The 57,671-nt window shown below is 65.9% G+C and carries 46 protein-coding genes and 2 pseudogenes (2 of these 48 cut by a window edge); 18 read left to right on the top strand and 30 right to left on the bottom strand.

Going from position 1 to position 57,671, the window contains the following annotated elements:
* The 3 genes from HT578_RS00830 to HT578_RS00820 all read right to left on the bottom strand — a co-directional run.
* A protein-coding gene (locus HT578_RS00830; protein WP_213501565.1) for a diguanylate cyclase crosses the window boundary here: on the bottom strand, positions 1-361 show its 5' portion. Its footprint begins 896 nt before the window's first position; the window shows 361 of its 1,257 coding nt (coding positions 1-361); it begins with the start codon at positions 359-361; the stop codon falls past the left edge of the window.
* A gap of 205 nt (positions 362-566) precedes the next feature.
* A complete protein-coding gene (locus tag HT578_RS00825; RefSeq protein WP_213501563.1) occupies positions 567-3,104 on the bottom strand; it encodes a penicillin-binding protein 1A in 2,538 nt (845 codons plus the stop codon).
* A 127-nt stretch (positions 3,105-3,231) separates the two neighbouring features.
* Entirely contained in the window at positions 3,232-4,119 is an 888-nt protein-coding gene (locus tag HT578_RS00820) for an N-acetylmuramoyl-L-alanine amidase family protein (RefSeq protein ID WP_213501561.1), read from the bottom strand.
* 638 nt (positions 4,120-4,757) lie between these two features.
* On the opposite strand from HT578_RS00820, the gene HT578_RS00815 reads away from it, so the two are divergent.
* The 3 genes from HT578_RS00815 (at position 4,758) to zapE (ending at position 10,013) form a co-directional block, all read left to right on the top strand.
* Positions 4,758-7,610: an Rne/Rng family ribonuclease gene (locus HT578_RS00815; RefSeq protein WP_213501559.1), complete on the top strand. Its 2,853-nt coding sequence runs from the start codon at positions 4,758-4,760 to the stop codon at positions 7,608-7,610.
* Between the two features lie 406 nt (positions 7,611-8,016).
* Entirely contained in the window at positions 8,017-8,799 is a 783-nt protein-coding gene (locus HT578_RS00810) for a succinate dehydrogenase iron-sulfur subunit (RefSeq protein ID WP_039393979.1), read from the top strand.
* Between the two features lie 98 nt (positions 8,800-8,897).
* Complete coding sequence (gene zapE, locus HT578_RS00805; RefSeq protein ID WP_213501557.1) at positions 8,898-10,013, top strand: cell division protein ZapE; 1,116 nt, start codon at positions 8,898-8,900, stop codon at positions 10,011-10,013.
* 405 nt (positions 10,014-10,418) lie between these two features.
* On the opposite strand, the pseudogene HT578_RS22095 reads toward zapE, so the two are convergent.
* The 14 genes and pseudogenes from HT578_RS22095 to HT578_RS00740 form a co-directional block, all read right to left on the bottom strand.
* Positions 10,419-10,619: pseudogene (locus HT578_RS22095) on the bottom strand (IS5 family transposase); the annotation flags it as partial.
* Positions 10,620-11,145: 526 nt separating this feature from the next.
* Entirely contained in the window at positions 11,146-13,440 is a 2,295-nt protein-coding gene (locus tag HT578_RS00800) for an EAL domain-containing protein (protein ID WP_213501555.1), read from the bottom strand.
* A gap of 237 nt (positions 13,441-13,677) precedes the next feature.
* Complete coding sequence (locus HT578_RS00795; protein WP_213501553.1) at positions 13,678-15,573, bottom strand: XrtA/PEP-CTERM system amidotransferase; 1,896 nt, start codon at positions 15,571-15,573, stop codon at positions 13,678-13,680.
* 12 nt (positions 15,574-15,585) lie between these two features.
* Positions 15,586-17,145 (bottom strand): exosortase A, encoded by a 1,560-nt coding sequence (xrtA, locus tag HT578_RS00790; protein WP_213501551.1) that lies wholly within the window; start codon positions 17,143-17,145, stop codon positions 15,586-15,588.
* Positions 17,138-18,352: a TIGR03087 family PEP-CTERM/XrtA system glycosyltransferase gene (locus tag HT578_RS00785; RefSeq protein ID WP_213501549.1), complete on the bottom strand. Its 1,215-nt coding sequence runs from the start codon at positions 18,350-18,352 to the stop codon at positions 17,138-17,140. The genes xrtA and HT578_RS00785 overlap by 8 nt, the downstream gene beginning before the upstream one ends.
* A gap of 5 nt (positions 18,353-18,357) precedes the next feature.
* Positions 18,358-19,434: a FemAB family XrtA/PEP-CTERM system-associated protein gene (locus HT578_RS00780; protein ID WP_213501548.1), complete on the bottom strand. Its 1,077-nt coding sequence runs from the start codon at positions 19,432-19,434 to the stop codon at positions 18,358-18,360.
* Positions 19,431-20,285, bottom strand: coding sequence for an XrtA system polysaccharide deacetylase (locus HT578_RS00775; protein ID WP_213501546.1), 855 nt, complete (start codon positions 20,283-20,285; stop codon positions 19,431-19,433). Before HT578_RS00775 ends, HT578_RS00780 begins: the two co-directional genes overlap by 4 nt.
* Positions 20,286-20,305: 20 nt before the next feature.
* The gene (locus HT578_RS00770; protein ID WP_213501544.1) at positions 20,306-21,589 is read right to left on the bottom strand and encodes an XrtA/PEP-CTERM system-associated ATPase; all 1,284 of its coding nucleotides are present in this window, start codon (positions 21,587-21,589) and stop codon (positions 20,306-20,308) included.
* 20 nt (positions 21,590-21,609) lie between these two features.
* A complete protein-coding gene (locus HT578_RS00765; protein WP_213501542.1) occupies positions 21,610-23,340 on the bottom strand; it encodes a preprotein translocase subunit YajC in 1,731 nt (576 codons plus the stop codon).
* A complete protein-coding gene (locus HT578_RS00760; protein WP_239026417.1) occupies positions 23,340-24,476 on the bottom strand; it encodes a P-loop NTPase family protein in 1,137 nt (378 codons plus the stop codon). The genes HT578_RS00765 and HT578_RS00760 overlap by 1 nt, the downstream gene beginning before the upstream one ends.
* A 14-nt stretch (positions 24,477-24,490) precedes the next feature.
* Positions 24,491-26,011 (bottom strand): XrtA system polysaccharide chain length determinant, encoded by a 1,521-nt coding sequence (locus HT578_RS00755; protein ID WP_039394001.1) that lies wholly within the window; start codon positions 26,009-26,011, stop codon positions 24,491-24,493.
* Positions 26,012-26,027: 16 nt separating this feature from the next.
* Positions 26,028-26,669, bottom strand: a complete 642-nt coding sequence (locus HT578_RS00750) for an XrtA/PEP-CTERM system exopolysaccharide export protein (protein ID WP_148626490.1) — start codon at positions 26,667-26,669, stop codon at positions 26,028-26,030.
* A gap of 181 nt (positions 26,670-26,850) precedes the next feature.
* Complete coding sequence (locus tag HT578_RS00745; RefSeq protein WP_213501540.1) at positions 26,851-28,077, bottom strand: pyridoxal-dependent decarboxylase, exosortase A system-associated; 1,227 nt, start codon at positions 28,075-28,077, stop codon at positions 26,851-26,853.
* On the bottom strand, positions 28,074-29,636 hold the full coding sequence (locus HT578_RS00740) for an acyl-CoA ligase (AMP-forming), exosortase A system-associated (RefSeq protein ID WP_213501538.1): 1,563 nt from the start codon (positions 29,634-29,636) through the stop codon (positions 28,074-28,076). Before HT578_RS00740 ends, HT578_RS00745 begins: the two co-directional genes overlap by 4 nt.
* Before the next feature lie 24 nt (positions 29,637-29,660).
* Between HT578_RS00740 and HT578_RS00735 the strand changes: the two genes are divergently transcribed.
* Genes HT578_RS00735 through HT578_RS00720 form a run of 4 tightly spaced genes read left to right on the top strand, consistent with a single transcriptional unit; the run spans position 29,661 to position 32,490 of the window.
* The gene (locus HT578_RS00735; protein WP_213501536.1) at positions 29,661-30,692 is read left to right on the top strand and encodes a GNAT family N-acetyltransferase; all 1,032 of its coding nucleotides are present in this window, start codon (positions 29,661-29,663) and stop codon (positions 30,690-30,692) included.
* 40 nt (positions 30,693-30,732) lie between these two features.
* Positions 30,733-30,996 carry an acyl carrier protein gene (locus HT578_RS00730; protein ID WP_213501535.1) on the top strand — a complete coding sequence of 88 codons (264 nt, stop codon included), beginning with the start codon at positions 30,733-30,735 and terminating at the stop codon, positions 30,994-30,996.
* Positions 30,997-31,015: 19 nt separating this feature from the next.
* Complete coding sequence (locus tag HT578_RS00725; RefSeq protein WP_213501533.1) at positions 31,016-31,699, top strand: hypothetical protein; 684 nt, start codon at positions 31,016-31,018, stop codon at positions 31,697-31,699.
* The gene (locus HT578_RS00720; protein ID WP_213501531.1) at positions 31,696-32,490 is read left to right on the top strand and encodes a hydrolase 1, exosortase A system-associated; all 795 of its coding nucleotides are present in this window, start codon (positions 31,696-31,698) and stop codon (positions 32,488-32,490) included. The genes HT578_RS00725 and HT578_RS00720 overlap by 4 nt, the downstream gene beginning before the upstream one ends.
* A 62-nt stretch (positions 32,491-32,552) precedes the next feature.
* Here HT578_RS00720 and trxB read toward each other — a convergent pair whose 3' ends face one another.
* Positions 32,553-33,524, bottom strand: coding sequence for a thioredoxin-disulfide reductase (trxB, locus tag HT578_RS00715; RefSeq protein WP_039394024.1), 972 nt, complete (start codon positions 33,522-33,524; stop codon positions 32,553-32,555).
* A gap of 195 nt (positions 33,525-33,719) precedes the next feature.
* Here trxB and HT578_RS00710 point away from each other — a divergent pair, with 195 nt between their 5' ends.
* A complete protein-coding gene (locus tag HT578_RS00710) occupies positions 33,720-34,598 on the top strand; it encodes an alpha/beta fold hydrolase (protein ID WP_213501529.1) in 879 nt (292 codons plus the stop codon).
* Between the two features lie 409 nt (positions 34,599-35,007).
* Here HT578_RS00710 and HT578_RS00705 read toward each other — a convergent pair whose 3' ends face one another.
* From HT578_RS00705 to HT578_RS00690, 4 genes are all read right to left on the bottom strand, one after another.
* Positions 35,008-35,151, bottom strand: a complete 144-nt coding sequence (locus tag HT578_RS00705; protein ID WP_159108108.1) for a hypothetical protein — start codon at positions 35,149-35,151, stop codon at positions 35,008-35,010.
* Between the two features lie 552 nt (positions 35,152-35,703).
* Positions 35,704-36,543 (bottom strand): S-formylglutathione hydrolase, encoded by an 840-nt coding sequence (gene fghA, locus HT578_RS00700; protein ID WP_213501527.1) that lies wholly within the window; start codon positions 36,541-36,543, stop codon positions 35,704-35,706.
* Between the two features lie 13 nt (positions 36,544-36,556).
* The gene (locus tag HT578_RS00695; protein WP_039394031.1) at positions 36,557-36,934 is read right to left on the bottom strand and encodes a VOC family protein; all 378 of its coding nucleotides are present in this window, start codon (positions 36,932-36,934) and stop codon (positions 36,557-36,559) included.
* 14 nt (positions 36,935-36,948) lie between these two features.
* Complete coding sequence (locus HT578_RS00690; RefSeq protein ID WP_039394033.1) at positions 36,949-38,061, bottom strand: S-(hydroxymethyl)glutathione dehydrogenase/class III alcohol dehydrogenase; 1,113 nt, start codon at positions 38,059-38,061, stop codon at positions 36,949-36,951.
* Positions 38,062-38,230: 169 nt separating this feature from the next.
* On the opposite strand from HT578_RS00690, the gene HT578_RS00685 reads away from it, so the two are divergent.
* A complete protein-coding gene (locus HT578_RS00685; protein ID WP_039394037.1) occupies positions 38,231-39,136 on the top strand; it encodes a LysR family transcriptional regulator in 906 nt (301 codons plus the stop codon).
* Here the strand turns inward: HT578_RS00685 and HT578_RS00680 are convergent.
* Together HT578_RS00680 and HT578_RS00675 are read right to left on the bottom strand one after the other, a co-directional pair.
* Positions 39,126-40,640 (bottom strand): EAL domain-containing protein, encoded by a 1,515-nt coding sequence (locus tag HT578_RS00680; protein WP_213501525.1) that lies wholly within the window; start codon positions 40,638-40,640, stop codon positions 39,126-39,128. The genes HT578_RS00685 and HT578_RS00680 overlap by 11 nt on opposite strands.
* Positions 40,641-40,885: 245 nt before the next feature.
* Positions 40,886-42,050 (bottom strand): annotated as a pseudogene (locus tag HT578_RS00675) (isovaleryl-CoA dehydrogenase).
* Positions 42,051-42,220: 170 nt separating this feature from the next.
* On the opposite strand from HT578_RS00675, the gene HT578_RS00670 reads away from it, so the two are divergent.
* Entirely contained in the window at positions 42,221-42,955 is a 735-nt protein-coding gene (locus HT578_RS00670; RefSeq protein ID WP_239026416.1) for a DUF2238 domain-containing protein, read from the top strand.
* 10 nt (positions 42,956-42,965) lie between these two features.
* Here the strand turns inward: HT578_RS00670 and HT578_RS00665 are convergent, their stop codons facing one another.
* A complete protein-coding gene (locus HT578_RS00665) occupies positions 42,966-43,739 on the bottom strand; it encodes an enoyl-CoA hydratase/isomerase family protein (RefSeq protein WP_213501523.1) in 774 nt (257 codons plus the stop codon).
* 295 nt (positions 43,740-44,034) lie between these two features.
* On the opposite strand from HT578_RS00665, the gene HT578_RS00660 reads away from it, so the two are divergent.
* Positions 44,035-44,865 carry a sulfite exporter TauE/SafE family protein gene (locus HT578_RS00660; protein WP_039395616.1) on the top strand — a complete coding sequence of 277 codons (831 nt, stop codon included), beginning with the start codon at positions 44,035-44,037 and terminating at the stop codon, positions 44,863-44,865.
* A gap of 60 nt (positions 44,866-44,925) precedes the next feature.
* Positions 44,926-46,071 carry a pyridoxal phosphate-dependent aminotransferase gene (locus tag HT578_RS00655; protein ID WP_213501522.1) on the top strand — a complete coding sequence of 382 codons (1,146 nt, stop codon included), beginning with the start codon at positions 44,926-44,928 and terminating at the stop codon, positions 46,069-46,071.
* Here HT578_RS00655 and HT578_RS00650 read toward each other — a convergent pair.
* Positions 46,059-46,967 carry a LysR family transcriptional regulator gene (locus tag HT578_RS00650; RefSeq protein ID WP_213501520.1) on the bottom strand — a complete coding sequence of 303 codons (909 nt, stop codon included), beginning with the start codon at positions 46,965-46,967 and terminating at the stop codon, positions 46,059-46,061. The two genes, HT578_RS00655 and HT578_RS00650, sit on opposite strands and share 13 nt — an antisense overlap.
* A gap of 226 nt (positions 46,968-47,193) precedes the next feature.
* Here HT578_RS00650 and HT578_RS00645 point away from each other — a divergent pair, with 226 nt between their 5' ends.
* From HT578_RS00645 to HT578_RS00630, 4 genes are read left to right on the top strand one after another with little or no spacing between them, the layout of a single operon-like run.
* Complete coding sequence (locus HT578_RS00645; protein ID WP_213501518.1) at positions 47,194-49,101, top strand: FUSC family protein; 1,908 nt, start codon at positions 47,194-47,196, stop codon at positions 49,099-49,101.
* Entirely contained in the window at positions 49,098-49,319 is a 222-nt protein-coding gene (locus HT578_RS00640; protein WP_039394056.1) for a DUF1656 domain-containing protein, read from the top strand. Before HT578_RS00645 ends, HT578_RS00640 begins: the two co-directional genes overlap by 4 nt.
* Positions 49,316-50,287 carry an HlyD family secretion protein gene (locus HT578_RS00635; RefSeq protein ID WP_213501516.1) on the top strand — a complete coding sequence of 324 codons (972 nt, stop codon included), beginning with the start codon at positions 49,316-49,318 and terminating at the stop codon, positions 50,285-50,287. The genes HT578_RS00640 and HT578_RS00635 overlap by 4 nt, the downstream gene beginning before the upstream one ends.
* A complete protein-coding gene (locus HT578_RS00630; RefSeq protein WP_213501515.1) occupies positions 50,284-51,759 on the top strand; it encodes an efflux transporter outer membrane subunit in 1,476 nt (491 codons plus the stop codon). Before HT578_RS00635 ends, HT578_RS00630 begins: the two co-directional genes overlap by 4 nt.
* A gap of 21 nt (positions 51,760-51,780) precedes the next feature.
* On the opposite strand, the gene HT578_RS00625 is transcribed toward HT578_RS00630, so the two are convergent.
* The 4 genes from HT578_RS00625 to HT578_RS00610 form a co-directional block, all read right to left on the bottom strand.
* Positions 51,781-52,329, bottom strand: coding sequence for a superoxide dismutase family protein (locus tag HT578_RS00625; RefSeq protein ID WP_213501513.1), 549 nt, complete (start codon positions 52,327-52,329; stop codon positions 51,781-51,783).
* An 88-nt stretch (positions 52,330-52,417) separates the two neighbouring features.
* A complete protein-coding gene (locus HT578_RS00620; RefSeq protein WP_213501511.1) occupies positions 52,418-53,698 on the bottom strand; it encodes an FG-GAP repeat domain-containing protein in 1,281 nt (426 codons plus the stop codon).
* Between the two features lie 32 nt (positions 53,699-53,730).
* Positions 53,731-54,912, bottom strand: coding sequence for a TolB-like translocation protein (locus tag HT578_RS00615; protein ID WP_213501509.1), 1,182 nt, complete (start codon positions 54,910-54,912; stop codon positions 53,731-53,733).
* A gap of 15 nt (positions 54,913-54,927) precedes the next feature.
* Entirely contained in the window at positions 54,928-55,905 is a 978-nt protein-coding gene (locus HT578_RS00610; protein ID WP_213501507.1) for a sugar phosphate isomerase/epimerase family protein, read from the bottom strand.
* A 166-nt stretch (positions 55,906-56,071) separates the two neighbouring features.
* Here HT578_RS00610 and HT578_RS00605 point away from each other — a divergent pair, with 166 nt between their 5' ends.
* Together HT578_RS00605 and HT578_RS00600 are read left to right on the top strand one after the other, a co-directional pair.
* Positions 56,072-56,692, top strand: coding sequence for a TetR/AcrR family transcriptional regulator (locus HT578_RS00605; protein WP_213501505.1), 621 nt, complete (start codon positions 56,072-56,074; stop codon positions 56,690-56,692).
* 129 nt (positions 56,693-56,821) lie between these two features.
* Positions 56,822-57,671: the 5' portion of a Wadjet anti-phage system protein JetA family protein gene (locus HT578_RS00600; protein ID WP_213501504.1), read on the top strand. 608 nt of this gene lie beyond the right edge of the window; only the first 850 of its 1,458 coding nucleotides appear in the window; its start codon is at positions 56,822-56,824; its stop codon lies off the right edge, out of view.

Genomic DNA, 57,671 nt, shown 5'->3' with positions numbered 1-57,671 from the left:
CCAGGCGGTCTATTTCGGCAGGTCCGTAATAAACGTCGTGCAAACGGCGCTCGGCAACGGAAGCGCCTTCCTTTCTGGAAGCGAGGCGGACGAGTTCGCGGTGGGCATCGGCAAACTGGCGCACGGCCGTCTCGAGCGGTTCGCGTACCTCCTCGTCGCCCCGGTGCAGATCGTCCGCAAGGGCACTGATGCGCTGCGAGAGCATACGCTGACGCCCGCTCATGTTGATGATCGCCGCGGCGCCCTCGTTCGCCCGCAACGTCTCCGTGAGGACGAAGTGCGAAACGATGCTGAGGAGTGCGATCAGCCCCAGCGCCACGACATAGCGTAACGTGAGACTGCGCGGTGTAACCTGCGACATCTGCAACCAACCCCCGTTCAAAATCGAGGGGACAGTGCCCATGAAGGCTTAACAACAAGTAATAATACTTATGATTCAAGTGTATGTGAAATTTGCACATACATATCTTCACGGGAATATCCCTGAACGGGACCCTAGGCTCAGGAGGCCCGAAGGCCTTTGACCTGGCCCAAAGTCCGCCAGAATTTAGTCCCGTAGGCTCTGATCAGTAGATGCCGCCCTGCTCCTCGGCGAAGTTGTCGGCAACGCCCTGGGCAGCTTCCGCCGCCGTAGCCCGCGCCTTGCGCGCGCCATCGATCTCGGCAATCAGCGCATCGCGCCGCTTGGTGAACTCGTCCTCGGCGGTGTACTGGCGCGGTTCGGTGTCGGGCTTGAAGGCTTCCCAGATGACCGAGGCCTTGGGTTCGTCCGACGGCTCCACGCCCATCACCTGCTTGCCGGTCACACGGTCGATGCGCACCATGCGCACGCCCGGCGGCGCGACGAAGGGCTGGTCGCTCCAGCGCTCGCGCGTGGCCTCGATCACGTCCTTGAAGATCGGCGCGGCGATCCGCCCGCCCTGGGCATAGCCTCCCAGCGAGCGCGGATTGTCGTAGCCGAGGTAGACGCCGCCCACGTAGTCCTGCGAGCCGCCCATGAACCACACGTCGGTCGGGCCGTTGGTGGTGCCGGTCTTGCCGAAGAGCGGCAGGTTCAGGCTGCGCAGACGCACCGCGGTACCGCGCGTGACAACACCTTCGAGCATGTGGATGGTCTGGTAGGCGGTGTCCGCGTTCATCACCTGCTTGCCGCGGCGCGCGATGCGCGGCATCGGCTTGCCGTCCCATTCGGCCATGTTGCAGCCATCGCAGTTGCGCTTGTCGGCCTTCCAGATGACCTTGCCACTGCGATCCTGCACGTAGTCGATGACCGAGGCGTCATACTGCACGCCGTTGTTGGCGAGCGCGGAATAGGCGTTGGCCATGCGCGCCACGGTCGTCTCGCCTGCGCCAAGCGCGAAGGAGAGGTACGGCTTGTACTCGCCGATCCCCATGGTCTTGAAGGTCTTGACTACCTTGCTCATGCCGATGTCGTTGGCGATGCGCACAGTCATCAGGTTGCGCGACTGTTCGAGGCCCCAGCGCATGGTACGCGAACCCGCGCCGCCTTCGTTGCCGAAGTTGCGGAAGCACTTCTGCCCAAGATTGCCGCCCTGGTAGACGCAGAAGGTGCCGTCGAGCACCTGTGTCGCGGGCGTCATGCCGTTGTCGAGCCCGGTCGCATAGACGAAGGGCTTGATCGTCGAGCCGGGCTGGCGCTCGGCCTGGACCGCACGGTTGAACGAGCCCAGACCGGAATCGAAGCCGCCCTGCAGGGCCAGCAGACGTCCCGAATAGGGCTGCTCCATGACCATGCCACCCGAAACCTCGGGGACGGTGCGCACCGCGTAAGTCCCGGCCGAAACCGGTGCAGCGGCGAGGAAATCTCCGACCTTGGCGCGGTCCGGGACATTGGTGAGCGCGGCGATGTCGCCATCGGAAAAGCCGATGCGCCCTTCCCCGTTCGCGGCATCGAGCACGACGCCCACGCGCCAGTTCTGGTAATCGATGGTCTTGTTCGAGACGATGAGCTGGGTCTGCCAGTTCTCCATGTCGTTGATGTGCGCGATCGGACCGGCCCAACCACGCTGCCCATGGTAGTTCAGGAGGCCCTTGCGCAATGCGGCGCGGACCGCGCCCTGCAGTTCGGGATCGAGCGAGGTGCGCACCCACAGGCCGCCCGCATAGACGCTGTTGGGGCCGTCCTCGGCCTTTTCGCCGTAGCGGTCGATCAGGCGGCGGCGCACTTCCTCGATGAAATAGCCGTTGGCGGGATCGTAGTCGGGACCGCGCTGCGTGACGAGGCCCAGCGGCTGCGCCTTGGCCTCGGCCGCCTCGGTGGCACTCACCCACTCGTTGCGCACCATCTGGTCAAGCACCCAGTTGCGACGTTCAAGCGCGCGGGCTTCGTGCTTCTTGCGCCCGTAGACTTCGGGCGCGCGCGGCAGAATCGCGAGAAAAGCGGCTTCGTTCAGCGTCAGCTCGTCCACGTCCTTGTCGAAATAGGCGCGTGCGGCAGCCTGGACACCGAACGAGCGACGGCCAAGCGGGATCTCGTTGAGATAGAGCTCGAGGATCTGCTCCTTCGAAAGCACGCCCTCGATGCGGTAGGCGAGCACCATCTCCTTGAGCTTGCGGGTCACCGAATATTCGTCCCCGATCAGGATGTTCTTGGCGACCTGCTGGGTGATCGTCGAGCCGCCCTTGGCGCGCTCGCCCGAGCCGTACTTGGAGACATAGTCGACCACGGCGCCTGCAAAGCCGCCGATATCGACGCCGCCGTGCGACCAGAACGTGCGGTCCTCGGCCGAGAGAAACGCGTTGACCAGTGGGCGCGGCAGGTCGACATAGCGCAGCTGCACGCGGCGTTCGCGCGCATAGCTATAGGCAATGTCGCCATTGATATCGCGCACCATGGTGGGCAGTGGCGGCTGGTAGGCAAGCAGCGACTTGGCATCGGGCATGTCGCGCATGAGCACGACCCACAGTCCGATCAGACCGATGATCCCGGCCACACACAGGTACACAAATCCGCGCAGGATCCGGCTTGATCGCCAGATCCGTGCGATTCGACCCTGACCGCGTTCGCGGCGGGGGCTGGTGCTTGCGTCTTCCGGCGTATCCTGGGCCGCGCCGGGGCCGGTGTCAGAGCTCGTGTCGGTCATCGTGCAAGCCCTCTAGCACGCCCTTTTTGCGCAAGGCCAGCAGGAGATCGGGCAAGTCGCGGATAACACGGCGAAGCGAGACACCCATCGAGGCCGCCGCAAGCGACAGGACCGACCTCCCCGGTGCTTACTGGAAATCCGCGCGCCGCGCGAAATAGCGCCGGATCGCGCGCGCCGCTGCGCCTGCAACCACGCCCTGCCCCGCGCGCGACTGGAGGAAAGCGGCATCCTTTGCATTGTTGATATATCCGGTCTCGAACAGGACCGAGGGCATGTCCGGCGCCTTCAGGACCGCCAGCGCGGCGGTTTCGACGTGACGACGGTGAAGACGCACGTCCGCATCGGAGAGTTCCTCGATCAGGAAGGAGGCAACTTGCGCGGAGGCCTCCTGGGCGCCGCGCTGCGACAGGTCAAGCAGGATCGCGCCCACGGCATCATTGGCGGCATCGAGGACGACACCGTTCACCCGGCGCGCGCTCGTGGCATCGCTCTCGGCATCGCTCGCCGCGAACCGGCGTGCGGCCTCGCTGCTCCCCTTTTCCGAAAGCACATAGGCGCTGGCACCGCGCGCAAGGTCGCTTTCCGCGCTGTCGGCATGGATCGAGAGGAAGAGGTCAGCCCCCAGGCGCCGGGCAATATCGGGGCGATCGGCAAGCGAAATGAAACGGTCGCCATCGCGCGTCAGCGCAACGCGGATATCACCGTGGGCAAGCAGGTCGGCGCGGATCGCGCGCGCGATCTGCAAGGCGATCTGCTTTTCCTTGACCCGGCCATGGCCCGCGCCCGGATCGAACCCGCCATGCCCGGCATCGATCACCACCAGTGGCTGGCGGGCATCGCGCGGCCCTTCGACCGCTGGCAGATCGGCTGGCTCACCGATCTCCGGCAGTTTCATGCGCACCACGTAATCGCGCCCACCACTCGCCTGTGCGAACGTGCGGTTGATCACGAAAACACAGGCAAGCAGCGCAAGCGGAGCCAGCAGCAGCAGGAATATCTGGACCAGACGCACCATAATCGGTGTCTCGTTAGGGCCTCGCCGCAAGCCCCGCAATCCTCTTGCGCGTGCCGGCACGGATCCCCCCGGAAGACGGCGCATTTCAGCAGGTGCGCGCCCCGCTGCGGCGATGTTCGATCCACTTCGGAAGACATGCCCCACCAAGCAACTTGCCGTGGCTTACGTGTAGTGCTAGGCAGTTCAAATCCGCGACTGTTCACCCCGGACAGGTTGGCAAGTTATCTTCCTGAAAGGGACTTGCAATCTGCCATCAGGGCCGACAGCCTGCGCGGAGAGAATTGAACCGGCCGCTTTCCGGCCCGGCTCCAACAGGTTGATGCGAGAGATGAGAAGCCAATTGCCGCCTTGCCAGCCCAAGCCCTTCGGGGCGGTGGCGGCGTGGCCGCAACTTTCGGCGTGTTGGGTTTCGCCACGCGAACTTCCGCTCGCAGACGCAATCGCTGCCGCACCGGCAGTGGAATTTGATACGACACTCGGAGCGATGGATTGCTCCGACCCCATCTACAATCCGGTCCGCTACGGAGCAGAGGCCTCCCGTCCTTACGGCGCCCTCCCGTTCTCCTGCGGCCTTCACGACAATCGACGCGCGCCACTGGCTGATCCGGCCGGAAGGCAGCGCGTCCGGAGACTTACCAATGGCAACGCGCATGCTCATCGATGCGCGCCACCCGGAAGAAACGCGGGTGGCGGTACTCAAGGGAAATCGCATTGAAGAGTTCGATTTCGAATCGACCGAACGCAAGCAGATAAAGGGTAACATCTACCTCGCGAAGGTGACGCGCGTGGAGCCTTCGCTCCAGGCCGCCTTCGTCGATTTCGGTGGCAACCGTCACGGCTTTCTTGCCTTCAGCGAAATCCACCCGGACTACTACCAGATCCCCAAGGAAGACCGCGACGCGCTCCTCGCCGAGGAAGCCGCCCACGCGGAGGAAGAAGCGGCCCTGCGCGCAAGCGAAGCGGACGATGAGGACGAGGACGAAGAGAACGACACCGACGGCGAAGACTTCGACGACGGCGGCCTGACCGAGGTCGACACCTCCGAAAAGGACGATGTTGCCACGATCGAGGACGGCAACGTCGAGCGGGGCTTCGAGGACGGCGAAGACGGCGAAGACGACAACCATGGCCGCTCGCGCCGTGGCCGTGGTCGCGGCCGCCGCCAGGGCAAGGCCCGCTCGAAGGAAGCCGAAGAGCTGCGTTCGAAGCGCCTTGCGCTGCGTCGCCGTTACAAGATCCAGGACGTCATCCACCGCCGTCAGGTCCTGCTCGTGCAGGTCGTCAAGGAAGAGCGTGGCAACAAGGGCGCAGCCCTTACCACCTATCTCAGCCTTGCCGGCCGCTACTGCGTGCTCATGCCCAATTCGAGCCACGGCGGCGGCATCAGCCGCAAGATCAATTCGGCCTCGGACCGCAAGCGCCTGAAGTCGATCATCGCCGAGATGAACCTGCCCCGCTCGATGGGCTGCATCGTGCGTACGGCCGGCCTCCAGCGCACCAAGACCGAGATCAAGCGCGACTTCGACTACCTCGCCCGTCTCTGGGACGAGCTGCGCGAAAAGACGCTGCACTCGGCCGCGCCCGCGCTGATCCACTCGGACAGCGACCTGGTGAAGCGCGCCATCCGCGACATCTACAACCGCGAGATCGAGGAAGTCGTCGTCGAGGGCGAGGAAGGCTACCGCGCGGCCAAGGACTTCATGAAGCTCCTGATGCCCAGCCACGCGCGCCGGGTTAAGCCCTATTCCGATCCCGTGCCGCTGTTCCAGCGCTACGGCGCGGAGGACCAGCTGACCGCAATGTACGACCCCGTCGTGCAGCTGAAGTCGGGTGGCTACATCGTCATCAACCCGACCGAGGCGCTGGTCTCGATCGACATCAACTCGGGCCGCGCCACCAAGGAGCACGGCATCGAGCAGACGGCTGTTGCCACCAACCTCGAAGCCGCCCGCGAGATCGCCCGCCAGCTGCGCCTGCGCGACATGGCCGGCCTCGTCGTGATCGACTTCATCGACATGGAATACGGCTCGAACGTCCGCAAGGTCGAGAAGGCCATGAAGGACGCGCTCAAGAACGACCGCGCCCGCATCCAGGTCGGCCGCATCTCGAGCTTCGGCCTCATGGAGATGAGCCGCCAGCGTCTGCGCACCGGCGTACTCGAGGCGACCACGCGTTCGTGCCCGCACTGCGACGGCACCGGCCTCGTGCGCACCGCCAGCTCGGCAGGCCTTTCGGCCCTGCGCCTGATCGAGGACGAAGCAGCCAAGGGCAAGGGCGTGATCGTCTCGCTCTTCGCCAGCACCGAAGCGGCTGTCTACATGCTCAACGCCAAGCGCGCCGACCTCGCCGACATCGAGGAACGCTACGGCGTGACCGTGGAAGTCATCCCCGAGGGTGAGAACGAGGGCGCCAAGATGCGCGTGGCCTCGTCCGGCCCGCGCAACGACTTCGTGCCGCGTTTCGACCCGATCGCAACCGAAGTCGAGGACGACGGCCTCTACGAGGACGAGGAAGACGAGGCCTTCGAGGCCGAGGAAGCCCGTTCGAACGACGAGGACGAAGGCGGTTCGCGTCGCAAGCGTCGCAAGCGTCGCCGCGGTCGCGGTGGTCGTGACCGCCGCGAGGACGGCCAGGACGCGGGCGAAGCCCAGGCTGACAGCGACGAGGACGACGAAGGCACCGAAACCAGCGGCGCCGAAGCCAGCGACACCGAAGCCAGCGACGGGCATGACGACGAAGCCGAGGCCCCGCGCAAGCGCCGTCGCCGTGGCGGTCGCCGCCGCCGCGGTCGCCGCAATGCCGAGGGCGAAGGCTTTGGCAGCGAAGGCGAGGAAAGCACCTCGGACGAGAGCCCCGAAGCTGAAGCCGAAGCGCCTTCCGAGCCTGCCGTGAGCGCGCCCGAACCGGCTCCGGAGCCCGAAGCCACGGTCGCCGCCGAAATGGCGCCCGAACCGGTCGAGGTTGCGGAAGCTCCGGCCGAGGAAGAACCCGCTCCCAAGCCGAAGCGCACGCGCACACGCCGCAAGAAGGTTGAGCCTGCCGCCGAAGAAGCCGCCGCCGAACCGGCTGCGGAAGCCCCAGCCGAGGCCCCGACTGCCGAACCGGAAGCTGAGGAAAAGCCCAAGCCCAAGCGCGCCCCGCGCCGCAAGAAGGCCGAGGCGGCAACCGAAGACGCGGCAGCCACGACCGAAGCGGCTGAGGAAAAGCCCAAGCCCAAGCGCGCTCCGCGCCGCAAGAAGGCCGAGGCGGCAACCGAAGACGCGGCAACCGCGGCCGAGGCGACCGACGAAAAGCCCAAGCCCAAGCGGGCCCCGCGCCGCAAGAAGGTTGAGCCCGTCGCAGAAGAGGTCGCCGCCGAGGCGGCCCCCGAAGCCGCGGCAACCAAGCCTGCCAGCGAGGAAACCGCGACCAAGGTTGAAGCCGAGGCCGAGGAAGCCCCCAAGGCCGAGGCTCCGCGCCGCGGTTGGTGGCAGCGCACGTTCGGCGAATAATCGCCGCGACCCCGCAAAAATCGAAAAAGGCTCCCCGCTCTTCGGAAACGGGGAGCCTTTTTTGCATGGGCCGTCGCAAACTGCGCCGGCCCCCTTGGCCAGGCAGACAGCCTCGAAGGGCGCTGCCGCTCGCCCGGGAAATACGGCCAGCACATCCCCCTAATCGGCATAATCATCGATTTTCTGCGACTTGCAGAGCACGACTGGCGCGACCGATCGCGGATCATGAAGGCGTCATTTCGCCGCCAGATTCAGCCGAACATGCGCAATTTGCATGTAAAAAAGCGGTGTTAGAGCGCCGGAATGCCCATCTGTTCACACTCCCCCCTTGCCCCGCGCGGCTGAATCGCTAGAGGGGAACCACCGAGGCGGTTATGCCGCAATGCAAGAAAACGGGGATTCGTTCATGGCGCAGTTCACCCTTCCGGCCAACAGCAAGATCAAGAAGCAGGGCAACGTCCACAAGGCTGAAGGTGCGACCCGCGTCAAGAAGTTCACCGTCTACCGCTACGACCCGGATTCCGGCGAGAACCCGCGCTACGACACCTTCGAGATCGACCTCGACAATTGCGGCCCGATGGTTCTCGACGCGCTCATCAAGATGAAGAGCGAGCAGGACCCCACCCTCACCTTCCGCCGTTCGTGCCGCGAAGGCATCTGTGGTTCGTGCGCCATGAACATGAATGGCGCCAACGGCCTTGCCTGCACGACCGCGATCGAGGATCTCAAGGGCAACATCCGCATCACTCCGCTGCCGCACATGGACGTGGTCAAGGACCTGGTCCCCGACTTCACGCACTTCTACGCGCAGTACGCGTCGATCCGCCCCTGGCTGCAGACTGTCTCGACCACGCCGTCGGGCAAGGAGCGCCTGCAGACCCCCGACCAGCGCGAGAAGCTCGATGGCCTCTACGAGTGCATCCTGTGCGCTTGCTGCTCGACCTCGTGCCCGAGCTACTGGTGGAACTCGGACAAGTTCCTGGGCCCGGCCATCCTGCTCCAGGCCTATCGCTGGCTGGCGGACAGCCGCGACGAAATGACCGGCGAGCGCCTCGACGAGCTGGAAGATCCCTTCCGCCTCTACCGCTGCCACACGATCATGAACTGCTCGAACGTGTGCCCCAAGGGCCTCTCGCCCGCACGCGCGATCGCCGAAATCAAGAAGATGCAGGCCGAACGCCAGATCTGATCGGCGTATCCCGGCGTTTCTTCGATGTCAGTCGTGATGCATTGCGCGCTCCCCGTCGGCGTTTTTCGCCTGCGTGATATACACCGGGAGCGCGCGGCATGACCGCCATGCTCGGTCGTTACGAGACCCTGGTCGCCACCGGGGAACTGCGCTCGGATCCCGAGCAGGCCGCCGTTGCCGAGCGCCTCGACCAGTTGCAGCGCGCCTTCTACAAGGCGCGCAATTCCACCGGCCTTTTCGGCAAGCTACTGGGCAAGAAGGCCCCCTCCCCGCGCGGCGTCTACATGTGGGGCGGCGTTGGGCGCGGCAAGTCGATGCTGATGGACCTGTTCCACCAGACGCTCGACATCACGGCCAAGCGCCGGGTTCACTTCCACGCCTTCATGCTCGAGGTGCACGCGCTCCTCAACGAAGAGCGCAAGAAGGAAAGTGGCGACCCGATCCCGCCTGTTGCCGCGACGATCGCGCGCAACGTGCAGTGCCTCGCCTTCGACGAGATGGTGGTCAACAACTCCGCCGACGCGATGATCATGAGCCGCCTGTTCACGCAGCTCATCGAACACGAGGGCGTCACGATCGTGACGACGTCGAATCGGGCACCGTCCGAACTCTACAAGGACGGCCTCAACCGCGAACACTTCCTGCCCTTCATCGACCTCATCGAGCAGGAGCTCGACGTCTACACGCTGAACGGGCCGACCGACTATCGCCTTCAGCGTCTTGGCGGCATGGCGACATGGCACACCCCCTTGGGCGAAGAGGCGACCGAACAGACCCGCGAGGCCTTCTACCGCCTGACCGACTATCCACCCGAGGATGCCGAGCATGTTCCCCCGGCGGATATCGATGTCGGCGGCGGACGGTTGCTCCATGTACCCAAGAGCCTCAAGGGCGTAGGGGTCTTCAGTTTCAAGCGCCTGTGCGCCGAAGCGCGGGGCGCTTCCGATTACCTGGCGATTGCGCGCGCCTACCACACGGTCATCGTCGTCGGCATCCCTCGCATGGGGCCGGATCGCCGCAACGAAGCGGCCCGTTTCGTAACCCTGATCGACGCTCTCTACGAAAACAAGGTCAAGCTCATCGCAGCCGCCGATGCCTCACCGGAAGAGCTCTACGAAGCCGGCACCGGTCGCTTCGAATTCGAACGGACGGTCAGCCGACTTAACGAAATGCAGAGCGCCGACTACCTTGCCAAAGGCCACGGCGAGGACTGAAAGCCCACCGATGGACCGGCACGGGGTCAGACCTCCCATCTTCGGCCGGGGCATCACCCTCCCACGTTTCGGGTCACTTGGGGCGTAAGCCAGACGTGATAGGCATGAGACGGGCGCTTGATGGCGCCGATGAGCTTGCCTTCCTGAATATACACCCTGGATCGGCCGCTACAACGGCCCCCTGGAGCAGTCAGGCACCCAGGCCCAAGAGTGTCCTTGCTAAGGAGCCGCTCCAAAGCGCCTATCCCCCACTTGCTCGCGCAGCACTGAACAGGAATGGTGAGGCCGCGATTTTGGGAATGGGCGGCAATCCGCGCGGCACCCAGACTCAGGAACCGTTGATCAGGACAGCCCTCGGCTCGAAACTTTGAACGGACAAGACTTCCTTCCACCGGATGAATACACCCATAGCTCCCAGCGATTGTACAAGGTCTTGTGAGGCCCGCATTTCCTGGGCGCACCACGCCAGCGTGGGCCGTTCCGATTGGCGGAGATGCCCCCACTCGGATTGCGCCGATCATCGACACGCGACTTACCGAGACCCTTGGGAAAATACGGCGATAGCCGAGTCATCTGCTCTTCCGTCAGCCAATGCAGGTCGCTCACACTCAGCCTCCTCGCGGAGCCTGAAGCAACCATGGCAAGCCAATCAACGAGTCCTGAGCCTCTCCATCAGCGCCTTATAGCCTTGGAGTTACAAGAGGCGTTTCCTGCCCATCTTCCGGCCTCGGACCGGGGATGCTTACATCCCAGGCCGCGAATACAAGTTGGCTAACAGCGACTCATGAGCCTTACCGTTAGCCACATAGGCTAACAAAAAGGAACTACTCCCACAGGCAGATGATGACCGACGGCCGCCTATTAGAAGCTATCCAAACCGCCCGCAGAAAACAAAATTTTCAGAAATCAGCAAATCGACAAATAAAAAGCCCCCTGGAAATCGCTTTTGACTTCCAGGGGGCTTCTTTTTTATGGGCCATGAAGAGCAATTAGCCAATCATGTCAGTCATCAATCAGTGACCGAACGAGCCCCACCAGTAACCAGTAAGCATTGTATTTCCCCATGTGAACCGTCGCTATTGCTGCGACAGACACAGGGTTAACCGTTAGCTAACTCAAACTCAAGACTTTTTTAACCATGGAGCTTCAGCTGCCCCGCCGCGATCATCAGTGCCAGGTCAGCGAAGGGCACAGGCCGGCCGATGTGGTAGCCTTGGACAATGTCACAGCCCTGCTGCTTGAGGATGTCGAGGCCGACTGCGGTCTCCACACCTTCTGCGACCACGGTGCGATCCAGCGAATGCGCCATTTCGATGATCGACTGCACGAGTACGAGATCATCCTTGTTGGTTTCCATGGAAGAAACAAACGAACGATCAATCTTGACCTCGCTCGCCGGGAGGTAGCGCAGATAGTCCAGGGTCGCATTGCCCGTTCCGAAGTCATCAATCGAGAGACGCAGCCCCGACTGCACGAGCCGCTGCAGCATCTGATAGGTTCGTGAACTGCGGTCCAGCTTGTCCGTCTCGGTGATCTCGAGGATCAGGCGGTCGGCGGGCAGGCCATGCAGCGCCAGGATATCCGAAATCATCGTCGGCAGAATGGGATTGCGCAGCAGTTGTGCCGAAATGTTGACCGACATCGAGATGTCGAGGCCTTCCCGCATCATCTCGACCCCGCAGCGTACGGCGTCGTCGACCACGAACCGTGTAATGCGCTCGATCCGATGAAATTCCTCGGCGATGCGAATGAACTTCTCGGGCGAGATCGGACCACGCTCGGGATGGGTCCAGCGCACGAGCGCTTCGGCACCGCAGATCCGGTTCGAGCGAAGGTCGAACTTGGGCTGGTAGGCGACCCAGACCTCACCGTTGTCGATCGCGCGATCAAGCGAGGTCAGCAGCGAGATTTCCCACTGCGCTTCATGCTTGCGACTGTCGTGCTGGTAGACCAGTTCGTCATTGCGAATGGCCTCTTCCGCCGACTGCATGGCTCCGGCCACTCGGGTCGACATGGTGCGATCAAACTCGGAATCGACGCCGCAGTTGAAAGAGAGGTCGATATCGAGACCACCGACCTGGATGCCGTTCTGGACGATACGATGAAGCCCCTCCAGATTTTCGAAGAGATCGAAGGCGTTGCGGATCGACGAGAGCCACATGAACATGCCCCCCTCGTGATAGACGGTCGCGGTATCGTCACTGATGCGAATGCGTCGGACGATCTCGCGGGCGACGTTGGCTTCCACATGCTCGGCAAAACTGCCGATGATCGCGCCATAGTTGCGGATCTTGAGTGCAACGAGGATCCGGTTGGACTTTTCGGACGAATTGCGGAGGGCCTGGACGCTCGGAAGGCCCGAACCCGCGTTGGTTTCGCTCGCGACTTCGACCCGATCAAGGCTGCGCATGCGCAGAACGGCAATGAGAGCGACCACGAAAGCCGGGGCCACTTCCATACTGACACGGACGTATTCGAGCATGAAGGGGATCGCGACGATAACCGCCAGCAAGGCCCCCGAGCGCTTCCAGTCAAGTACCCGGCCCCGGCCAGTCCCGGTCACAATGATCGCCACAACCACGATCAAGGGGATCAACCAACCTGCCCGGCGTGGCAATCCGCGCTGGAGAGTTTCGCCTGCCAGCGCTTGAATGTGCCCCCCGGAGGTAGTGCCTGGCTGTCCCGGCACCTTGTGGATGTCGTTGTAGCTGGGCGCAGAAGGAGCGACGATCACATCCTTGCCTCGAACTGCGTCCGCGAGAAAATCCCCACGGATGATATCGATGTAGCTGAATGAAGGGATCGTGTGGACATCAATCGACATATCTGGTGTGAAAAGCTCGTCCCCCCCCCCATTCACACCTGCAATCGCAGCTGCCATCGACGGAATTCGGCCTTCTGGACTGCCCGAGGCGTAGGGTATTTCGAAGCCGAGATTGAAAGGATGGTGCAAAGTCAGCAAAGACACCACTGTCGAGTACCGCGCATAGTCCCCCTTCGGGACATGGCCGGCATAGTTGCCAAACTGCTGCTCGCTGCTGGGCACCGCCCCACTGAACACCTTTCCAGGATGCGCCTTCAACTGCGTCACGAACGCAGCGCGGTCCGCGGGACTAGCCTGATCTGGCAGCAGTCGCCCAAAGAAGACGCGCTTCGCTCCCGCACCAAAGAGCGTTTCGAGCAAGCGCGCATCGTCCCCACGCGACACATCAAGACTACCCACAGCCCCCAGGGTTCGATCATCCATCAGGACTAGCACGGTCTGACCGTTGGAGGGATGCAACCGCAGCGGCACGCGCAGATTGCGCAAGACGTCCTCGATCGGCACGCTGAGGCCGCTCACACCGAGCGCAAGCCCGGTGAACGTGGCCCAGAACACGATCCGGAACCGGGCACTCTTCCAGTACTGGCGAAGCCGCGCGATCATGTCAGGCGAAGTCCCCATTCAGGCGCCCTGAGGCAACAGGTGCCCAAGCATAGCCCGCAGCCACGCCGCGTTCGCGCAAAGTCACCTCGGATTTGCAACCAAAATTCGTCATCTACGTACCATCTGTGACGTTTTGTCCGACCCTCTTAGGGGCAACATCCTAAGAATATGTGTAGTTAATCTTAACTTTGCCGCACACCTTTGCAGAAAGCCGGAAACAGCCGAATTCAAGCCATTTCAGACCAATCCCAACGTGGTAAACGAGCGCTCAAGCATAAGCAGTTGCCAGAGCAACCGCGCGTGGTCGCTCCGGCCGGACACATGCTGCTCCACGAGATGCCCGAGATGGTGCTGGTCAAACCAGCCTGTGGCGGCGAGCCCCTTGCCATGTGCGATTTCCCGTGCCGCTTCCTGAAGCGGCCCCCGAAACCATTGCGCGATAGGCGTTACGAAACCCTGCTTGGGGCGATAGAGGATGTCCTCGGGAAGATGGCGCTGCATCGCCTGCTTCATCAGCCACTTGCCCTGACGTCCCCGCACCCGCAGGTTCTCCGGCAGGCAGGCGGCAAATTCGACGAGGCGATGATCGAGCAGCGGTTCGCGCGCCTCCAGACCGACCGCCATGCTCGTCCGGTCGATCTTGGTCAGGATATCGCCCGGTAGCCAGAACTTGAGATCGGCGTACTGGGCGCGGTCCAGCCCCGAGCGCGCCGGCGCCTTGCGCATCAGCGCCTCGAGCGGCTGCTCCGCGCGGTATTCGCCGCGCAGCCGCTGGAACTCCGGGGAATACAGCCCCTCGCGGAGCTCCGGCGTGGTGTAGGCCAAGGCGCGTGCGTAGCCTTGCGCACTGTCGCCCGCCAGCGCCAACAGGGTGGACTTGGCCCGCAAGGGTCGCGGCGCCCAGTCGGCCTTGGGATAGAGCGCGCCAAGCCTGCCGAACACCGCGGCGCGCATCGACGCGGGAAGCGCGCCGCGCACCCGATCTTCCGCACGCTGAAAGACATGGCGGCGATATCCTGCCAGCGCTTCGTCCGCGCCATCACCTGACAGGGCCACCGTGACATGCTCTCGAGCGAGCTGGCAGACGCGCCAGGTCGGAAGCGCCGAGGCATCGGCGAAGGGTTCGTCGAACATGCCCGCCAAGGCCTCTACGGCCTCGAAATCGTCGGGGGAGACGCGCCGCGTGACATGGTCGGTACCAAAACGCTGGGCGATCTTCTGCGCGTAGGCGGTCTCATCGAGCCCCGCGACATCAAAGCCTATCGAGCAGGTGCGCACAGGCTGCGCGCCGGCGTTGGCCATGAAGGCAACCACGCTCGAACTGTCGACGCCACCGGACAGGAACGCTCCCAGGGGCACGTCGGCGACCATGCGCGAGCGGACCGCCTCCTGCAAAAGTGCGTGAAGTTCCTCTTCGAGCGCAGCCCGGCGCCCGGATCGACGCCCTGCAAAGCTCACGTCCCACCACTCGTTCGGCACCGGCAGCGGCTTGCCGTGGCGCAGGAGGAGGAAATGTCCGGCCGCCAGCTTGTGCACGTTTTTCAGGATCGCGCGGTGATCGGGCACGTAGCCCCAGGTCATGTAGTCCTCGACCGCCAGCGGATCCGCCTCGCGCCGCAACAGCGGATGGGCCAGCAGGGCCTTGAGTTCGGACCCGAAAATGACGCTTCCATCGCTCAAGGTGGCGTAGAACAGTGGTTTGACGCCCAGACGGTCGCGCGCGAGGAACAGGCTGCGCGCCTCCAGGTCATAGATCGCGAAGGCGAACATGCCCTGCAGATGCTGCAGGCAGTCCGTGCCCCAACGCTGCCAGGCCGCCAGGATCACCTCACTGTCGCCATCGGTGCGAAAATGGACGCCGCCGGCCGCCAGTTCATGGCGCAACTCGCGGAAATTGTATATTTCGCCATTGAAGACCAGAACCGCCCGGCCATCGCTCGAGGCCATCGGTTGGGGCGAGCCGGCCAGATCGATGATGGAAAGGCGGCGATGCCCAAGCCCTACCCCCGGCGCCGTCCAGACACCTTCGCCATCGGGGCCACGATGCGCCAGCGCATCGCACATGCCCGCCACCCGCGCCGGATCGACCGGCTTGGGTGTATCCAAATGATATATGCCCACAATTCCACACATGGCGGATGTGCCCTATCTCACCCCGGCCACGGCGTCCATCCAAAGGGACAGATCGCCGGTCGCCTCCAGGAAGTGTCCGATCCTCTGCCGGGCCCTGTCGCCCTCCCCCTCTTCGGCGGAGAGGATGAGTGTGAGCGTGGGCTGCGCCCGCAGGACGAGCTGATCCTCGATGACGGCAAGCTTGAGCCGGGCATTGCTCCCCGAAAGGAGATCTCCATTGCGGTACCAGGTCATCGCCAGGCGTTCGAGCTGGCCATGCGCGACCAGACGTTCGCCGTGGCCGCCCTGGGGAGCGGCCGCCGGTTCCGACCAGGCCCAGGGGCTATCGGGCATCACCGCGCCTTGCCCGAAGCCGCCGGCCTCACGGCCTTCACCCTGGCCCGAATAAAGCGCGATGAAAACATCGACGGTCCCGCCCTTCCCGTCCGCATAACGTCCGAGCAGGCGGTGATCCGCCCCTTGCGCGCGCGGCTCCCACCAGACTTCAGGCGTATAATCAACACGGTGCCAGCCCGGGACTTCGGGTAAGGCGATCTGGGCTGGCAGGGGCGCGGCCAGCTGGTCTCCACTCCAGGCCCAGGCTTTCACCCCCATGAGCAGACCACACAAGGCCAATACGGCCATGAGGCTCCTGCCGCGTCCGATCGCTTCCAGCTTCGCTAGGACAGGGCTGCGCGCGAGTTCTTCGAGGTCGACCATCGGGGCCTCCAACGGCCGATCGAAGAAGCGCCAGGCCCCGGCGATGACAAGCCCCAGAACCACGGCGAAGAAGATCCAGCCATAGACGATGTGATCGAAGCCTGCGGCCACCTCTATCCCCACCTGCTGGGCGGCGTAGATCGTCCCCCAGGCGCGCAGCCCGTTCGCCAGGATCGGCACGACCACACATGCGCCCAGCAAGACAAGGCGCCGCCCCCAGCGCACGAAGCAGACGTTCGCGGCAAGGATGCCGAAGGCCACCATCGCGATCAGGAACTTCACGCCCGAGCAGGCCTCGGCCACCTTGAAGAGGCCGGCAGGTGTGTCGATGAAGACCCCTTCGATCACGGCGGGAATGCCGCTCGCGCGGGTCAGGGCAATGGTGATCTCGGCCGTGACCATCTGGAGCGGCTTCACCAGTTCCTCCCCGAAGGGCACCATGAACACGAGATAGAAAAGCGGAAAGCACAGGGCCATGGTCACGCGCGGCCCGAGCAGCAGGGGGACGCAGGCTCCGAGCAAAGCAACGACGCCCGCCTGGCGCGCGAGGTCCAGCCCCGACACACCGCCCAGCAACCACACGAATGCCGCGCCTGCGACCAGGACCAGGCCCGGCCACCAGGCGGCGGGAGCAAGGCGCGCCAGCTGGCTGCGGCGCTGCCAGACAAGCCATACCTCGACCGGCGGGATCAGCAGCATGTGGTTGTAGGTCGAGATGTCCCACCACTGGCGGGCCATGGCGCCCCAATCGCTCGCAAATCCGACCAGTAGCACAAGCCAGGCGGCAACCAGTGTCATCAACGGTGTGCGCCATGGGCCCGGAATGCGCGCGCGCAGCTCGCGCAAGGCCGTGGGAAATGCAGCGCTAGGCATCGCAGCCCCCCACGCACAGCCCTTCAAGACCGGAAAGTGCCGCCTCCCAACTGGCGTGCTGGCAGACCCAGGCGCGCGCCGTCATGCCCATCTCCCGCCGGATGTCTGGCTGGGTCGCAAGGTGGACGATGGCGGCGGCAAGATCCTCGTCGGTATCCCCGACGCGAAAATCCACCCCATCGCGCGCGGCGATGCCGGTAGCCGCGCCCGATGTCAGGACCACCGGGCGCGTCATCGCCATCGCTTCCAGCACCTTGTTCTGAACACCGCGCGCGATGGACAGCGGCACGAGCGCCATGTCCGCCGCTTCCAGGAAGGGGCGGACGTCGGGCACGCGGCCCCAGACCGTAACACCCTCTTCCTGTCCCAGCGCCAGCACCTCACGCGTGGGATTACGGCCCACGATGTGGAGACTTGCCTGCGGGAAATGCTCCTGCACACGCGGCAGGATCTGGTGCGTGGCGCGCTCGACCGCGGCGATGTTGGGGGCGTAATCCATCTGCCCGGTAAACACGAGACGCGGGAAGCCGGCTGCACGCATCCGAGGCTCGGCCTCGACCACGTCCGGCGCGAAGGTCTGCGCATCGATCCCGTTGCCCATGGACGCTACGCGCGCGGAGGGCTGTAGCAAGCATGTCCGCAAAAGCTCGGCCTCGGCTTCGCTCACAAGCAGCGTGGCGTCGCTGCGCGCGGCGATGCGCGCCTCTTCGGCCGCGAGGAGACGGGCTTCGCGCCACTCCATCCATCGGCGCGGCCCCTTGTGATCCTGCGCATAGGCTTCGAACTTGGCCGAATCGACATCGACAAGATCGGTCACAACGCGTCCGGCGAAGCCATCCGGGACATATTGCGCCATCTGGCCGGAGAAGACAAAGATGACCGCGATATTCGCGTGGGCCAGGACCCGATCAACATAGGCGGCGAGGCGCGGATCGTGAAACGCGCGCAGACTGACCGGAACGCCAAGCGCGAGTGCTTCCAGCGCCGCGCGAGGCACGCTCTTGGTGCGGGGCAGAAGGCAATGGCTCGCCGCAAGGGCAGCCAGTTCCTTCTCATGGTCCCAATCGGCCGGATCGTCGGCAAAGGTGGCGACATGAACGGGGGCAAACCGCGCCAGGGCCTTCAGCACATGGTGCGAACGGATCTTGTCCCCGCGGTCGGGCGGAAACGGCAGGCGATGGGCCAGAAAAAGGATCTCGCCGCGCATCGTGCCTACCCGATCCCGCGCGCAATCAGAGGGCCGAGGCGATTGGCAATGCCCAGCGGCAGGCGCTGCCAAAGCCTCACCTGCAGCGCCCGCTTCGCGCTTTGCGGGTTCATATCGCGCATCGCCGCTCCCGGTGCGGTCCAGCTGGCGTAGGTCAACGCGCGTGGCTCGAACCCCCAGTTGCGCTTGTAGTGGTAGGCGCCGCTGTGCGTCTTGGAACGACCGAAGTCGAAGCTGTGCATCCCCTTGCGCCGAGCGTGGAGCATGAGTTCGAAATACATGCGTTCGTTTGCCCGAAGCCGCCGTGCCGCCCAGGTCCCGCCGCCCCAGTACGGCATGACGGTGCCCTTGTGATAAAGGCTCAGCACGCTGGCCACCGCCTGCCCTTCATGGCGCACAGTCAGGATGTCCGCGTCCTCGCCAAAGGCCCGGAGCACGGCGCCCAGCAGCTTGCGCGGGAAAACCGGCGTACCCAGGTTGCGATAGCTTTCGCAAAAGACGCGGTAATGCTCGGCAAGCGCGTCCTCGCCGCGACCTGCGTGGACTTCCAGGTCGGCCGAGAGGCTCTTGCGCACCTCGGCACGCTGCTTGCGCGGGATCGCCGTGAGCTCCGCCTCGTCGTCTTCGGCGAGAGGGCGCGCGAAGGTGCAATGGGAGCCGTCCTGAAGCGCCCAGCCTCCTTCAGCTTGGGGAAGCAGACCTCCGCGCAGTTCCACCGTTGGACAGGAATAGCGTTCCGCCAGTTCGCGCACGGCATCGAAGAACGCCTGCGGGTCTACCCCATCCTGAACCAGAAGCCCGCCGTCGACCGCAAAACCGCTCGATGCAAGCACCCGGCCGAAGATCGGCGAGGCGATGCAGTCGAGTGGAAGAAGGCCCGAAAGTGCGCCCGCCCGCTCGGCCACCAGAGCCAGCGCCGCGTTGCCTGTCGCCTCGGCCACGGAGCAGAACCAGGCCGGACGATGAAAGGGTGTGCCGAGTGGATGGGCCAGCACGAAATCGTCGATACGGGCACGTTCGCCCCGGTCAGAAAGGTCTGCCAGACGCACGTGCGTGCCGACCGGGGCAAAAGGCGAGTTCACGCCGCCAGCCTCACGGCGCGCTGGCGCTCGGCATCGGCCAGGACGTCCATCCGCCCCCAGCGAAACTCGGCCGTCAAGCGCTGCAGCTTGGCCGCCATCAGGTGAAGGTTCGTGTAGTGACGCAGCCGCGAGCGCAGCGGGGCCCCCTCGACGCGGGGCTGGTCGGGATCGATCTCCCAAGGGTGGAAGTAGAAGGCCGCCGGACGCCCCTCGGCGTTGACCTGGCGGATTGCCCAGCGCGTGAAGGCATAGGGAAGAACACGGAAGAACCCGCCTCCACCGGCCGCAAGCCGCCTTGCACCGACCTCGGCCGTGGTCACCGGGATCTCGACAAGGTCGCTTCCCGCCAATGGGTGGAAGGCAAAGCGCGGCGCCTCGCGCCAGCCATAGTGATCGTGCACCACGGGCGCCACGCTCGAACTGTAGGCATATCCGGCCTCGGCCAGAATCTCGTAGGCCCAGGGGGTGCGCGCATCGATGGAGAAGCTGGGCGCACGGTACCCCTGCACGGACGTGCCGCTCACATCCTCCAGGACCTTGCGACTGCGCGCAAGATCTTCGCGGAAAGCCTCTGCTCCCAGACGGAACACCCGTTCGTGCGCCCAGCCGTGGCTGGCGATTTCATGTCCGGCCTCGGCGATCCGGCGCATCATTGCGGGCGCGCGCTCGGCGATCCAGCCCAGCGTGAAGAAGGTTCCGGTCACGCCTGCCTCGGCAAACAGTTCAAGCACGGCCTCGCAGTTGCGCTCCACCCGCAAGGGTAGGCGATCCCAGTCGCTGCGCGCGATCACGTTCTCGAACGCGCCAACCTGGAACCAGTCCTCGACGTCGACCGAGAGGCCGTTGATCATGGCCTTTGGCCCGACCGCGCTCATGCCGCGCTGCGCTGGTCTCCGCCGCCCTCGACCCATTCGATCAGCATGGTCAGGACGTGGCGCAAGGTCCGCTCCTGTTCGTCGAGCCGGGCTTCCAGCGCCGCCGTTCGCTCATGCGCTTCGGCGAGCTGCGCCTCAAGATTACGCACGAGTTCCGCCGAAGGATCCTCCGCCTCAAGGGCCTGGGCTTCATGGGCTTCGGCCTTGTTGGCGAGCTCGACGACCGCCTGCTGCAGCTCGCAGATCTGGGCGTCACGATCCGCCAGCGCACTTTCGATCAGGGCAATGGCGGCGGGCGCGTCGATACCCGCGTGGCTCGTCCTTGCCGCACTCTTCCCATCGTCATCCGACGCGAATGCAGCCTCGTGCGCGATCGCGACCGAGGCGGGCACCCCGTTGTCGAGCGAATGGTCGGGATGGTGGTGCGCGCTTCGGCTGTCCTCACCCTCGTGGCCATGGCCGATGGTGCCGTCGTGCTTCATCTCGTCCAGCACCTGCGTGAGCATGGCGCTGTCGATCCGCGTGCGCTGCTCGACCGATCCAAGCAGCAGGAGGCGGTTGGCGACCTGGTTGATCCGGCGCGGAACGCCGCCCGTCGCCTCGTAGATGCCGGAAAAGACGCGCTGATCGAAGCTGGGATTGCCGTCCCACCCCACGCAGGTGAGGCGATGTTCGATGTAGGCCTGGACTTCCTTGGGCTGCATCGCGGTCAGGTGGTGGGTTGCGATCACACGCTGGCGCAGCTGCTCCAGCCGGTCGCTTTCCATCAGCGTGGTGCGAAATTCGGGCTGGCCCAGAAGCAGCGTCTGGAGCAGCGGATGTGCCCCCAGCTGGAAGTTCGAGAGCATCCGCAGCTCTTCAAGCGCGGTAATCGAGAGGTTCTGCGCCTCGTCCACGATCAGCAGCGAACGGCGTCCCGCACGCGCTTCCTCGTGCAGGAAGGTCTCGATCGCGCCCAGCGCCGAGGCCTTGTCGTGCCCGTCGACCTCGACCCCGAAGGCGCGCGCGACGACGTGGACGATCTCTTCGCCATCAAGCGCGCTGGTCACCACGTTGGCCGCGGTCATCCGGCCCGGATCGATCGTGGCCATCAGGTAGGCGACCAGCGTCGACTTGCCCGAGCCAACCTCACCGGTGATGGCCACGAAGCCCTCCCCTTGCGCGAGGCCATACCCCAGGTAGGACAGCGCCTTGCGGTGCGTCACGCTCTCGAAATAGAACGCCGGATCGGGCGTCAGCTGGAAGGGTCTGGCTTCGAGCCCGTAGAAATCATCGAACATCGTGAACTCCTCCCTCGAAGTCAGAAGTTGTAGCGAAGGCCGGTAAGGCCTGTCAGCGACCAGTAGTCGCGCACCGTGTCGAGGTCGTAGCTCGAACCATCGACCGACACGGCCAGAGAACCGCGCAGGCGCGGCGTGATCATGTGGTAATAGGAAGCGGCCAGACCATAGGTCGTGACATCGCCGAAGGTGGTGTCGGTCGACGTGATCCAGTTGACATAGCCGTTGGTCGACCAGCCCGCGTTGCGGCCCAAGGGACCCGACAGGTAGAGCGAGGCCCAGGTGTTTTCATCAATCATGCCATCGGCGCTGGCAAGGATGGTCCCCTGCGCGGCGATGTACTTGCGCCGGTCGTAGCCAAGCCCGATCCCGGCGCTCAGACGGCCGATCTGCATGGTGTAGCTGGCCGCGATACCGCGCGCGCGGAAGGCCGAAGCGCGCAGCGCGCCCAGGACGCCCGGAAGGCAGTTGCTGCCCTCCAGCGAATTGACGCAGCCCACCAGATCGCCTGTCACCGGATCGCGCACCGCCTCGAAATCGGTCGGAAGGTCGTTGAGCGCGCGGTTGATCTGTCCGCCGAAGCCAGCCAGGTTGTCGTAGACCGAGACGCTGAGCGTCTTGCGGTCATCGGGCGAATAAGCAAGCTGGCCACCAAAGGTGGTAGAGCCGTAACGGCGCCCCACATGTGCCGAGAACGACGTGCGTCGGCTCGGCCGCCACATCACGGCGACGTCCCACAGGATGCCCGAGACATCGTAGGACAGCTGACGCGGTGAGCTCTTGTCGGTCACGTACTGCCCGTCGCGCCCGATCACGGGCCGATCCTCGGCATCATAAACCACGTCCCGGTTCGAAATCTCGACATCCTCGTACCCGATGGCGCCGACGACCTGTACGGTCCGGCTCACCGGCAAGGTTACCATCGCGCGCGCCTGCATGTCGCGCACGCGCTGGTCGAGAACGGAGATATCCTCCTGGTAGGCGCTCCCGGCTACGGCAAGGCCAACAGGAAGCACCGTGCCCGGCTTGACGCCCGCCTGAAGCTCGACGGACTGCACCACGCTCTCCTCGCTGCGCGTGACACGCTCGCCGTCCGGAGCCGGCAGGAAGGCGTTGCCCTGCTCCACCCGCGAATAGCCCGCGCGGTAGCTGCCCTGAAGATCCACCGCGCCCGCGCGCGTGGCAAGGGTCGGTCCGGCGTAGACCGAGTAGACCGTGCGCCGGTCGTCCCCGCCCAGGTAGCGCGCCGATCCACCCGAGAAGCTCGATTGCGTGGCAAGGCCGCCCGCCTCAAGCGTCAGGCCCGGCGTCACTGTCGCATAGCCACGCGCGACACCGCTCAGGATATCGCTGTCGCGCGCATCCCCCCAACCGATCTGGCGGGCATAGCGCGCGGACAGCGAAAGCCCGGTGCGCCGCCCCTGCAGCCCGGCGTCGACCCCGACTGCGGCCTGGGTATAGGTCAGGACGTCGCTGCCGGGCGAAAGCTGGGCGCTGACGATCTGGTCCAGTTCGATATAGGGGCGGATGTCCACGCGGCGTCCGCCCGTGGCCTTCTCGCCCTGCGCGCCGGCCGAAGGACCGGCACCCGAAGCTCCGTTGCCCGACGTGGCACCGGGACCGGCAGCGTCCTCACCGCCAAGCCCACCATAGCCCATGGTCTGCGCGACGGCGCTGCCGGGATGGACCCCGGACACACAGGCAAGCGCGAGCCCCAGGCCTGCATAGGTCAGAAGGGAATGGCCGCGCATCAATCCTTGTATCCATAATAGGACCCGAAGCGGCGGCCGCTCGGGCTGAATTGCGCGCCGTTCAGAAGGAGCTGCACGTTCGGGCAGCCATCGAGCAGCTTGATCGCATCGTCAAGAGCCCCCTGCCCGGTCCGGTCCGCCCGCACGATGACGATCGCCTGTCCGACATGCTTGGCCAGCTCGGCAGCGGGCGAGGCGGCCAGCGCGGGCGGCGAATCGAAGATGACGATGCGCTGCGGGGCGCCTTGCGTCAGGCGGTCGAGCACACGCTTCGTGCGCGAGCTCGACAGGTACTCGCTGTCGGTGTTGGTGTCCTCGCCCGCAGGCAGGACCCACAGACCCGGAACATCGGTGCCGAGCACGCAGTCGGCCACATCGAGCGTCTCGTCCATCAGCGCGTCCATCAGGCCGCGCCCACCGGGCAGGCCCAGCATCGAGAGAACCGAGGGCTTGGCGAAATCGGCATCGACGAGGAGTACCTCGCTCTCTTTCTCCGCCGCGATGGAAAGCGCAAGATTGAGGGCGCAATAGGTCTTGCCCTCCCCCGGATGGGGCGAACTGATGAGCACGCGCTGCGCGGCGGGCCCCGCCTTCTTGCGACGCAGTTCGGCCGCCTGGGGCAGCACCTGCCGCTTGACGATGCGGAACTCTTCGAGAAGCGCCGTCACCGCCCCTTCGGGCACGATCAGGCCATGCTCGGCCAGGCGATCGCGGTCGATGGGGTGGCGGGTCCCGGAAAAGACCACCGGCTCCTCGACGACCTCCGGGACCGGCTCCACCGGAGCCGCCGCGACGGGCGTCGGATCGGCGGGCGCAGGTGCAAAGTCACTCGCCCGGCGGCGGGGTTGCGGCGCGGCGCTGGCAGGCGGGGCTGCGGCCGGTTCCGGCTCTCCGGCCGGCTTGGCCGCGTTGTCGTTGCGCACGATCCGGCGCGCCTTGCCGCTCGCCGCCGCCTTGGCCGCAACATCGGCGGGAAGCGGATCGGGGCGCGCGATGAAGCTGCCGAAATCGAAGCGGCGCGCGGCCCGCTCGATCAGCGAGGGGCTCTCGCCTTCGGGCTTGCCAGACGGATCGGTCGGCGTGTCGGCCACGTCGGGCGTCGTATCGTCGGCGGGGATCTTGTCCGGTTCGCTCATCTTGCCTTCCCCGCTCATGCGACCATGCCCCGCTGGACGAATTCCACCACGAGCAGCACGACGAGAAGACCGCCGAGCGCCGCCGTCGCGCCATAGAAATACTTGAGCCTGCGCCGCCGCAGCGCGCGCGCGCCCTCGGTCAGGTTCTGCGAGATCGCACCCAGCACGGGAAGGCCCGTGGCGCGTTCCAGACCGGCGGTAGTGGCAAAGACCGAACGCACCTTGCTCAGCGCGAAGGCCGCCGCGCAGCCGCCGCCAAGGCCTACGACCAGCACACCGATCAGCAGCACCGGACGGTTGGGCGCAACAGGCGCACGCGGCGTCGTGGGCGGATCGACGACCTCGAACTTCACCGCCTCGCGCTCGGTCTTCACCTCCCCGCGAATGCGCAGTTCCTCGCGGTCCTGCAGGAGCTTGTCGTATTGCTGGCGCAGCACGTCATAGTCACGCGCGATGCGGTTGGCCTCCGCCGCGAGTTCAGGGTTGGCAATGGCGTTCGCGGTCATCGTGGCGACGTCGGACTGCAACGCGGCCTTGCGCGCGATCAGCGCCTGGACGTTGGCCATGCGTTCGGCACGGATCGAGACCAGCGAGGCGTAGGCCGGGTTGGGCATGCCCGCGCCGCTGTCGCTCTCGGCAGCCGCCGCGCCCTTCAGTGCGTTGACCTGGTTGCGCGCGGCAATGACGTCGGGATGGTTCTCGGTAAGGCCGCGCCCCCGCATCGAGGCCAGGTCGGACTGGGCCTTCGCCAGCGCCGCGCTGGCCGAGCCGGCGCTCCCACCCGGCATCGTGCGCGGCGTGCTGGCGATCTGGCCGTTGATGGCGGCCTGCGCGCTCTGCGCGGCGGCAAGATCGGCCTCGACCCCGCGCAATTCCGAACGGGCGGATTCCAGCCGCTGACTGTTGAGCGCGCCGCCCTGCGCGAGTTCGGGATGCTGCGCCTCGAACGTGGAGCGCTTGTTCTCGGCCGCTTCCAGTTCGCTCTCGCGCTGCTTGAGCTGCTGGTTGAGGAACTGCAGGCTCTCGGCCATCTCGCCGCGATTTCCCGAAAGGTTCTCCTCGCGGAAGATGTCGATCAGCTTCTGCGCGACATTCTGGGCCAGCTTCGCGTTCTCGGCATCGGAGAACGACCCGTTGCTGGCCGTCGCCCGGATCTCGAAGAGGTTGTCCTGCTGCGCGACGACCGAGACGTTCTTGCCCAGCGCCAGGACCGCCGCCTCCATCGCCTTGGGATCCTCGATGGTGTCCCCCAGACGCGTCGCGCGCACCACCTTTTCCAGGTTCACCGCGCTCGTGAGCGTCTGGCGGATGCGCTCGATGTCGCGCTTCTTGTCGGCCACGCCGATGCCCACCTGTTCGGCCAGGGCATCGTCCAGCTGGATGAAGATACGCGCACGCGATTCGTACGAGTTGGGGATCAGGGCCACGGCCAGCCACCCCACCAGGCAGATCGCCCAGGCGCAGGCGAGCGCGATCCAGCGCCGGTGCCAGACGCTGTGCATCGCTGCGAGCAGTTCTTCATACAGCGTGTTCATGGCTGCGCCCTGACCTTCAGAACATGCTCTCGGGGATGATGATGACATCGCCCGGCGAGAGCATCACGTTGGCCTTGCTGTCCCCTTCCTTGAGGAGGTCGGAGAGACGCAGCTTGTATTCCTTCTGCTTGCCGCTGGTCTTGTCGAAGCGGATCAGGCGCGCGCGGTTGCCCGCCGCGTACTCCGACAGTCCGCCCACCGCGATCATGGCATCAAGCAGCGTCATGTTCGCGCGGTAGGGGATCGAGGCCGGCTTCTCGGTTGCGCCAACCACGCGGATCTGCTGGCTGAACGTGCCCGAGAAGCTGTTGACGATCACCGAGACGAGCGGGTCCTCGATATACTGCGAGAGCTGCAGGCGGATGTCCTCGGCCAGCATCGCGGGTGTCTTGCCCACGGCGGGCATGTCGGTGATGAGCGGCGTGGTGATGCGCCCGTCCGGCCGCACCTGGACCTTGGCGCCGAGTTCCGGATTACGCCACACGAAGACAGTCAGATCGTCGAGCGGGCCGATGATGTACTCCTCGCCCGGCCCTTCCTGCATCGCCACGAACGTCGCTGGCGGCAGTTCGGGCGCGCTGGTCGTGGCGCAGCCCGACAGCGCAAGGCTGGCCAGTGCGCATCCGGACACGAGTGTGGCAAGGCGATCAAACCGCATGACTTCTTCCCTCTGACCCCGTTCGTCCTTCCCGCACATCACATTCGCGCACAGGTTAAGGCTCGGGCAAATTCCACCCTGCCCTATGGCCAGAAAGGGTGAACATTGCGTTAGCCTTACGCACTAACTCTAGCCCCAGTCCCGGAATGGGACAATGCCCCACCCCTTCCTGCAATCGTTGTCAGACAAGCCGCTCCAAGGCAGGCCCCTGCCCCAGGAACGAGGCCGGGCTCGCGCTTGCACCATAGGCGCCCGCGCAGAACACCGCGACGAGATCGCCGACGTCCGCGCGCGGGAAACCGGCCTTTTCCGCGAGCTTGTCGAGCGGCGTGCACAGGCACCCGACGATCGAGACCTCCTCCTCGACCGGCGCGCCCAAGCGCGTGGCAATGGCGACCGGGTAGTTGCGCCGCACCACCGTCCCGAAGTTGCCCGAGGCAGCCAACTGGTGGTGCAACCCGCCATCGGTCACAAGAAAAGTTTCACCATGGCTCGTTTTTCGGTCGAGCACCCGGGTGAGATAGACCCCGGCCTCCCCCACCAGGTAGCGGCCAAGCTCCATGCAGAAGCGCGTGTCCTGCAGGATCTCCGGGAGCCGCTCGAAACGCTGCGCCAGCGCGCCGCCGACAGCCTCCAGGTCCACCGGAGTGTCCGGACCGAAATAGGGGATGCCAAGTCCGCCGCCCAGATTGCAGTGGGGGGGCGCTTTGCCCACCTCCTGGGCCAGCCGCGCGGCGAGATCGAGCGTCTGCCCCTGCGTTTCGGCAATCGCACTGGCATCCAGCGCCTGGCTGCCCGCGAATATGTGGAATCCGCGCCAGTCCGCATCGGCGTCCAGCAGGCGGCGCACCAGCGCCGGAACCCGCTCCGCATCGATGCCGAAGGGCTTGGCGCCGCCGCCCATCTTCATGCCTGAGCCCTTGAGGTCGAAGTCCGGATTGACGCGCACGGCCAGACGCGGACGCAGGCCCAGCTTCTGGCCAAGGGCGAGCGCGCGGGTTGCTTCGCCCTCGGACTCCAGGTTGAGCGTGACACCGTGGACAATGGCCGCTTCCAGCTCGCGGTCACGCTTGCCGGGCCCGGCGAAGCTGATCTCCCCGCCCGCAACGCCGCAGGCAAGCAGTTCGCGCAGTTCGCCGCCCGAGGCGATGTCGAAGCCATCGACCAGCCCGTGCATCAGCGAAAGCACAGGACCGAAAGGATTGGCCTTCACCGCGTAGTGCAGCGCGAGGCGCGCGGGCATGGCCGCGCGCAGCTGGGCGATACGCGCGCGGATACGCTCTGCGCTGTAGAGGAAAAGCGGCGTATCCCCCACCTCCTCGACCCAATGCGTCACGGGCCTTCCAGCGACGACAAGGACACCGTCGATGGCCTCGAACCCTGCGGGAATGGGACCGAGCGGCTTCATGCCGGCACCTCGCCGGTCAGGCTCGCGCGGATCTCGGCGGCAAGGCCTGCCCGGTCAATCTTGCCATTGGGCCCCGTGGGCAGGGCGCTGCGCCAGTGAATGACCTTGGGCTGCATGAAATTGGGAAGTTCCTTCATCAGCGCGCGCGGCAGGCGCGCCTGCGCCTCGGGCGCGTCGATGGCGGCCCTGACGACGAGGTGGACCGCCTGCCCCAGCCGCGCATCGGGAACGCCCAGCGCGACCGCCTCGGCGACAAGACCGCTGGCGAGCGCTGCATCCTCGACTTCCTGCGGACTGATGCGGTTGCCCGCGCTCTTGATCATCGCATCGCGCCTTCCGACAAAATAGAGAAAGCCCTGCGCGTCGCGCCGCACCCGGTCGCCCGACCATACCGCGATGCCGCCGGTGTGCGAGGCCGACGGAGCCGGTCGGTAGCGCTCGGCGGTGCGCGCCGGGTCCTGCCAGTAGCCCTGCCCCACCAGCGGACCGCAATGGACAAGCTCGCCCTCCTCGTCGTCCGCCGCGATCTCACCGGCATCGTTGATGACCAGGATCTCGGCATGGGGCACAGCCTTGCCCATCGAGGTGGGACGCTCCTCGATCAACGCCGGATCGAGATAGGTCGAACGAAACGCCTCGGTCAGGCCGTACATCGCGTAAAGGCGCGCCTCGGGGAAAAGCGCGCGCAGACGGGCCACGAGGTCCGGGGTCAGTGCCCCGCCGCTGTTGGTCAGGCGGCGCAGGTGCGCCGCCGTCTCGGCAGGCCAGTCGAGCTCGCACACCTGCACCCAAAGCGGGGGAACGGCGGCCAGTGTCGTGATCCGGTGACGCTCCACCGCCCTCACCAGATCACGGGGCAGAAGATAGTCGAGCGGGACGACGCAGCCCCCGGCCAACCAGGTCGAAAAGAGCTGGTTCTGACCGTAATCGAAGGCCAGCGGCAACACGGTGAGCGTGCGATCCTGCGCACTGAGCTGCGTGTACTGCGCCACGCTCTCGGCCCCCAGCCACAGGTTTGCATGGTTCAGCATCACGCCCTTGGGCCGTCCGGTCGAGCCGCTGGTGTAGAGAATGGCGGCCAGATCGGCCGTGTCCGCAGCCGAGGGAGGCAGAGGCTCATCCATTTGCGCAGTCTGCGCCAGCGCGTCAGCCTCTTCGATGCAGCGGCAGCCCTCGGGCACGTCGCCTTCGCGGAGGCTCGCCAGACGGCTTGGCGTGCCCAGCAGCAGCACAGCGCCACTGTCAGAAAGAATATGCGCCACCTGTGCGTGTTTCAAAAGCGGGTTCACCGGCACATGGACCAGCCCGGCCCGCGCGGCGGCAAGCGGCATGAGGCAGGCCAGCTCGCCCTTCGCCGCCCAGGTTGCGACCCGCGCGCCCGGCTCGGGGACCTCGCGCGCGAGCCAGGCGGCCAGACGCCCCACACGCAATCTTAAGGTCTTGTAGTCCAGCACCGTTTCGCGCAGCACTAGGGCCTGCGCGGACGCCTCCCCCATCTCGATGACATGGTCGACAGGGCGTGCCGGGACCGGCAACGGGGGGGAGAGCGTGGAACGCATGGCGATGGAATTGACCCGCAAATCATGAACATTTCGGTTAGCGCCTCGATCTACCACCAGCCGCTGCGCGAAGTCCAACCCGGCGCGCGCCTCGATACCCTGCTTTGTGAGGAGGCGCACGCGCCCTTCGACAGGCTGTGGTGGTGGCAGGCGCTCGAGCGCCATTGCGGCCTTTGCGGCACGCTCCACGGCGCCCGCAGCGAGGCTGGCGAGGCGCTGCTGGCCCTGCACGAGGCCGCGCCGGGGCACCTGGTCGCGCTTGCCAACTGGTACACGTTCCGCTTTCGCCCGATCGTGCGCGGCGATCCGGCGTTGTTGGCTCCTCTCGCCAAGGCGCTCAAACCCCTCGCCCGCCGGATCACGCTCGACAAGGTCCCGGACGAGGATGGGAGCGCCCACGCCCTTGTCCAGGCCTTTCGCGCGGCCGGATGGTGGGTGTTCTGCGAGCCGTGCGACACCAACCACGTGCTCGAGGTGCGCGGGCGCGATTTCGCAACCTACCACGCGACGCTTCCCGGCCCCTTGCGCACGACCCTCACGCGCAAGAGCGGCAAGGTGCGCGCGCAAGTCCTCACGCATTTCGACGCCGACGCCTGGACGCAATACGAAGCGATCTACGCCCAAAGCTGGAAGGGCGAGGAAGGCTCCCCCGCCTTCCTGCGCGCCTTTGCTGAGGCCGAAGGGGCCGCCGGGCGCCTGCGCCTTGGCCTTGCCCATGACGCATCGGACCCGACAGGGCCCGCCATCGCGGCACAGCTGTGGAGCCTTGAGGGCGATACCGCCTTCATCCACAAGCTCGCCCATCGCGAGAGTGCCCGCGCGCTGTCGCCCGGCTCTGTCCTCACCGCCGCGCTTCTTCGCCACGCGCTCGACACTGACAAGGTGGACCTTGTTGACTTCGGGACCGGCAATGATCCCTACAAGCGCGACTGGATGAACGCCGAACGCCCACGCTATCGCATCGAGGCGTTCCGCCCCGGCGCACTTGCCAATGTGCCCCATCTGGCGGGCCGCCTAGCCGCGCATTACCTTGCCGCACGCCTCCCGCGCGGCTAGAGGCGCGCGGGAGATAGATATGCCTGTTTTCGAGAGGGCCATGGCAGACACCACCGACCAGACCTTGCGCGCAATCCTCACCGACGTGCTCGGCCTCGCACCCGAACAGACCGCCGCCTTCAAGGCCGACACCGGCCTTTTTGGGCATCTTCCCGAACTCGATTCGATGGCCGTCGCGGGCCTCCTCACCGAGATCGAGGACCGCTTCGATATCCTGATCGAAGATGAGGACGTCGACGGCGAGATGCTCGAGACGTACGGCGCACTGCTCGCCTTCGTCTCGGCCAAGACCGCGCAAGGCTGACGGGACCGGACGGGCGCACATGGACTATATTCCCTGGCCCGATCCGACATTTCCGAGAGAGCCTGCCTACGCGCTCACCTTCGAAGGCGGTGGACCCTATCGCCTGCTGATCGTCCCGGCGCTCTTCGATGAGGGCAACCGCCTTCGCCGCCTGACGGTCGAGGTCCAGCGCCGCCTTGCGGGGCGCCACACGATCGCGAGCGTCCTGCCCGACCTTCCCGGCTGCAACGAGAGCCTGGTCCGGCTGGAGGCGCAGGACCTTGCAAGCTGGCGGGGGGCCATGGAGGCCTGCGCGGCGCACATCGGCGCAACGCATGTCCTTACCCTTCGCGGCGGCGCACTGGCCGCGCCTCGCGCCCTCCCTGCGCTCCACTACGCCCCCGTCAAAGGCGCTGCGATCCTGCGCCAGATGCTGCGCGCGCGCCTCGTTTCCGCACAAGAGGCGGGCCGCACCGAAACACGCGCGGCCCTGGAAGAGCTGGGCCACACCCAGGGCCTTGATCTCAACGGCTATCGCATCGGCGCGCGCCTTTTCAGCGACCTTAAGCAGGCCGAGCCGCGCGGCGACGCGCAAGACCTCCCCCAATCGCAGATCGGCGGGGCGGGCCTCTGGCTGCGCGCCGAACCCGGTGAAAGCCCGGAGCAGGCCGACACGCTTGCGCGCGCTGTCGCCGAGTGGGTGGAACGGACCGCCCTGCCATGACCCGGCGTCCCATCCTGTTCCCCTGCGCAGAGCAGCGCCTTGCCGGAACGCTCGACCTCGCGGACGGCACCACCGCGCTCCTGATCGTGAGCGGCGGCAACGAGACGCGCGCCGGGGCCTGGGACGGGCAGGCCGCGCTTGCTGCCCGGATTGCTGAGGCGGGCTATCCCGTCCTGCGCTTCGACCGGCGCGGCGTGGGCGATAGCGAGGGAGCCAACGGCGGGTTTCGCACGGGTGGCCCGGACATCAAGGCCGCACTCCAGGCCCTGCGCAGGCAGTGCCCACAGGTCGCTCGCATCGTCGCCTTCGGCAATTGCGATGGGGCCGCCGCGCTCATGCTGACGCGCGCGCAAGGGTGCGACGCGCTCGTCCTTTCCAATCCCTGGACCAGCGAGGGTGAGGAAGAGACCGCGCACTCGCCCGACGCGACCCGCGCGCACTACCGCGGCCGCCTGACCGATCCCGCCGCGATCCGGCGCCTGCTGTCGGGCAAGGTTCGCCTGGGAGGCCTTGTCCGAAGCCTCATCACAGCGCTTCGTCCGGCACCTGTGGCCGGCGGCCTCGTGGGCGAATTTGCGACCGGAATTGCGACCTTTCACGGGCCGATCCGCTTCCTCGTCGCCGAGCGGGACCGGACCGGACAGACTTTCCTTGGCCGCTGGAACAAGGCTGACCCGCGTATCCATCGCTGCCCGGGCGCCTCGCACAGTTACGTCGAGCCCCACGCGCAGGACTGGCTTTTTGCGCAGATCCTGGAAGTCTTACGCGAAACGGGCCGGAGCACGGGATAATTCCCGCACTCCGGCCCGCTTTCAGTTCGCTCTCGTGAGGGCGCGCAGCGGCGTCCGGCCGATCAGCCCTGAACGGTCTCGGTCACGCCCGCGAATTCCTTCTCGGCAAGGTAACGCTCGGCATCGAGCGCAGCCTGGCAGCCCATGCCCGCCGCGGTAATGGCCTGGCGGTAGGTGTGGTCGCAGACGTCACCAGCCGCGAAGACGCCCGCCACGTCGGTCTTGGGGGTGCCGGGGGTGACGAGCAGGTAGCCGGTATCGTCCATCGCCAGCTTCCCCTTGAACAGCTCGGTCGCAGGCGCGTGGCCGATGGCGACGAATGCTCCGTCGGCCTCGAACTCGCTGGCATCGCCGGTCACCGTATCGGTGAGCGCGAGCGCGCGCAGTTCGCCGTTGTCACCGGCGAGGAACTCGTCGACCTTCTTGTTCCACAGGACCGAAACCTTGGGATTCGCTTCGAGGCGGTCCTGCAGGATCTTCTCGCAGCGCAGCGAATCGCGGCGGTGGATCAGGGTCACGTTGTCCGAGTGGTTGGTGAGGTAGAGCGCCTCTTCCACGGCCGTGTTGCCGCCGCCGATCACCACGACCTTCTTGCCGCGGTAGAAGAAGCCGTCGCAGGTCGCGCAGGCCGAGACGCCCTTGCCCGAAAGCGCCTGCTCCCCCGGAACACCCAGCCACTTGGCCTGCGCGCCGGTGCAGATCACCAGCGTGTCGCCCTCGTAGGTGTCACCGCCGTCACCGGTCGCCACGAAGGTCGGGCCCGAGAGATCCACGTCGGTGATCGTGTCCCACATCATGCGCGTGCCCACGTGCTCGGCCTGGGCCTGCATTTCCTGCATCAGCCAGGGGCCCTGGATCACTTCGCGAAAGCCCGGGTAGTTTTCCACATCGGTGGTGATGGTGAGCTGGCCGCCGGGCTGCAGGCCCTGCACCACGATCGGCTCCATGCCCGCGCGCGCGCCATAGATCGCGGCGGAAAGGCCGGCGGGCCCCGAACCGATAATGAGCATGCGGGTCTTGTGATTGGTTGCCATCGGGCGGTCTCCGGAGAAATGCGGGAATCGGGCGAATATCGAGCGGGGGAAATAGGAACTTTCCGGCCCTTTTGCCAAGTCGGGCGGGGAAAGGATTTCGTGGCCTGCCTAAATCGGCGCTTGGCCGCCCCTTCCCGGCGCGCAGGCGCGCGTCAGGGAGTTGACCTTCCTGCGGGGCCGGGCCACCTCTGCTTCATGGACTCCCAGCTTGGCCCGACTTCCAACCGTTTCGTCTCGCAGCGCCTGCGCCTGAATTACGTGGAATGGGGCAATCCCGACGCGCCCCCGCTGATCCTGCAGCACGGCGGACGCGACCATTGCCGCAGCTGGGACTGGGTGGCCGAGGAACTGCGCCGAGACTGGCACGTGATCTGCCCCGACCTGCGCGGACATGGCGACAGCGACTGGTCGCGCGAGGGGCACTACGGGATGGACGCCTTCGTTTTCGACATGGCGCAACTCGTTCACACGCTGGGTTATCCGCAGGTCAGTATCGTGGGCCATTCGCTGGGCGGCGCCATCGCGACACGCTTTGCCGCGCTCTATCCCGAACGCGTTGCAAAACTCGTCGCCATCGAAGGGCTGCGCCCTGTGGAGGGCCCCTGCCGTGATCGGGAGCGGCAATCGCCCGCTGACCGGCTGCGCACCTGGATTTCCAGCAAGCGTGAGGCGGCCGGGCACCCGGCGCGCCGCTACACGACCCGCCGCGCAGCCTTTGAGCGCATGCTGGCCGCCAACCCATTCCTGAGCGAGGCGCAGGCGCGCCACCTCAGCATCCATGGCGCCAGCCGCAACGAGGACGGCAGCTGGAGCTGGAAGTTTGATCCCTATGTGCGGATTTCACAAACCATCGATGTCACCACCCCGGAACTTCATGCCCTGTGGGGTGAGATCACGTGTCCGGTGCTGCTGATGGCTGGCCTCAAGAGCTTTGCGCAGAGCCCGGCCAAGGACGGACGCATGGACCTGTTTCGCAAGGCAAGGCTGATCGAATACGAAGAGGCCGGGCACTGGGTCCATCACGACCAGCTCAGCCGCTTCGTCGCAGATGTGCGGGCATTCCTGCAAGACTGATATCCGGCAGGCCGGTTTGGCAGGGATGCAAGGACGCCCTGCCTTTCGGCCCCGAGTAGCCAGCCTCGCCAGCGCGAGGGATGCGTCTGGGCAGCCCGCACACGATGGCCCTCGGGCCTATTTTTCGGAGACTTGCTCTGAAGTGCCCGCACCGTCGGCATCCCCGGCCACGGCCGAGCCGCCAAACGGCAGCGCAAAAGCGGCAATCGCCAACCCAAGCCCGAACAGCACCGCCGGAATGACGGCCGCTGCCGCACGCGAGCGCGGCACCTCCTCCTCTCGCGCCGTATGCCGCACACGAACAGAGTACCGCACGCGGACGGAGGTTTCAGACACGTGGGTGCGATCAGGGGCCATGGAGCGGTAACGCGCAGGCGGACCCGCGCGTTCCCGCCCGGTGCGGTCCGGATCAGTGGAGGAGGTAGAACCCCAAGGCCGCCCAGCACGCCAGACTGAGCACGAAGCCCGCGATCAGCCCGCGCGGATCGTGCTCACCGGCACGGTTCTCCAGACGCTGCATGGCATAGACCTGGCGCGATCCGGAATCGAACATGATGCTATTCTTGTTTGCGACCTGCACGGTGACATCCCCAAATAGTGGTCGGCATCTTGCATTCTGCAAAACCGACCGCGTTTACTCCAAACATCCGAGTGCACTTCTTAGTGTCATCCCGAATGGCCCTTCGACGCCTTGACCTATAACAAGATTGCAGCACTTTTTCCAGATCGAATGCGCAGCAATCCAAAAATACCGCAGGTTAACCCATATAGGAAATATTCGTTCGTAAACCTAAAATTTGCTGACATCAAAGCGTAACAATATCCAGTTGTCCAACATGCATGTGCGCACTGCAACAAAGCACAACCCTGCACGGATTCGAGCCATTGGCGATGCTAGTCCCCCGGCCTTGCGGCGGAGCACAATTTGCGGCTGTTTTCGTGCCGCAGAGCAGCAAATGCGGCGAACACAGGTCGCACGCGGTTTGCCCGGAAGCGAATCAACGGCGCTCCGGGCAAACATGTGTCAAACGATTCGGCAGGTCATGGCCGGAAGAGACAGGTCTGTCTGCCGTTCCGGTCAAGCAAGGGGCGGCGGACGTTCCGCTCAGGCGGAGAGGTGCGCCGCGTGCCAGGCGACGTGCTCGCCCAAAAACGTCGAGATGAAGTAGTAGGAGTGGTCGTAGCCCTCCTGCATGCGGATCGTGGCCGGCATGCCAGCGGCCTCGCAGGCCTCGTCAAGGAGCTGGGTCTTGAGCTGCTCTTCGAGGAAGCCGTCGGCCGTCCCCTGGTCGACCAGCAGGTGCGGTGCACGCGCGCCATCGGCAATGAGCGCGCAGGCGTCGTATTCACGCCAGTCCGTCCGGTCCGCGCCGATGTACCCGGTCAGGGCCTTCTCGCCCCAAGGGCATGCCAGTGGCGAAACGATCGGTGAGAACGCACTGATCGAGCGGAAACGCTCGGGATTGCGCAGGCCGATGGTCAAGGCGCCGTGGCCGCCCATCGAATGCCCGGTAATGGCCTGGCGCGCCATGTCGGCGGGAAAGGCCTCGCCGATCAGCGCAGGCAGTTCGCTCTCGATGTAGGAGCGCATGCGGAAGTTGGCCTTCCAGGGCTCCTGCGTCGCATCGACGTAGAAGCCCGCGCCCTTGCCGAAGTCGTAGGTGTCCTCATCGGGCACGTCCTCGCCCCGGGGCGAGGTATCGGGCGCGACGAAGATGATCCCGTGCCGGGCACAGGCTTCGCGAAACTCCCCCTTTTCGGTGACGTTCGCGTGGGTGCAGGTGAGCCCCGAGAGGTACCACAGCACCGGCAGCTTGGCGCCTTCGGCGTGGTCGGGCACGAAGACCGAGAAGGTCATGTCGGTGCCGGTCTGGGCCGAGCGGTGCGTGTAGACGCCTTGCGTGCCGCCGTGGCTGCGGGTGGTGGATACCGTCTCGAGGCTCATGTTCTGCTGGTCCTTACGCTGCCACGTGCCAGAGGCAGATCTTGTTGTTGTCCGGGTCGCGCAGGTACGCGCCGTAGCTGCCCGGGAACGCGGCGCGCGGCCCCGGTTCGCCATCGCAGGTGCCCCCGGCCGCAAGACCCGCCTTGTAGGCTGCGTCCACCGCCTCGGGGCTCGCGGCTTTCAGGCCGATCGTACCGCCGTTGGCGAAAGTCGCGGCCTCACCGTTGGCGGGCACGCCGACGATGAAGTTGGCCGTTCCATCGGAATACACGTAGGCCGCGCCGTCCTTGATCCCGAAGCCTTCCTTGAGACCATAGGCCCCGAAGACGGCGTCGTAGAAGGTCTTGGCGGCAGCGGCATCGTTGGTGCCGACGAAAATGTGGCTGAACATCGTAAAGGGTCTCCTCAGTAAACCACGACCGAGCGAATGGATTCGCCCGCGTGCATCAGATCGAACGCCTTGTTGATGTCTTCAAGCCCCATGACGTGGGTAATCATCGGATCGATCTGGATTTTCCCATCCATGTACCAATCGACGATCTTGGGCACGTCGGTCCGGCCCTTGGCGCCGCCGAAGGCCGAGCCCTTCCAGACGCGCCCGGTGACGAGCTGGAACGGACGGGTCGAGATTTCCTTGCCCGCCTCGGCCACGCCGATGACGATGCTCTCGCCCCAGCCGCGGTGGCAGCATTCGAGCGCGGTGCGCATGACTTCGGTGTTGCCGGTGCAGTCGAAGGTGTAATCCGCGCCGCCATCGGTCATCTGCAGGACCTTGGCGATCACGTCCTCGCGCTTCATGCCCTTGGTATTGAGGAAGTCGGTCATGCCGAACTTGCGGCCCCATTCCTCACGGTCGGAGTTGAGGTCGATGCCGATGATCTTGTTCGCACCGGCGAGCTTCGCGCCTTGGATCACGTTGAGGCCGATACCGCCCAGGCCGAAGACGACGACGTTGTCGCCGACCTGCACCTTGGCGGTGTTGACGACCGCGCCCACGCCCGTGGTCACGCCGCAGCCGATGTAGCACGAGGTCTGGAACGGCGCGTCCTTGCGGATCTTGGCGAGCGCGATCTCAGGCAGGACCGTGAAGTTCGAGAAGGTCGAGCAGCCCATGTAGTGGAAGATCTGCTGGCCCTTGTAGGAGAAGCGGCTGGTGCCGTCGGGCATCAGGCCCTGGCCCTGGGTCGAACGGATCGAGGTGCACAGGTTCGACTTGCCCGAGGTGCAGGTCTTACACTGGCGGCATTCGGGCGTGTAGAGCGGGATGACGTGGTCATCGACCGCGACCGAGGTCACACCCGCGCCCACTTCGCGCACGATCCCTGCGCCCTCGTGGCCCAGGATCGAGGGGAACAGGCCCTCGGAATCGAGCCCGTCGAGGGTGTAGGCATCGGTGTGGCAGATGCCGGTCGCCATGATCTCGACGAGGACCTCGCCCTCCTTGGGGCCTTCGAGATCCACTTCGACGATTTCCAGCGGCTTCTTGGCTTCGAACGCGACGGCTGCGCGAGTCTTCATGGGCGGTATCTCCTAGTCTGCCGGATGGCGTTGGCGGGCCTTCTAGCGCGTTGCTGGATTGGCGTGAATGGGGTTGTTTTGCAAAGCATTATAACCATACAGGAATAATCATTGCAGGAGAACGGCCATGGGGCCAACGACATGAGAGCCGAGACATGAGGTCCGTCGCATGAGCGGGGCCTGGGACGGCATCGAGGAATTCGTGAGCGTGGCGCGCGCGGGCAGCTTTACAGGCGCGGCGCGCAGTTTCGGCGCGTCGGTCACGCACATGAGCCGTTCGGTCAGCCGCCTGGAAGCGCGGCTGGGCAGCCAGCTCTTCCACCGCACCACCCGCTCGCTCAGCCTGACCGAGGCGGGGCGCCACTTCTTCGAGACCGGCAGCCGCCTCATTGCCGAGCGCGACGATGCCATCGCCGCGATGACGGCAAGCAGTTCGCCGCGCGGGCATCTGCGGATCACCTGCTCCTACACGCTGGGCGAGCAGTTCATCGGCCCGATCCTGCGCGGCTATGCCCAGGAATACCCCGAGATCGCGATCACCTGTGATCTCGACAACGACGTCGTCGACCTCATCCGCGACGGCTACGACCTGGCCATCCGCACGGGGCACCTTGAAGATTCGCGCCTTGTCGCCACCCGCGTCGCCTCGCGCGCGATGGTGACGGTGGCCTCGCCCGGCTATCTGGAAGCGCACGGCGTGCCGCTGCGCATCGGCGATCTGAAAGGCCACGCCTGCCTGATGGGCTCGAACAGCCTCTGGCAGTTCGCAAGGGGCGAAACCTTCCGCCCCGAAGGGCGCTGGAAGGCGAACAGCGGGATCATGGTGCTGGAGGCCGCGCTCGAGGGCATGGGGCTGTGCCAATTGCCGCGCTTCTATGCCGCACCGCACCTGCGCAGCGGCGCCTTGCGCGAAGTCCTGAGCGCCGAATGCCCCGAGGACGAACCGATCTGGGCGGTCTATCCGCGTCCCAAGCATCTCTCCCCCAAGGTCAGCACGCTGGTAGAGCGGCTGCGGGCCGAACTCCAGGGACGGCTCTCTGGCGAGGATATCCCCGCCACCGCTCTCACGGGTTGAAGCTGTAGGGTTTTTCTTCGCCGAGCCGCGCCTCGAGCACCTCGAGGCTGAGCGCGCGGTCGAAATAGAACCCTTGCGCGTACTCCACACCGAGCCCGCGCAGCAGGTGAACCTGCTCTTCGGTCTCGGCACCTTCCCCGATGACTTCCAGATGCAGGTCCTTGGCGATCTCGATTACCCGCTCGGTCACGTGGCTGGTCGCGGTGTTGGCGCCCAGAGCATGGACGAAGAGCTTGTCGACCTTGAGATAGTCGAGATCGAGCTGAGCAAGGAAGCTCAGGCTGGAATAGCCTGTCCCGAAATCGTCGATGGCGATGCGCGCGCCCATCCCCCGAAGCGCGCGAATGGCATCGCCTGCACGCTCGACATCGATGAAGGCCCGTTCGGTCGCCTCGAACACGAAATTGCGCGGCGGCAGACCGGAGGCGGCAATGCGCCGCCCGATCCGGTCGGGCAGTGCCGGGTCGTGAAGATCGTTGGCCGAGAGGTTGATGCCGATATGGAGATCGGGGCGCAGGGCCAACAGGCGCGGCGCGTCGCGCACGATGAGGTCGAACAAGCGTTCGGTCAGCGCATGGATGAGCCCCGACGCTTCGGCCACGGGAATGAACTCATCGGGTCCTACCTTGCGCTCACCATCACAGCGCCAGCGCAGCAGGACCTCGACCCCGGCGATCCCTCCCGTCTGGAGGTCGATGACAGGCTGGTATTCGACGTAGAACTGATCGCGCATCAGGCCACTGCGAATGAGCGCGGCGCTGGATGTGCGCTGGCGCATGATGCTGATGAGCATGGCCGCCAGCAGCAGCCCGATCAGGATGCCGATCGGCACCAGCATCACGAGCGTCTGATAGAAGAACTGGCGCACCAGATCGCCCGGCACAGCCGCCCCTACGGCCAGATCGTAGCGGCTGTTCTTGCGCAGATAGACAACATGATCGTCCGACCAGAAGGCCTTGTCCAGCGTGGCCCGGCCTGCAAAGGGCGCAAAGTCGAACGCGCCCCTGGACATGACCACGCGCGCACTGCTCCAGGAAATCGCGGCAATCGCCGTCCCTTGCTGCAACTCCACGAAGCTGAGCAGGAGATCCTTGTGCACGACCGCGACATAGGCCCCCCGGCCGATCACGAAATAACCGGGACCTTCGGGTTCGAACCGGACATTCATCCAGACCTCGACGCCCGTGTTCGAGCGGATCGACGGCTCGCCCAGCTCGACATGCAGATCCTGATCGATGGAGGAGCAGACTATGGCGTTGTCCCGGACATAGCCGACGGCCTGAAGCAGGGTGGAATCGAGATCGATACTGCGCATCTTGGCCAGAGCCGCATCCGAGCAGGGCGCAACGCCCTCCAGATCCTGCGCGAGGCGATTGGCCGCCATGACCTGATCGGCCGCCACCACCACCTTGCTCAGGACGACGTCCGCCATTTCCCGGGCGACGGCCTCCGCACGCGCTTCAGCCTGCTGCCAGGCGACCAGCGCGGCAAGGCCAACAGGCATGAGAACGAGGAAGCATGCCGCGGCCAGTATCAGGGGAGAAAAAAGTCTCCGATTGGCCGACGCTGGGGTCACCCACTCACTCCAGGCAAGAAAAAGACACCGGCGTCACTCCTTACCCGATGCACACCGGGTCTATCAGCGGCTGGAGACAACTTCAATCTGCGGAGGCGGAGGATAGACATATTGTATGCAATGCAGGACAAACGGCGAAGTTGCAGGACGCCTCGCCCATCGTGCAGCGCCGGTTATCCCGCCCCGATCAGTTCCCGTCCGATCAGCATGCGCCGGATCTCGTTGGTGCCCGCCCCGATATCGAGGAGCTTGGCATCGCGCAGGTAGCGCTCCACCGGCCAGTCGGTGGTATAGCCCGCGCCGCCCAGCGCCTGCACCGCCTCGCCCGCCACGCGAAACGCGTTTTCGCTCGCCAGCAGGATTGCGCCGGCCGCATCGAAGCGCGTGGTATTGCCCGCATCGCAGGCCCGCGCCACCGCGTAGACGTACGCGCGGGCCGATTGCAGCGCGACATACATGTCCGCGACCTTGGCCTGCATGAGCTGGAAGGTTCCGATGGGCGCGCCGAACTGGCGCCGCTCGCGCACATAGGGAATGACGGTATCGAGGCAGGCCTGCATGATACCCAGCTGCAAGCCGGCCAGGACCACGCGTTCGTAGTCGAGCCCGCTCATCAGCACCTTCACCCCGCCCCCGACCGGGCCGAGCACGTTCGCCTCGGGCACGAAGCAATCGTCAAAGACGAGCTCGCAGGTAGGCGAGCCGCGCATGCCCAACTTGTCGATCTTCTGGCCGATGGAGAAGCCCGCCATGCCCTTCTCGACAAGGAACGCGGTGATCCCGCGCGAGCCGGCATCCGCATCGGTGCGGGCATAGACCACCAGGGTATCGGCACAGGTCCCGTTGGTGATCCAGAACTTGGTGCCATCGAGCCGCCAGCCCCCCCGGGACCGCCTCGGCGCGCAGCTTCATGCCCACGACGTCCGAACCCGCGCCAGCCTCGGACATGGCGAGGCTGCCGACGTGTTCGCCGCTGATGAGCGGGGCGAGGTACTTTTCCTTCTGCGCATCGTTGCCCCAGCGCCGGATCTGGTTGACGCACAAGTTCGAATGCGCGCCATAGGACAAGCCGACCGAGGCCGAGGCGCGGCTGACTTCCTCCACCGCCACGACGTGTTCGAGATAGCCAAGGCCGATCCCGCCCCACTCTTCCTCTACCGTAATGCCGTGGAGGCCGAGCGCGCCCATCTCAGGCCAGAGTTCGCGCGGGAACCTGTCTTCGCGGTCGATCTGCGCGGCCAGGGGGGCAATTCTCTCCGCCGCGAAGCGCGCCACGCTCTCGCGGATCATCTGCGCGCTTTCGCCCAGGCCGAAATCGAAATCCGGGGTCGCTGTCATCTCTCTCCTCTTCCCGCCACCAGGAATGGCGACGCATCCTTCGGACCTTGCGGGTGTTGTCCCCGGTATGTCCTGTTGTAGGCTGCCCCTGCATCCGGGACTTTGCGGTGGAGGTCAAGCAACACCTGACACCCAAGACGCTGCACTCGTAACCAAGGTGTGAAATTATCGTGCCAAATCAGGATCCGATCGCAAAGCCTTCGAGCCCCCGCGACGCGCAGCCCAGCAAGGCTGTCCTGGGTACCAACGCACCACCGCGCGTGCAGGTCCTCGTGACCTACCTTTTCCTGGCAATCATGGGCATCGAACTGGTCACCCTGGTGATCTCGGCGCGCTGGGCCCACGTGGCCCTCGTTACCGGGCTCATGATCGTCATCGCCATTCCGGTGACGGTGCACCGTCGCCTCATCGCCAACGTGCCCGTCGAGATCCAGATCTTCGCGGTCATCTTCGTCTTCGCCACGCTGTTTCTGGGCGAAGTGGGCGATTTCTACGAGAAGTTCTGGTGGTGGGACATCGCGCTCCACACCTGTTCGGGCGTGCTGCTGGGGCTGCTCGGCTTTCTCACGCTCTACATGCTCAACGAGACCGAGACGGTCAGCCTGCACATGCGCCCCTCGTTCCTGGCCTTCTTTGCCTTCTTCTTCAGCGTCGGGCTCGGCGCGATCTGGGAGATCTTCGAGTTCACGATGGACCAGGTCTTCGGGCTCAACATGCAAAAGCCGATGCTGGACGACCCTTCGGGCCTCACCGACACGATGTGGGACCTCATCGTCGATACACTGGGCGCCCTCACCGCCAGCCTGATCGGGCTTATCTACATGCTCCAGGCTCGCAAGGAGGGGCGGCGCGACTGGCTGCAGCGCTTCGTCGACCGCTACCCCCGCTTCTTCAACCACACCTGAGGACGCGCCCTCACGAACCGATGAAGTGCGCTGGGCGCCGCTCGAAGACCGAGGCGACGCCCTCGGCGTAATCCGCCGTCGCGCGCAAGGCCGTCTGCTCGGCATGTTCGCGCCGCATTGCCGCCACCGCCGCGTTGGCCGTGCCGTCCATCAGCGTGCGTCGCACGGCCAGCAGCGCCAGCGGAGCATTGCCGGCTATCTCGTGCGCCATGGCGAGCGCCTCTTCGGCCACGGTCCCTTCGTCCACCATGCGATCGACGAGGCCCCAACTGAGCGCAGTCTCCCCTTTCACACGCTCGGAAGACAGCATCATCCAGCTTGCACGCTGTTCGCCCAAAAGACGAGGCAGGGTATAAGTCAGCGCGAAACCGGGATGAAAGCCAAGCCGGGTGAAATTGGCCGAAAGGCGCGTGGTCGCATCGGCCACCCGGAAGTCGGCGGCCATGGCAAGCCCCAGCCCCGCTCCGATGGCTGCGCCCTGCACCCCGGCGATGATCGGCTTGCGGCGACGGAACATCCGCTCGGCCTGGTTGTAGAGCTTGGAGATCGCAGCCATGCCGCCACTGCCCGCAATCGCGGTGTCCCCGGCCAGATCGGCGCCTGCGCAGAACGAACGCCCATGCGAGGTCAGGACCGAGCAGCGCAGCGCCGGATCGCTGTCCACCTTGTAGAGCGCATCGGCGATCTGGCGCATCAGGTCGGGACAGGCGAAGTTGTGGGGTGGCTTGGAAAAATGGATCTTCGCAACGTGGTGATCACGCTCGAGGGTCACATTGATGCTCATCTGCGGTGGGTCTCCTGCCTGACGGCCTTTTTCATGCCTGTCTCGGCATATTCCAGAAAGGTTAGCGCCTGTTCAAGCACGTTCGCAGATATGATCCAGCACATCTCCGTACAGCGTCTGGAGCGCATTTGCTGCATTGCCGAAATTTAAGGGCTCGCCTGTGTGCGATTACTGCGACATACTCCACGGCCATGCACAGACGTGACACTCCGCCTCGCCTTGCAATTCCGCCCATGCCCCGCATTTCGGGGGAGCGTATCGCCCGCCTGTCCGCGCCTCTGCGGTGCAGCGCGGCATGACGGCGGACCTGTGGACCTGGGCGCTACCGCTCGCGCTCATGCTGGGAGCGGGTCTGGCCTCGGGCTTTGCCGCCGGGCTCTTCGGAATCGGCGGTGGATTCGTGGTCGTGCCGGTGCTTTTCATCATGCTGCCCCTGCTGGGAGGTACGCCCGAAAGTCTTGCCCATGTCGCCATCGGAACCTCGCTCGCCACGATCCTCGTGACCTCGCTGCGCTCGGTCCAGGCCCATGCGCGGCGCGGCGCGGTCGACTTCGCACTGCTCAAGGCCTGGGCGCCCTGGATCGTCCTGGGCGTGGCGGCGGGCGTGCTGCTGGCCGCGCGGGTCAGCGGGGCCATGCTCGCGCTCATCTTCGGGGCGGGCGTGGCCATCATGGCCCTTCATTTCCTCTTTCCGATCCTGGCCAACCGCCACCTGCGTGACGAGCTTCCCGGCGGCCTCGCGCGCGTCGGGATCGCCGGAGGCATCGGCGCCTTCTCGTCACTGCTGGGAATTGGCGGCGGCACCATCGCGATCATCGTCATGACGCTGTGCGGCAAGGACATACACCGCGCCATTGCGACGGCATCGGGCGTCGGTTTCCTGATCGCGGTGCCGGGCACCCTGGGCTTCATCGCCATCGGCCTTGGCGCGCCCGACCTGCCGAGCGGATCGCTGGGCTACATCAACCTGCCCGCGACGCTCGCCATCGTCAGCACCTCGATCATCTCGGCCCCCTGGGGCGCGGCGACCGCGCACCGCCTGCCCGCCGCCGTGCTGCGCCCGGTCTTCGGCCTCTACCTGCTCTTCGTCGCCTTCACCATGGTCCGCAACGGGCTCGGAGGCTGATCCCCGCAAGGACTTTCCGACACTCGAACAACCGCCCATCCCGTAAGGAGGAAACGCCCGATGTCCCATGCCTTCACCCGCCGCGCCCTGATCGGCAGCGCGACCGCCGGAACGGCGCTGGGCCTTGCCGCAACGGGCGCCTCGCGCGCGGCGCTGGCCGCCTCGCCGGTTCCGCCGCCCAGCGCGGTCGGCGACCTGTTCGGACCGCCCTCGGGCCTTGCTCAACTCAGCCGCAACGAAAACCCCTTCGGCCCCTCGCCCAAGGCGCTCCAGGCCCTCACGCAGGCTTCCTGCCACGGCGCCTACTACGCCGACCGAGGCGTGGCCTACCTCACCGACATGATCGCCGAGCGCTTTGGCCTTGCCCCGGATAACGTCATCGTGAGCTCGGGCTCCACCGAGGTCCTGTGCTGCGCGTCGATGGCGCTAGCCGAGCAAGGCGCCATCCTGTGCCCAGACCTGTTCTGGGACACCACCGTCACCTATGCCGAGAAGAAAGGTGCCAGGTTGAAGCGCGTTCCGCTGGCCCCGGACATGGGGATCGACCTTGCCGCCATGAAGGCCGCGATTACCCCGGACGTCGGCCTCATCCACATCTGCAATCCCAACAACCCCACCGCCATGTCGCTCGACGGCGATGCCCTGCGCGCCTTTATCCGCGGGGTCGATCCGGCCATCACCGTCCTTGTCGACGAGGCCTACATGGAGCTGACCGCGCGGCCCGAATACACCTCGATGGTCGATCTTCTGGCCGAGCGCGAGAAACTCATCATCTGCCGCACCTTTTCCAAGATCTACGGCATGGCGGGGCTGCGTCTGGGCTATGCGCTCACCTCGCCCGCGATGGCGGAGAAACTGCGCGGCTATCTGATGAGCTTCGGGGGCAACAGCGCCGGACTCGCCGCGGGAATCGCCTCCTACCAGGACGAGGCGTTCCTCTCCTATTCCAAGGCCCGCATCCTCGAAGCGCGCGAAGCCATCATGGACGCGGTCGGATCGGCCGGACTTACCGCCCTGCCCTCGGACGCCAGCTTCGTCTACGTGAAGGTCCCCGATGCCGATGCCCTGAAAGCCGAAATGGCCAAGGCCCAGGTCGCGATCCGGCCCGCCTACGGGACCTGGACGCACTACTCACGCGTCAGCACGGGCCGCATGGAGGATGTGGCCCGCTACGCCGAAGTGCTGCGCCGGACCTACAAGGCCTGAGGCAGCGCCGCGTCCTCGCGGAACTTCTCGCGGATCAACTCGTGGACCGCCGCAATGCGCGGTTCGCGCAGGACCTTGGGCAGCCAGATCAGAAAGTAGCGGTTGACCGGCATCTCGACCGGCGGCTCGATCTCGACGAGTTCGCCGCTCGCAATGTGCCGCTCGCACAGATAGCTGGGCAGGACGCACCAGCCAAAGCCGTCCATGACCATGCGCTGGAGGCACCGCAGATCCTGACCCATGACAGCAGGCGGAAGTGCATGGCGCGCAAGGCCATTGGCGCCCAGCCAGGTCGAAATGAGCTGCTGCTTGATGTTGAAGGCCAGGACCGGCTCATCGTGGAGCGCCTGGCCCAGGTCAGGCGCCGCCATGATCCGCGCGGCCACCGCGGGGGAGGCAACCGCGTGCAGGCGCTCCTCGTGCACCATCTCGCTGCGCACGTTGCCGTCAAGCACCGGGTAGCCCGACAAGGCCAGATCGCAATCGTCCTCCAGCACGCCAGCCGCCATCTGCGCGTGGTCCGCAGCCACAAAGCGGATCTGCATCCCTGCCCGGACAAGCGAGACAAGCCGGGGCACCACCATCTCGGCCAGGAAATCGGCCTGGCCCATGATCCGCACGACCCCGGTCTGGTCACGCGAGCGTGCCCGGGTGCGCGCCAGGACGGCCTCGGCCATGTCGAGGGTATCGCCCAGGCCAGCGGCCATCTCGTCGGCGATGACGGTGGGGCGCACCCCCTTGGCGTGGCGCACGAAGAGCGCATGGCCGATCGCGGCCTCAAGCGCGGCGATATGCTGCGAGATCGCAGGCTGGGTCAGGCCCAGGCTGCGCGCGGCACCGCTAAGCGATTGTTGCCGGTAGACTTCCACGAAACTGCGCAGTTGTGTCAGGGCCATGACCCCACATAACGCAACTTATGGATAATCCCAAATCATCTAATATCCCTTAGGAGCAAAAACCGCATATTGGGCACCTCGCCCATCGCGGACGGATGATTGATCCCCCCTCCCCCACGTTCATCTGATCGCGATGGGCATTCTCGCTTCACCCTCGCACGCGCGCCCGACCGACCACCGCATCGCCCCTGCCGGACACCGTCGCCTCCCCGTTGGACCCCGCCCGATGACCTCGCCCCGCTGGCAGGCTAGCTTTTTTGCCCTCAAGACCACGCTGGCCGCGCTCATGGCGCTGTGGATCACACTGTGGGTCGGGTTGGAGCGTCCGTTCTGGGCGATCACGACCGCCTACATCATCTCCAGCCCCCTTTCTGGTGCGACGCGTTCCAAGGCGATCTACCGCGTGCTCGGGACCTTCGTGGGCGCGATTGTTGCGGTCGCGCTGGTCCCCGCGCTCGTCGACTGGCCGCCGCTGCTGTGCCTCGCCTTCGCGCTGTGGGTCGGGGGAACGCTCGCGATCTCGCTTCTCGACCGCTCGCCACGCGCCTATACGATGATGCTGATGGGCTATACCGCGCTCATCGTCGGCTTTCCCGCGGTGGACCAGCCCGAGGCCGTGTTCGAGATCGCGACCGCGCGCGTGACCGAAATCGTCCTCGGCATCACCTGCGCCACGCTCACCCACAGTCTGCTCTGGCCCCAGTCGGTGGGCAAGACGATGGGCCTCAAGCTCTCGGTATGGTGCCGCGATGCCCGCGCCTGGCGCGCCGAGATCCTCGCCTCGGACGGGTCGGGCGACCCGCGCGAGGGACGCCGCAGGCTGGCCAAGGACGCAATGGACTGCGTCATCATGGCCACCCACATCCCCTTCGACACCTCGCACTGGCGCGACGCCAGCAGTTCGGTCCAGGCGATGCTGCGCCGCATCCTGCTGCTGCTGCCCGCGCTGTCGGGGCTCGCGGATCGCCAGCGCGCGCTTGACGAGCTTGCTACCCGGCCCGATGCCAGCCCGGAATGGCGCGAGCTGCTGGAGCACAGCCACACGCTGCGCGAGGGCCAGACCGCCCAGCTTCTCGATGAATGCGAGGCAATCCTCGCCCATGTCGAGGACCGCCGAAAACCCAAGCCGGTCGACAAGCTGGAAAACCGCGCGGTGATTGCGCTTCATGCCGACTGGGTCTTTGCCATGTTGGCCGGGCTCGCCGCGGCGATCTCGATCCTCATCTGCTGCGCGATCTGGATCGGCACGGGCTGGGCCGACGGCGCCGTCGCGGCGATGATGACGGGCATCTTCTGCTGCCTCTTTGCCGCTCTCGACAACCCGGTGAAGATGATCCTGAGCTTTGGCGGAGCAATCATCGCCTCGCTGGTTCCGGCCGCCTTCTACCTCTTCGTGCTGATGCCGCCGGTCGACGGGTTCATTCCGCTCGCGATCCTGCTCTTCCCGGTGCTGTTCGCCGCCGCCTGGATCATCCCGCACCCGCGCTATGGCCTGATGGGCGGCGCGTTCATGCTGGGCTTTGCCAACGCGCTGGCGCTGCAGGAGAGCTACCACGCCGACTTCGCACGCTTCCTCAACGCCAATGCCGGGCAGGTGCTGGGCGTGCTCGTCGCCGCGACCGTGACGGCGGGGCTGCGCTCGGCGGGCGTGGACCGGATCGTGAAGCGTCTGCGCCGCACTCTCCACCGCGATCTCGTCAGCCTGGCCTCGGCGCGCGTCGCGCCCAATCCGATGACCGCCCTGGGGCGCACCACCGACCGCATGGCGCTCATCACCGAACGGCTGGGCGATGCCACCGACGAGGCCACCGCAACCTTGCGCGAGGTGCGCATCGCCGAGAACATCGTGACCATCCAGCAAGTGCGCACGGGCGCCGAGCGCAAGCTTGCGCTTGCCCTCGCCCGGGTCCTGCGCGACGTGACGCGCACCTACCAGGAACCGGCCCAGCCGGCACCTGCTCGCCTGCTTGGCCGGATCGATGCCGCCATGCGCCTCATGCTCGCCAAGGGGCCGCCGGTCGCCCACCGCCAGGACGCCCTGCCCGACCGCACCGATGGCCTGGGCGCGCTGGTCGCGCTGCGCCGCAACCTCTTTCCCGATGCCGCTGATTTTCGAAGGGATGCCCTGACGTGACGCCGGACTATCTGCTGGGCGTGATTTACGTCGCCGCAGCGCCCGTCGAGGCCTGCATCGCGCTGGTCCTCACCTACCTTCTGCACCGCCTGCTTTCGGCCCTGCGTCTCTACCGCTGGATCTGGCACGGGGTGCTGTTCGACACCGCTCTCTTCGTCGTCGTCTGGGCCGCCCTGGTCCTTGTCCTTCCCACGCAGTTCGCCGGATACCACCCATGAGCCCGTCATCAACCGAACGTCGCCGCAAGGTCATTTCCATGGCCATCACGGGTTCGCTCGTGCTTGTCTCGATCTGGGCGGGCGTCTCGCTGTTCCGTTACTACCAGGACGATCCCTGGACGCGTGACGGGCGCATCCGGGCCGACATCGTGCAGATCGCCCCTGACGTCGGCGGGCTCGTCACCAAGGTCTATTTCGACCACGACGATCCGGTGAAGCGCGGCGACATCCTCTTCGAGATCGACCCGGCCCGCTACACCCTGGCCGTGACCGAGGCGAAAGTTGCGGTGCGTCAGGCCGAAGCCGACCTCGCGGCGGCCCGCTCCGCCGCGCAAGGGGTCGAGGCGAGCCTGGCCGAAGCCCGGCGCGAGGAGAGGCGCGACACCAGCCTGTCCGACCTCCTGCCCAGCGAGACGACCGAGCAGACCCAGACCCGCGCCCGCGAACTGACCGCCCGCGCCGCGCAGGCCCACGCCGCCATCGAGCAGGCCGCCGCCCGCCTCGCGGCCGCGCGCAACGCGCTGGATCTTGCCGAACTCAACCTCACGCGCACCCACGTCGTAGCGCCGGTGAGCGGCTACATGTCCGACTTTGCCCTGCGCGTCGGAAACTACGTCAGCGCGGGCAGTCCGGTGCTCGCGCTTGTCGACACCTCCACCTTGCGCGTGGAAGGCTATTTCGAAGAAACCAAGCTTGCCCAGATCCACCTGGGCCAGAAGGCGCTGATCAAGCCCATGGGCACCGAAGAGCCCATGCACGGGCACGTCTTTTCCATCGCGGCGGGCATCAAGGACCACGACCGCACCGACAGCCAGGACCTGCTGCCCGCGATCAATCCCTCCTTCAGCTGGGTGCGCCTGCCCCAGCGCATCCCGGTGCGCATCCACATCGACGATGCGCCCAAGGACCTTGCACTGATCTCGGGCCGCACCGTTTCGGTCAGCCTTGAACTGGACGACAAGCAGTGAGACGCCATCGCTTTCGCTCACTGGGCGCCCTTGCCAGCGTAACCGCGCTGGCCGCCTGCACCGTGGGGCCCGATTACCACCTGCCCGAGAACGCCGCCATCGCGCGGCCCGAGGCCCAGGCCCCGCTTACCTCCGGCGCACTGACCGTGACGGACGAACTGCCGCCGCGCTGGTGGTCGCTTTACGATGATCCGGTGCTCGACGCGCTGGAGGAGCAGGCGCTCGCGGCGAACACCGAACTGCGTTCAGCCGGCGCCAACCTCGCGCGCTCCGCCGCCATGGTGCGCGCCACCAAGGGCCTGCACGATCCGCAGGTCGCAGTCGACGCCGAAGTCCAGCGCGCGCGCCTTTCGGGTGAAAGCTTCCTGCGCTTCGAGACGATCCCCATGAACAACCTGGGCATCGGCGAGGCCAACGTCTCCTACCAGCTTGACCTCTTTGGCCAGATCCGCCGCCGGGTCGAGCAGGCCGAGACCGAGCACGAGGCTACCGAAGCCCTGCTCGAGGCCGTGCAGGTCACCGTCGCCGCCGAAGTCGCGCGCGCCTATGTCGAGGTCTGCGGCGAGAACGAGGCCGTGGAACTGGCCGAGCAGGCCGTCGAAACACGCGAACATATCCTGGGCGTCATCGAGCGTCTCCATGCGGCGGGCAAGATCGGCACGCCCGAAGTCACCCGCGCCGAGCAGATGCTTGCGCAGGCGCGTTCCCAGCTCCCGGGACACCGCGCCCGCGTGCGCGCCGGGCTCTATCGCCTCGCCTATCTCATCGGGAAGACCCCGGCCGAATACCCGCGCGAGGTGGAAAGCTGCAGGGCCCTGCCCAAGCTCGACCGGCCGCTCCCCATCGGCGATGGCGCCTCGCTGCTGGCGCGCCGCCCCGATGTGCGCGCGGCCGAACGGACCCTGGCCTCGGCCACGGCCGGCATCGGGGTCGCCGAGGCCGACCTCTACCCGCACATCGCGATCGGCGGCGGGGGCGGCACCTTCGGGCTCCTCGCCGACGTGGGCAAGGCGATGGCGGGCCACTGGTCGATCGGCTCGATGCTGAGCTGGGTCTTTCCCACGCGCCAGCAGCGCGCGCGCGTGACGCTCGCCAAGGCCGGCGCGGACAAGGCGCTTGCCGACTTCGACGGCGCCGTGCTCGGCGCGCTGCGCGAGACCGAGACCGCGCTTTCCTCCTACCGCGAGGCGCACAACCGCGCCGTCGATCTGGAGGAAGCCTTGGAAAAAGCCGAGACGCTCGACGCGCAGAGCAAGCGGATGTTCCGCGCGGGCAAGACCGGGCTGCGCGATGACCTCACCAGCAACGCCTCGCTCATCGCCGCGCGCGATGCCGAGCGCGAGGCCAACGACGCGGTCGCACAGGCGCAGATCAACCTGTTCCTGGCGCTGGGCGGGGGCTGGACGGATCAGAAGGCGAGCGAGGACATCTCCGAAGAGGGTAGCGAACTGCCGCCCGAAGCCGGGGAATGACCTCGCCCGGCCAATGCGCCGCTATTTCGGCGCGCTGAGGACCGCGCAGGCAACGCGGCTGCCCGCCGCGCCCGACGGCTGGCTGGTGTAGTCGTCCGCGCCCTCATGGATGACGAGCGCCGAACCGTCGCCATCATGGATCGAGTTTTCGCCCGCCATCAGCGTGACCCCGGTGTTGAGCACCTGGGTCTGGAGATGCCCGTCTGCGCCTACGGTCTGATTGGGCATGTCGCCGCCATGCGGACCGCCTTCGACCATGAGGCCGTGTTGGCTGGCCCCGGGCGCAAAATGGCCGCCTGCGCTCTTGAAGCCGTCCCCCGGATCGCACGTGCCGGTCTCATGGATGTGGAAGCCATGCGCACCGGGGGCAAGGCCGGTCACGTCCGCCTTGATCAGAACGCCCGACGGGGTCTGTTCAAGATCGACCCGGCCCACACTGGCCCCGGAGGTGTCGATGACCGCGGCGCTCACCTTGCCTTCGTGATTCTCGGCAAGCGCAGCGGTCGCGGCAAGCGGGGAAAGGCTGACGGCCAGCAGGGCCACGGCGGTCACGCGGGGGGATGTGAACATGAAAAGGCTCCTTCGCACAGGCATTCGAGGCCCCCACCCCAGCTACGTATCTAGGTTTACGCGTGAGCCTTCGTGCCGGTTCCCGTGCTTAGCTCGCCGGCTGACCAAGCTTGGGAAACGGCGCCTTCTTCACCGTGTCGCGGTTGGTGAGGAGCAGGCGCGCCTGGGTGCCCCACTGACCGATGAAGAGGTCGTCCTTGCCATCGCCATCCAGATCGCTCTTGGCCATGCTCCAGCTGCGCCCGGTGGTCTCGCTCGGCATCATCGCCAGGGTGACATCGGTGAAGTGGCCCTTTCCATCGTTCTGCCAGGCGCGCACCTGCAGCGGCACGAAGCCCGGAACCTGGATCGCAGAGACCACGATGTCGGGCGCACCGTCGTGATTGAAGTCGACGATCTCGCCGCCCCAGCTGGAAAAGCGATGCTCCGGAAGATTGCCCTTGGTCGCGTCGCGCCAGTGGCCCTTGCCATCGTTCAGCAGGAGGCGCGTCTGCGGGTCCTTGTCCCAGCCGTGGTTGTTGCTGGTGAGATTGAAGTACAGGATGTCGGGCAGACCGTTGCCGTTGGCGTCGAAGACGTGAACCTCACGCGTCTCGGTGGGCACGTCCTGCTCCAGCCGGTCGGTCGCCTCGGTAAAGTGGCCGGTGCCATCGTTGAGGAGCAGGCGGTTGGGCCCGTCCTGCTGCGCCGTCACGATGTCGAGCGCGCCATCGCCGTTCATGTCGGCCAGCACGATCCCCTGCGTGCCCTGCGCGTTGCCGGGCAGATGGCTGACCGAGGCGTCGATGAAGTGGCCGGGATTGTCGGCATCGTTGAGCCACAGGAAGTCCTTGGCCGAGCCCGCACCTTTCTCATTGGTGTTGCCGATCACGATGTCAGGCAGACCATCGCCGTTGACATCGCCGATGGCGAGCGCGTTGCCCTCGCTGTGGCTGGGCAGGCGATCGCTGGCATCGGTGAAGGTGCCCCCCGGTCCGCCCAGGAAGAGTTGGTGCACGCCGTCGTCCTCGGCCACAAAGACAAGGTCCATCCAGCCATCGCCGTTGAGGTCGGCCGCTTCGACATGCTCACTGTCGTGGACGATGTTGCCGAACGCGCCCTTCTTCCAGGTGAGCGTGCCATGCCCGTCATTCAGATAGAGCCGGTTGACCCCGTATTCGACCGCGACAACGACATCGAGATCGCCGTCCTTGTCGACATCGACAAAGGTCGCATCGAGCGCGTGCAGCCAGGGATCAAGCGGCACGTTGACGCGCGTCGCATCGACGTATTCGGGCGAACGCGCCTCCTGCGCGGCAAGCGGGGTAAAGGTGAAGGCCCCAAGGCCCGAGGCGGAAAGTGCAAGCAGGCTGCGCATGGCGATCTTCATGGAATGCTCCGAAACTGCATATGGCAGGAGGCTCAGTCGGCCGCGCTGAACGTGCCGATGTAGAGGCCGCCCTGCCCGGCAATTTCCGGGCTCTCGCGCGGATCGACGGCATAGGCGATGTGGATGCCATCGGGCGAGATGACCGACTGGCGCGCGGTCGCAGTGGTGTCGCCCATGGTGGTCAGGCGGCGGGGCTCCCGCGAGCCGTCGATGCGCACGATGTAAAGATCGAAGGGGCGGTCGAAGCCGACATTGGCGCCATGGGGCGCATAGTCCTCCAGCTCTTCCGGGCTTGGAAGGTCGAGCCGGGTGCGCGTGGCCATGAACGCCATGAACCGCGCTGGGTGGCTGCTGAGGCCGCGCCACGTGCCGTCAGGGTCCGAGGCGCGGTTGGATTCTTCCAGGCCGTAGCGCTCGTCGGGGAACAGGTGTGTCTCGGTGTGCGCCGGGCTGGTGTAGAGAGGCGTGATCGCGCCGGTCTCTGTATCCACCTTGACCATCTCGTCGTCGAGAACGTCGCCCTTCTCGAAGATGGTGTAGAAGGTGACGTAGCGCCCCTCTTCCATGAAACCGTAGGCTTCGGCGACGGTCATGCCTTCGGGCTTGTCGGGCGCGCGCGCGTCGTAGAGCACCCGCTCCTCGCGCAGCACCGGCCTGCCCTCGGCCCACGACAGTTTTGCCGTGGTCAGGAGCGAATTGTTGTTCGCCGCATCCCCCCAGGCGATGCGCACCGCGCCGTCGGCATCGGGCGTGCGGGTAATCGCGATCTCGCCAAAGCCCGTGGCGCCGATGGGCAGCAGCGGGCCGAGTTCAGCGGACATCCAGTAGAGTTCCTGCCCGCGCACCGGGGTCCCGTCCTCCGCAGGACGGCGCGGGGCGAGGATCAGGAAGCTGCCATCATAGAGATAGTAAATCCGCGTTACGTCCTTCTGCCCGCCCAGATGACAGGTCAGGCAGCGCACCTTGCCCGTCGCCGGGTCGAGTTCGTGCGCGGGCGTGTTGCGGCTCTCGGCTTCGGTAAAGGCGATCTTCGTGCCATCGGGCGACCAGTCGGGACGCGTCCCCCAGTCGAGCACCCGCTTCGCCGAAAACGGGGCCGCCATGTAATCGGGATGGTCGGTCACCGGGCCCTGCGCATGGGCCATCGGCGCCAGCGCGGCGACGGTGATCGGAAGGGCGGCGGCCCGGATCAGGCTGCGAAGCGGGTTTGGCATGGTGGGCACGGCTCCTCAGGACGGCTGCGTTGCAGGGGCTGCGCCCAGGTAGGCCGCGCTCTTGGCCAGCGATGTGAAGCGGTCCGCCGTAAACGGAGGCTCCTGTTCGACATAGAACTGGCGCACGCCCGCCGCGTAGGCTGCGGGCAGGAGACGCCCCCAGTCGAGACTGCCTGCCCCCACTTCGGCCGGATCCTGGCGAAACGCGAAGTTGGGTTTGGTGGTGGCGTAAATGTCCTTCACGTGGGCCTGGCGCACCCGGCCCGCGTAGCGCGTGACGAAGTCCACCGGGTCGATCCCCGCCGCCGCGACCCAGCCAAGGTCGACCTCGAGACCGACCAGTTCGGGATCGGTGCGTTCCATCAGGATTTCCCAGCCGGTCCGGCCGGTATCGTCGACCGGACCGAACTCCACGTTGTGGTTGTGATAGGCGAGCTTCACCCCGTGTTCTGCCAGCGACGCCGCGCGCTCGTTGAGAAGATCCGCGGTGCGCTCCCACACGTCTGCGCCCTGGCTGTGCACGGCACGGTAGAGGTATTCGCCAAAGGGTTCATCCTCGCCCCGGCTCACATCGCGCGGAAAGATGAACATGGGCAGGACAACGTCGCGCACGCCAAGGACGCCGAGATCCTCAACAAGTTTCTGGGTGTCGGCCTCGGTTCGACCGATCAGCGCATCGCCCAGGTGAATGCTGGTGATGGCAAGACCCGCCTCGTCCGCCGCCGCGCGCAAGTCGTGCGGCGTATGCCCGTGCAGCCCGGCCAGCTCGAGCGAGCGGAAACCGATCGCGGAGAGCTTGCGCAAGGTCCCCCGGATGTCCTCCCGCGCCATCGCATCCACGGTGTAGAGCTGCACGCCAAGCGGCAGGCCGTGCTCGGACAGGAAATGGCGCATGTCGGCGGGCTCCTTGGCGAGCAGGCGGCCGGGAATGGCCAGCGCCGTAGCTCCGATGGCCATGGCGGCCAGCATCTGGCGGCGGTGAAGACGGTGCATGATGTTCCCCCTTATCGCGGCGCGACACTTCGCGCTTGGTGAAGGTGGTATGGGTCGGCAAGGTCGCTGGCAACGAATTTTTCACGGCATTAAATTTTCTATCGCCCTGCGAAAAAGAGCCTGCGCGCCCTCTCGATAACCCGTGCCAGCGTGCTAGAGCTCCCCCATGCCCGAGCCCTCCTTGACAGCCCCCGCTGCCCGCCCGCCCCGGCACCGTGGCTACGCCAAGGGCGCGGCCAAGCGCGAAGCGATCCTGCGCGGCGTCATGGATCTGATGGACCGCGAGGGGTATACCCGCCAGTCGCTGCGCGACATTGGCGAGGCACTGGGCATGGAGCCCGCCCATATCCTCTACTATTTCGCCAACCGCGAGGATCTGCTGCAAAGCGTGATCGAGCTGTGGGACAGCGATTCGATCCCCTCCTTGCGCGAAACGGGTACCCGCGCCGCGCCGCCAAGCCTGGAACTGTTCGTCGAGGCCGTGAGCCGCAACGTCGGCGCGCCGGGCATGGGGCACCTCTTCCTTGCCTTCGCTGCCGAAGCGGTGGACCCGGCGCACTCCGCCCACGCCTTCTTCAAGCAACGCGTGGATCGCGTGCAGCACGATCTGGCCCAGGCCATCCGCGCAGGGCAGGCCTGCGGCAAACTGCGCGCCGACCTCGATCCCAACCAGAGCGCGCGCCACCTCATGGCGCTGGCCGACGGGCTCCAGCTTCAGGCCCTGCTCCAGGCCCGGGGCGACGTGATCGCAGACTTGCGCGCGGCCATAGACGCCCTCGCCACCTGAGCCCGACCTGCTCAGGGGTGTTCACAAGCTGGCGCGCACGGTTGCGGCGCCGCAGCTTGCCACTTATGCCCCTGCCCCTTCACACCGGCGTTCTTTCCATCCCGGAGCGGGCGCCCAGATGGGACTTCGATGCAGACCGAGAGCAACGAACATCGGGAGAAAGGCACGCGCGATGCCCTGTTCGGGCATTTGCCTCCCAGCCTCTTTGCCGTTCTCGCCTCCCCCGCCCGGCGCGATTACGCGCGGCTGATCCTGTGGGTCTACCGGGCCTTCTTCGGCGAGCACTACACGAACCCCGTGCGCAAGGACGATCTCGTCGCCTTCATTGCGACGCAGATCGACCGCCTCTCCGACATCGCGGACGACTTCGCCTCCGACGCGGCGAACGCGGACGCCAGCCAGAACCCGCTCAAGGTCTACGTCAAGCTGCGCCAGGCCGGATGGCTGGTCGAGCACACGCGCGGCTATGTCGAGATGGTCGATCTCGATGCCTCGGTCTCGATGCTGCTCGAAACGCTCAGCGCGATCGAGGAAGGCGAAGCGGTCCATTTCGGCGGCACCATCGCCGCGCTCGAGAGCGTGATCGAGCGCCTGGGCGATGATCCCTTCGACAAGGCCTCCTCGCTTGCCGATGCGGCGCTGCGCGCGCGGCGCTTCCAGCAGCACCTCTCCGCCATCATCGGCAACCTGCGCGCGCATGAACAGCGCATCGTCTCCGACCCGCAGCCCACGCAGATCCTGGCGCGCTTCTTCGACTTCGTCGAGGACGTGCTGATCGCCGACTACCGGGTCATCAAGACCACCAACAACCCCTTCCGCCACCGCAACCGGATCATCCAGATGATCTCGGACTACGAGCACGACGCCGAGGTCGTGGCCGCCTTCGCCCGCGGCTATCAGGCGCAGGGACTGGCGACGAACCCGGAGAACGCGACCTCGCGCGTGCGCCAGCACCTCGACCAGGTGAAGCGCATCTTCG

Source organism: Novosphingobium decolorationis, from assembly GCF_018417475.1.
GTDB classification, from domain to species: Bacteria; Pseudomonadota; Alphaproteobacteria; order Sphingomonadales; family Sphingomonadaceae; genus Novosphingobium; species Novosphingobium decolorationis.
Note: the sequence above shows the minus strand (reverse complement) of the source record. Positions and strands in the feature narration are given on the sequence as shown.

What these genes read in the sequence shown, in the direction of transcription:
- HT578_RS00825 (WP_213501563.1), bottom strand. Translation starts at nt 3,104, where the DNA reads ATGACCGACACGAGCTCTGACACCGGCCCCGGCGCGGCCCAGGATACG.
- HT578_RS00820 (WP_213501561.1), bottom strand. Translation starts at nt 4,119, where the DNA reads ATGGTGCGTCTGGTCCAGATATTCCTGCTGCTGCTGGCTCCGCTTGCG.
- HT578_RS00815 (WP_213501559.1), top strand. Translation starts at nt 4,758, where the DNA reads ATGGCAACGCGCATGCTCATCGATGCGCGCCACCCGGAAGAAACGCGG.
- HT578_RS00810 (WP_039393979.1), top strand. Translation starts at nt 8,017, where the DNA reads ATGGCGCAGTTCACCCTTCCGGCCAACAGCAAGATCAAGAAGCAGGGC.
- zapE (WP_213501557.1), top strand. Translation starts at nt 8,898, where the DNA reads ATGACCGCCATGCTCGGTCGTTACGAGACCCTGGTCGCCACCGGGGAA.
- HT578_RS00800 (WP_213501555.1), bottom strand. Translation starts at nt 13,440, where the DNA reads ATGATCGCGCGGCTTCGCCAGTACTGGAAGAGTGCCCGGTTCCGGATC.
- HT578_RS00795 (WP_213501553.1), bottom strand. Translation starts at nt 15,573, where the DNA reads ATGTGTGGAATTGTGGGCATATATCATTTGGATACACCCAAGCCGGTC.
- xrtA (WP_213501551.1), bottom strand. Translation starts at nt 17,145, where the DNA reads ATGCCTAGCGCTGCATTTCCCACGGCCTTGCGCGAGCTGCGCGCGCGC.
- HT578_RS00785 (WP_213501549.1), bottom strand. Translation starts at nt 18,352, where the DNA reads ATGCGCGGCGAGATCCTTTTTCTGGCCCATCGCCTGCCGTTTCCGCCC.
- HT578_RS00775 (WP_213501546.1), bottom strand. Translation starts at nt 20,285, where the DNA reads ATGATCAACGGCCTCTCGGTCGACGTCGAGGACTGGTTCCAGGTTGGC.
- HT578_RS00770 (WP_213501544.1), bottom strand. Translation starts at nt 21,589, where the DNA reads ATGTTCGATGATTTCTACGGGCTCGAAGCCAGACCCTTCCAGCTGACG.
- HT578_RS00765 (WP_213501542.1), bottom strand. Translation starts at nt 23,340, where the DNA reads ATGCGCGGCCATTCCCTTCTGACCTATGCAGGCCTGGGGCTCGCGCTT.
- HT578_RS00760 (WP_239026417.1), bottom strand. Translation starts at nt 24,476, where the DNA reads ATGAGCGAACCGGACAAGATCCCCGCCGACGATACGACGCCCGACGTG.
- HT578_RS00755 (WP_039394001.1), bottom strand. Translation starts at nt 26,011, where the DNA reads ATGAACACGCTGTATGAAGAACTGCTCGCAGCGATGCACAGCGTCTGG.
- HT578_RS00750 (WP_148626490.1), bottom strand. Translation starts at nt 26,669, where the DNA reads ATGCGGTTTGATCGCCTTGCCACACTCGTGTCCGGATGCGCACTGGCC.
- HT578_RS00745 (WP_213501540.1), bottom strand. Translation starts at nt 28,077, where the DNA reads ATGAAGCCGCTCGGTCCCATTCCCGCAGGGTTCGAGGCCATCGACGGT.
- HT578_RS00740 (WP_213501538.1), bottom strand. Translation starts at nt 29,636, where the DNA reads ATGCGTTCCACGCTCTCCCCCCCGTTGCCGGTCCCGGCACGCCCTGTC.
- HT578_RS00735 (WP_213501536.1), top strand. Translation starts at nt 29,661, where the DNA reads ATGAACATTTCGGTTAGCGCCTCGATCTACCACCAGCCGCTGCGCGAA.
- HT578_RS00730 (WP_213501535.1), top strand. Translation starts at nt 30,733, where the DNA reads ATGGCAGACACCACCGACCAGACCTTGCGCGCAATCCTCACCGACGTG.
- HT578_RS00725 (WP_213501533.1), top strand. Translation starts at nt 31,016, where the DNA reads ATGGACTATATTCCCTGGCCCGATCCGACATTTCCGAGAGAGCCTGCC.
- HT578_RS00720 (WP_213501531.1), top strand. Translation starts at nt 31,696, where the DNA reads ATGACCCGGCGTCCCATCCTGTTCCCCTGCGCAGAGCAGCGCCTTGCC.
- trxB (WP_039394024.1), bottom strand. Translation starts at nt 33,524, where the DNA reads ATGGCAACCAATCACAAGACCCGCATGCTCATTATCGGTTCGGGGCCC.
- HT578_RS00710 (WP_213501529.1), top strand. Translation starts at nt 33,720, where the DNA reads ATGGACTCCCAGCTTGGCCCGACTTCCAACCGTTTCGTCTCGCAGCGC.
- HT578_RS00705 (WP_159108108.1), bottom strand. Translation starts at nt 35,151, where the DNA reads ATGTTCGATTCCGGATCGCGCCAGGTCTATGCCATGCAGCGTCTGGAG.
- fghA (WP_213501527.1), bottom strand. Translation starts at nt 36,543, where the DNA reads ATGAGCCTCGAGACGGTATCCACCACCCGCAGCCACGGCGGCACGCAA.
- HT578_RS00695 (WP_039394031.1), bottom strand. Translation starts at nt 36,934, where the DNA reads ATGTTCAGCCACATTTTCGTCGGCACCAACGATGCCGCTGCCGCCAAG.
- HT578_RS00690 (WP_039394033.1), bottom strand. Translation starts at nt 38,061, where the DNA reads ATGAAGACTCGCGCAGCCGTCGCGTTCGAAGCCAAGAAGCCGCTGGAA.
- HT578_RS00685 (WP_039394037.1), top strand. Translation starts at nt 38,231, where the DNA reads ATGAGCGGGGCCTGGGACGGCATCGAGGAATTCGTGAGCGTGGCGCGC.
- HT578_RS00680 (WP_213501525.1), bottom strand. Translation starts at nt 40,640, where the DNA reads ATGCCTGTTGGCCTTGCCGCGCTGGTCGCCTGGCAGCAGGCTGAAGCG.
- HT578_RS00665 (WP_213501523.1), bottom strand. Translation starts at nt 43,739, where the DNA reads ATGAGCATCAATGTGACCCTCGAGCGTGATCACCACGTTGCGAAGATC.
- HT578_RS00660 (WP_039395616.1), top strand. Translation starts at nt 44,035, where the DNA reads ATGACGGCGGACCTGTGGACCTGGGCGCTACCGCTCGCGCTCATGCTG.
- HT578_RS00655 (WP_213501522.1), top strand. Translation starts at nt 44,926, where the DNA reads ATGTCCCATGCCTTCACCCGCCGCGCCCTGATCGGCAGCGCGACCGCC.
- HT578_RS00650 (WP_213501520.1), bottom strand. Translation starts at nt 46,967, where the DNA reads ATGGCCCTGACACAACTGCGCAGTTTCGTGGAAGTCTACCGGCAACAA.
- HT578_RS00645 (WP_213501518.1), top strand. Translation starts at nt 47,194, where the DNA reads ATGACCTCGCCCCGCTGGCAGGCTAGCTTTTTTGCCCTCAAGACCACG.
- HT578_RS00635 (WP_213501516.1), top strand. Translation starts at nt 49,316, where the DNA reads ATGAGCCCGTCATCAACCGAACGTCGCCGCAAGGTCATTTCCATGGCC.
- HT578_RS00625 (WP_213501513.1), bottom strand. Translation starts at nt 52,329, where the DNA reads ATGTTCACATCCCCCCGCGTGACCGCCGTGGCCCTGCTGGCCGTCAGC.
- HT578_RS00620 (WP_213501511.1), bottom strand. Translation starts at nt 53,698, where the DNA reads ATGAAGATCGCCATGCGCAGCCTGCTTGCACTTTCCGCCTCGGGCCTT.
- HT578_RS00615 (WP_213501509.1), bottom strand. Translation starts at nt 54,912, where the DNA reads ATGCCAAACCCGCTTCGCAGCCTGATCCGGGCCGCCGCCCTTCCGATC.
- HT578_RS00610 (WP_213501507.1), bottom strand. Translation starts at nt 55,905, where the DNA reads ATGCACCGTCTTCACCGCCGCCAGATGCTGGCCGCCATGGCCATCGGA.
- HT578_RS00605 (WP_213501505.1), top strand. Translation starts at nt 56,072, where the DNA reads ATGCCCGAGCCCTCCTTGACAGCCCCCGCTGCCCGCCCGCCCCGGCAC.